Origin of the sequence: Agromyces neolithicus (genome assembly GCF_039529735.1) — a bacterium.
Lineage (GTDB): Bacteria > Actinomycetota > Actinomycetes > Actinomycetales > Microbacteriaceae > Agromyces > Agromyces neolithicus.
In genome coordinates this window covers 213,346-269,477 of sequence record NZ_BAAANJ010000007.1, presented here as the reverse complement: position 1 = coordinate 269,477, position 56,132 = coordinate 213,346, and the positions used below count along the sequence as shown (strand labels likewise).

Genomic DNA, 56,132 nt, shown 5'->3' with positions numbered 1-56,132 from the left:
ACAGCAGATCTCGCAAAGAAGCCGCGCAGCGGGCCGTACCGTAACGGGGCACGTCGCCGAACGCGGGGTGCCAGAGCACGTGGTCCCAATCGGGATGTGTCGAGAAGCCCGCCACGACGGGTGTACCCGACTCGCGAAGGTCGTCGGAGATCGTCGACATCTCGTCGCGCGTGATGCCCGGATCGATGAGCAACACGCCAGCGTTGCCCTCCACGACGATCGCGTTGCTCTGGATGCACTCGCTCTCGTGCACCAGCACACCCTCTGCAACCTGCTTCAGCATGGTCAGCCCTCTCTCGCATCGCGGATGGCGTAATGGTGCATCGTGACGCCCTGCTCGAATGATCGCTGCTCGAGAAGATCGAGTTCGATCGGCATCTCGTAGTCGTCGAAGAGCGGCCTTCCGAAGCCGAGGATCGCGGGATGAGTGGTGAGTAGCAGTTCGTCGAGCAGCCCCGCCCGGAGCAGCTGCGTCGCCAGCGCCGCGCCCCCTACCCCGATGATGCCGTCGGTCTCGGCTCGGAGCGCGGCGAGTTGCTCGATCGCGTCGTCTCCCCCGATGATCCGGGTGTTGTGGTCGGCGCTACGGCGGGTGCGTGAGACGAGCACTTTGGGCTTGGCCGTCCAGATCTCGCCGTACTCACGTATGAAGTCCGGTGCCGACGCGTCCTCATGCGCACGTGGCCAGTACTCCTCCATGATCTCGTAGAAGACCCGTCCGTGGACGATCAGCGCGAGCGCCTGAGTCCGGGCATTGAACTCGCGGTGGAGTTCCTCGCCGATGCGGATCCACTCGCCGGCGCCATCGTCGCCCGGAACTTGCTCGATCCGCAGATCGAGGGACACGTTCACCGCATATACGAAGCGCCCCATCGGCCCCACATCCCAATAGTGATTGCGTTTTGCAACTACTATAGTGAGCAGAAGATCGCTGTCAAGGAGGAATCGTGGAACCACGCTCCGGGTGTCCGATCAACGCCGCCATCGAGGTGCTCGGAGATCGTTGGTCATTGCTCGTGCTTCGCGACGTCATCTTCAGTGACCGCCGCTACTTCCGGGCGCTGCTCACCGGGTCGATCGAGGGCATCGCCTCGAACATTCTCGCCGACCGCCTCAAGCGGCTCATCGACGCAGGGGTGCTCAGCCGAGGCGGCACCGTGGTTCGCGGGCAGCGCGCTCGCTTCAGCCTGACCGAAGCCGGCATCCAGACTCTGCCGATCATCTACGCCCTGGGCAACTGGGGCCTCGACTGGCGTTCTGGCAGCGACGAACTCCGGGCCCGGCAGCAATTCATGCGCGATGAGGGTCCGACGTTCATCGAGGAACTCATGGACGAACTGCGCGTCCGCCACCTCGGCGCCCTGCCGAAGCCGCGCAGCGGACCAAGCCCGCTCGAGCGCCTCGATGCCGTCTACGCCGCGGCATCCGACCCGACATCGCCGTGACGCCGCGGCTGGCCGGCGCAATCGCGGTGGAGCGCGCGGCCGGCCCGGTGACGCCGCTACCGTCGTGTCATGGAACCCTTCAGGATCTCTGTCGCGCAGGACGTGCTCGATGATCTGCGGACTCGCCTCGTACGCACGCGATTCACTGCACCGAGTGCGCCCGGCTGGGACGCCGGCGCCGATCCCGACTACCTGCGATCACTCGTCGACTACTGGGCGAACGGTTTCGACTGGCGGGCTGCTGAGATGCGCCTCAACGCCTACCCGCAGTTCACCGATCGCGGGCAGCACTTCGTGCACGTGCGCCGCGATGCGAGCCGCCCGCCCGTGCTGCTGGCTCACGGGTGGCCGAGCAGCTTCATCGAGATGCTGCCGCTCACCGACCTGCTCGAGGTCGACGTCGTCGTGCCGTCGCTGCCGGGGTTCCTCTTCTCAGCCCTCCCCGACCGCCCGCTCACGCGCGCGGCCATCGCCGAGACCTTCCATACGCTCATGACCGAGACCCTCGGCTACGAACGCTACTTCGCGTTCGGCGGCGACATCGGGGGTGCGGCATCCGGTTGGCTCGCGACGATGTATCCGCATGAGGTCGCCGGCCTTCATGTCATCCACGGGCCGTTCCCCGCCGACTTCGACGCTGCTCCGATCACACCCGAGGAACAGGCCTTCCTCGACGCCGAAGAGCGATACGACGAGTGGGACTCGGGCTACAGCTGGATCATGAGCACGCGTCCCGATACGATCGCGGCTGCCCTGGCCGACTCCCCCGCCGGCCTCGCCGCCTGGATCATCGACAAGTACCGCGACTGGAGCGACTGCGGCGGCGACCTCGAATCCCGCTTCGACCGCGACACCCTGTGCACGATCCTCACCCTGTACTGGGCGACCGAGTCGATCGGCACATCCTTCCGCCAGTACCTCGACTACCCGCTCAACACGCCACGCCCGCAGATCACCGTGCCTGTCGCCGTCACGCAGAGTCACGAACCCGGCATCGAGAATTTCCCGCGCTCCATCGCGCATCGCGCAGCCAGCGACATCCGTCAGTATTCGGTACCGGGGCGCGGCGGTCACTTCCTCGCGTTCGAGGAGCCGCGACTCATCGCCGACGAACTCCGCGCGTTCATGCAGGCGGTCGACTGACGCGACCGACCGCCGGGCGCACCACTCCCCCGCCGACGCGCCTCGCGGTCGGCCCTGAGATCACCTGCTCAGCTCGCCCCGTGGCGTTCTTCGTACTTCTCGAGACGTCGGCCACTTGCCGGCATGCCGAGTTCTCCGTACGGACCGGCGACTTCATGTTCAGGCAGTCGCTCGTCGGTCGGACAGATCAGTACCGTGTTCGATGACGATCGGTCGAACGTATGTTCGAACATGGCGTGACCGCATACCGGGCACGCCTCCTCGCCGGTCGGACCACGCAACGGTTCATCATCGGCCGTGATCGGAGGGGCGCCGAAAATCGGCTCCAGCGCCTCGTCGACCTTCTCGAAGAAATGCGTGAACGCGTTACCTGTGGGGCGGCTCGCCGCGTCGCGTGCCATGGAGCCGATGGTACGCCCAAATCATCGGGCGAGGCCAGAGGGTGTTCCCGGAGATCGGCGTGGAGCAGGGTCGCGCCGATCACTCCTTCGGGTCACCCGTCGCGTCACCCTTCGGGTCGCTCTTCGGGTCGGCCACCCGCGGCGGGCCCTCGGGGTCGATGGCGCCGCCCTCGTTCACCCAGTCGGCGATCTCGGCGGCGTCTTCGGGCGTCATCGGGCGGCGCTTGCTGAAGATCGACTTCACCTTCTCCGTGAACTTCGACATGACCGCACCATACTTGCGATTCGAGCCGAACGCGACCTCTCGGCACCGCCTCGCGCACGCGCATATGGTGGAACCATGACGGATGTCCCAACACGGCCGGTCACCATCATCACCGGCGCCAGCCGCGGCATCGGCGCGGCGATCGCCGAGCGCCTCGCGGCCGACGGCCACGATCTCGTGCTCACCTACCGCGACCGCGCCGACGACGCGGACTCCGTCGCACGCAGGTGCGCGTCATCCGGCGCTCGCGTGCTCGTGCTGAAGGTCGACCTCGCCGACCTCGAGGCGACGGCGACGGTCGTGCCTGCGGCGATCGCGAAGTTCGGACGGGTCACCGGGCTCGTGAACAATGCCGGCATCACCGGCAAGATCGGGGGCTTCCTCGACGCGTCGCTCGACGAGTCCGAAGAGCTGTTCAGGGTCAACGTGCTCGCTCCGATCGTGCTCACTCGCGCGGCGATCGCACACATGGCGACCGACCGCGGTGGGGCCGGCGGCTCGATCGTGAACATCTCGTCGGGCGCCGCCCGCAGTGGAGCCCCGAACACCTATATCCCCTATGCCATGAGCAAGGCCGCCCTGAACGCACTCACGACGGGCGCCTCGAAGGAGTTCGGCCCGGTCGGCGTGCGGGTCAACACCGTCTCACCCGGCACCACTCGCACCGAGATCCATGCGGCCGCCGGCCGACCCGACGCCCCCGACGAGCGCGCTCCCGGAATCCCGATGCGCCGTCCTGGCGAGCCGCACGAGATCGCGGGCGCGGTGGCGTACCTCTTCTCTGCCGATGCGAGCTACACCTCGGGAGCCGACATCCGCGTCGCCGGCGGCAACTGAGCTCAGTTCTCGCCGAACCCCGAGGCGGCGAGTTCGGCGATCGCGTCGACGGCCGTCGCTCCCTCGGGATCGCTGGACGCGATCTCGACCTGTGCACCTTTCGTCAGTCCGAGCGACATGATGCCGAGCAGGCTCTTGGCGTCGGCGCCGTTCACCGTCACGCGTTGGGGGAAGGTCGCCGCGAGCTTCACGAGCTCCGCCGCGGGCCGGGCGTGCAGGCCGTCGTCGTTCACGAGGGTCACAGTGCGCGAATGACCGGATGACCCTGCCGCGTGTTCGCCGTCGGGGAGCGGCTGCGCTCCCCCGGCTTCGTCTGAAGCGGGTTCGACCGGGCGGGCGGAACCGCCCCGCGCCGATTCCGCGGCCGCGATGACCTCACTGAGGGGATCGCCGCTCTCTGCGGCGACCGCCGCGGCGACGCCGCCCTCGACGATCGGCGCGTCGACGATGTGAACACGCGCCCGTACATCGTCGTCGAGGAAGTCGAGGGCCGTCTCGGCGGTGAGGATCGCAGACCCGAGGTCGCAGAGCACGACGACGCCGTCGCCCGCGTCTGCCTCGGCGATGCCGGCACTCACGAGATCGAAGCTCGTGCCGATGCGCCCGTCGTCGGTGCCGCCCGCCGCAACGAGTGCCGCCGTCGGCGCCATCTGGCGCGCGAGCGCCACGAGCCCGCGAGCGATGTCGACGGAGTGCGAGACGAAGACCAGACCGACTTTGCCGGGGGTGCCCACCTCACACTCCCGCGGCCGCTTGGGCCACGTCGGCTGCGGCCCGAAGCAGCAGCGCACTCGATTGCGCACCCGGGTCGCGATGCCCGGCAGAGCGCTCGCCGAGGTAGCTGGCGCGACCCTTACGCGCAACGAGCGGCTCGGTCGCCACGGCGCCGGCCTCGGCCGCCGCAGCCGCGGCGTCGAGCACCGCGGCCGCGCCGGCCCCAGCGGCCGCCTGCTGCGCCGCAGCATCGACCGCGGGCGTCCAAGCATCGATCATCGTCTTGTCGCCCGGCTCGGCTTTGCCACGCGTGACGACGCCGTCGCGGGCGGCCTCGAGGATCGTCGCGATGGCCGGCCCATCGAGCGACACCGCTCCCCCGGCCGCAACGGCCCCCTTGAGGTATGCCGTGCCGTAGAGCGGGCCGGCGGCACCGCCGACCGTCGAGATGAGTGTCGTCGCCACGAGCTTCAGCACATCGCCGGGCGTGGAGCCTGCCGGCAGGTCGTCGAGCTTCGGCAGCACAGCCTGGAAGCCGCGGTCCATGTTCTCGCCGTGATCGCCGTCGCCGATCTCACGGTCGAGCGTGATGAGCTCGACCCGGTGCTCGGCGATGACGTCGGCGCTGCGTCTGACCCAGTCGACCGCCCAGGTGATGTCCAGTCCCACAGAGACTCCTCCCTCGTTCCAGGCCTATCGACCCCATCGCAGTGCAGCGGTCTGCACCGGGGCGTCCCAGAGTTCGATCATCTCGTCATCGATCTTCAGCAGGGTGATCGACATGCCCTGCATCTCGAGCGACGTGATGTAGTTGCCGACGAGCGACCGGGCGACCTCGATGCCGCGGTCGGCGAGCAACGATGCGGCGTGGCCGTAGGCGAGGTAGAGCTCGACGAGCGGCGTGCCGCCCATGCCGTTCACGAACAGCAGCGTGCGCTCGCCGGACGCGTACGGAAGGTCTTCGAGGATCGGGTCGAGCAGCCGTTCGACCAGGCGATCGGCCGGTTCGAGCTTGACACGCTCGCGACCCGGCTCCCCGTGGATGCCGATGCCGATCTCGATCTCGTCTTCGGCCAGCGTGAAGCTCGGCTCGCCGGCGTGCGGCACGATGCACGGGGTGAGCGCAAGCCCCATCGACCGCGCGTTGGCGTTCACCCGTTCGGCGATCGCGGCGACCTCGTCGAGCGAGTCGCCGCGCTCGGCTGCGGCACCGGCGATCTTCTCGACGAGCACCGTACCCGCGACACCACGTCGCCCTGCCGTGTAGAGGGAGTCCTTGACGGCGACATCGTCATTCGTCACGACCGCGCGCACCTCGATGCCGTCGGCCGCTGCCAGGTCGGCCGCGGTCTCGAAGTTGAGCACGTCCCCGGTGTAGTTCTTGACGATATGCAGCACCCCTGCCCCGCCATCGACGGCCTTCGTCGCCGCCAGGATGGGGTCGGGCGTCGGCGAGGTGAACACGGCACCGGGCACCGCTGCGTCGAGCATTCCGAATCCCACGAATCCCGCGTGCAGCGGCTCATGCCCGCTGCCACCGCCGCTGACCAGTCCGACCTTTCCGGCGATCGGCGCGTCGGCACGAACGACGTGGATGGGGTCGAACTCGACGCGCACGATGTCGGCATGCGCCCTGCCGAACCCGGCGACCGACTCGTCCACGACTCGCTTGGGATCGTTGATGATCTTCTTCACGGGCATCCCTTTCGCTTCGGCTGCCGGATGCCGTGCGTCCGTGCATCGACCCCCGACGCAGCACTCCCAGTCAACCTACGCCCGCGCGACAGGCGAGCGTAAGGGCAGAGCGGGAATTGCAGCGAGCCCTTTCGCCTGTAGGGCCGCTGTGAGTATCGTGATCAGTGTTCCGCCCCTGGGCGAGGCCCACCGGGCTCAGCGAAAAGGATGGAAGGTCAACGTGGACAATCTCGGAGTATTGTTCCTCAGCGAACTCGTCGGTACGGCGATGCTGGTGCTCCTCGGCTGCGGCGTGGTGGCGAACGTCGCGCTCGCCAAGACGAAGGGCTTCAACGGCGGGTTCCTCATGGTGACGTTCGGCTGGGGCTTCGCGGTCTTCGCCGGCGTCATCGTCGCGTACGCGTCGGGTGCCCACATCAACCCGGCGGTCACGCTCGGCCTGGTCGCGAACGGCGCCACCGAGTTCGGCAACGCGGGCCTCGGACTCACGGTGCCGGTCGACCCCCTGTCGGTCTCGGCCTACATCGGCGCCCAGCTCATCGGTGCCATCATCGGCGCGGTCATCGTGTGGCTCGCCTACAAGCAGCACTTCGACGCCGAGCCCGACCCGGCGCCCAAGCTGGGCACGTTCTCGACCGGCCCCGGCATCCGCAACTACGGCTGGAACCTCGTGACCGAGATCATCGGCACCTTCGTACTGGTCTTCGTCGTCATCGGCTTCGGCGGGGGGCGCCAGGGAGACGGCGGGCTCGCCGCGCTCGGTGCGTTGCCCGTGGCGCTGCTCGTCATCGGTATCGGCGTCTCGCTCGGTGGCCCGACCGGCTATGCGATCAACCCCGCGCGCGACCTCGGTCCTCGCATCGCGCACGCCTTCCTCCCGATCAAGGGCAAGGGCGCCAGCGACTGGTCGTATTCGTGGGTTCCTGTCGTCGGCCCGATCCTCGGCGGGCTGATCGCCGGATGGTCGGCCATCTGGCTGCTTCCGATCATCACCTGAGCTTCCGGCGGGCCGGTCCGGCTGGGCCGGCCCGATTCGTTTCCGCACGAGTTCGTGCGCTCGCCGGCAGGCACGCCGACGGGACATCCGCAAACATTGAGAGGAAGTCATGGCCGACTACGTACTCGCCATCGATCAAGGTACGACGAGTTCGCGCGCGATCATCTTCGACAAGGGCGGCTCGATCATCTCGACCGGCCAGCTCGAGCACGAACAGATCTTCCCGAAGCCCGGATGGGTCGAGCACGACCCGCTCGAGATCTGGCACAACGTGAGCGAGGTGATCGGCCAGGCACTCGGCAAGGCGCACCTGACCCGCCACGACATCGCGGCGATCGGCATCACCAACCAGCGTGAGACGGCCGTGGTCTGGGACAAGAACACCGGTCAGCCGATCTACAACGCGATCGTCTGGCAGGACACACGCACCCAGCCGATCGTCGACCGACTCGCCGCCGACGGCGGCGTCGAGCGCTTCAAGCAGCAGGTCGGCCTGCCGCTCGCAACCTATTTCTCGGGAACGAAGATCGTCTGGATCCTCGAGAACGTCGAGGGCGCACGCGAGAAGGCCGAGGCCGGCGACCTGATCTTCGGCAACACCGACACGTGGGTGCTCTGGAACCTCACGGGCGGCGTCGACGGCGGCGTGCACGCGACCGACGTCACGAACGCCAGCCGCACGATGTTCATGGACCTCGAGACGCTCTCGTGGGACGACGACATCCTCGCCGCGTTCGATGTGCCCAAGTCGATGCTGCCTGCGATCAAGCCCTCGTCGGGTGTGTTCGGCGTCGCCCATTCCTCGAGCCTCGTGCGAGAGGTGCCGATCGCCGGCGACCTCGGTGACCAGCAGGCCGCCACGTTCGGCCAGGCCGCATACGATCCGGGCGAGTCGAAGAACACCTACGGCACGGGCAACTTCCTCATCTTCAATACCGGTGAAGAGATCGTGCACTCCAAGAACGGGCTGCTGACGACGCTCGGCTACCAGATCGGCGACGAGAAGCCGCACTATGCGCTCGAGGGGTCGATCGCGGTCACGGGTTCGCTCGTGCAGTGGCTTCGCGACAACCTCGGCATCATCTCGAGCGCTCCCGAGATCGAGGAGCTCGCCAAGACGGTCGACGACAATGGCGGTGCATACTTCGTGCCGGCGTTCTCGGGTCTGTTCGCCCCGTACTGGCGGCCCGACGCACGCGGCGCGCTCGTGGGCCTCACGCGGTACGTCAACAAAGGACACATCGCCCGGGCGGCCCTCGAGGCGACCGCGTTCCAGACGCGCGAGGTGCTCGATGCGGTCAACGCCGACTCCGGTGTCGACCTCACCGAGCTGAAGGTCGACGGCGGCATGATCGCGAACAACACGCTCATGCAGTTCCAGGCCGACATCCTCGGGGTCCCGGTCGTGCGACCGGTCGTCGCCGAGACGACCGCGCTCGGCGCCGCGTACGCGGCCGGCCTCGCCGTCGGGTTCTGGAGCGACCTCGACGACCTGCGCAAGAACTGGCAGGAGGACTCCCGCTGGGAGCCGCAGATGGACGACGCGGAACGCGAGCGCCAGCTCCGCAACTGGAAGAAGGCCGTCACGAAGACCTTCGACTGGGTCGACGACGACGTGTCGCACGAATGACCTGAGTGACGCGAACGGCCCCGCGGCGATTTCGTCCGCGGGGCCGTTCGCGTTCCCGGACGGGCGCCGCCTTCGGGACTCGGAAGAGCTACGTCAGAGCCTGGTTGCCGCGATCCACTGCTCGAGCTTCTGCGCGGCGGCGCCGCTGTCGATCGTCGCCTCGGCGACCGCCATCTTCTCGCGGAATCGTTCGAGGATCGGTCGCTGGAACTGGCCGGGATCTTTCGCGAGCTCGAACGAGACGAGCCCAGCGGCGGCGTTGAGCACGACGATGTCCCGAACCGGTCCGCGGGTGCCCGCGAGCACCTCGTGCACGACCGCAGCGTTGTGGGCAGCGTCGCCGCCCTTCAACTGGTCGATCGTGGTGCGGGCGATGCCGAGTTCGCGCGGATCGAGGTCGTGTTCTTTCACCGTGCCGCCCGACACCTCCCAGACGTGGCTGTGCCCGGTGGTCGTGAGCTCGTCGAGTCCGTCGTCGCCGCGGAACACCAGCGCGGTCGCGCCGCGCGTCTGGAACACGCCGACGATCAAGGGCACCCGGTCGAGGTGCGCGACGCCGACGGCGGATGCCTCGGGCCGAGCCGGATTGCAGAGCGGGCCGAGGTAGTTGAACACAGTGGGCACGCCGAGTTGCGCGCGCACGGCACCTGCGTGCCGGAAGCCGGGATGGAAGGCGCCCGCGAATGCGAACGTGATGCCCGCTTCGTCGAGCACGGCGCCGACGCGCTCTGCGGGCAGCGCAAGGTCGAGTCCCAGCGCCGCGAGCACATCGGATGACCCCGACGCCGAGCTCGCGGCCTTGTTGCCGTGCTTGATGACAGGAACGCCCGAGGCCGCGGCCACGATCGAGGCCATCGTCGACACGTTCACCGTGCCGAACCGGTCGCCCCCGGTGCCGACGATGTCGAGCGCCATGGGATCGACGGGCAGTTCGACCGCGTGCTCGAGCACCGCGTCGCGGAAACCGACGATCTCGTCGACCGTCTCGCCCTTGACGCGCAGCATCACGAGGAATGCCGCGAGCTGGGCGTCGGTCACCGCACCGGTCATGACCTGTTCCATGCACCATGCCGCGTCGGACACGCTCAGGTCTTCACCCTCGAGCAGGGCGTTCAAGATCTCGGGCCAGTTCTGTCGCGGATGCATGATTCGATCCTAATGTTCGGAATTCACGGCGGATTCTCGGGCATCGCGCAGGCCGGCTTAGGGTTCCCTTACCTCTCGACGGCGACACGATCCCCTGTGTTGACGAAACCTCGCCCCTGTTTTCAGCCATAATGGGGAGCGTGACGAGCACCTCTATGACTTATCAGGCGAGCGCGCCGGTGATCAACCGCCCCAATACCGTTGCGGTGGGAACGATCGTCTGGCTCGGCAGCGAGGTCATGTTCTTCGCCGGCCTCTTCGCCATCTACTTCACGCTTCGGTCGACCTCCCCCGAACTTTGGACGTTCGAAGCCGGCCGGCTCAACGTGCCGTTCGCGCTGGTCAACACGATCATCCTCGTGCTCTCGTCGGTCACGTGTCAGTTCGGGGTGTTCGCCGCCGAGCGACTGCAGCCGTACGCCACCGGCTGGAAGCCGACGCAATGGGGCGTCACCGAGTGGTTCTTCCTCACCTACGGCATGGGCGCCGTCTTCGTCGCGGGTCAGGTCTGGGAGTACGCGACACTCGTCTCCGAGGGCATCGCGCTCGACTCGAACGCCTACGGGTCGGCGTTCTACCTCACCACGGGCTTCCACGCCCTGCACGTCACCGGCGGGCTCATCGCCTTCCTGTTCGTGATCGGCCGCGTGTTCGCGGTCAAGAACTTCGGCCACCGCGAAGCGACCAGCGCCATCGCCATCTCGTACTACTGGCACTTCGTCGACGTCGTGTGGATCGGCCTCTTCCTCGTCATCTACGTACTCAAGTAAGCAAGCCGGTCTCGAACGTCAACATCGCATGCCCGTGAATAGGAAGAACCATATGACCCGCACGAAGCGACGCGCCGGACGCCGGCATCCGCTCGCCACCGTCGCGCTGCTCGCGCTCGGCCTCGTCTTCACCGGGGGCGCATACGCGGCACTCAGCTCGGGAACCGTCGCGCAGGCCGAGGTCGACCCGAACTCGCAGCAGACCATCGAAGAGGGCAAGAAGCTCTTCCAGGCCAACTGCGCGACCTGCCACGGCCTCGAGGCCCAGGGCACGGCCAACGGGCCCAGTCTCATCGGTGTGGGTGCCGCCTCGGTCGACTTCCAGGTCGGAACAGGCCGCATGCCCATGCAGATGCAGGGCCCGCAGGCTCAAGAGAAGCCCGTGCAGTTCACCGACGACCAGGTCAAGCAGCTCGCCTACTTCGTCGCTTCGCTCGGCCCCGGCCCCGACATCCCCGCCGACCACCTCGTCAACGGCGGCGGCGACGCGGCGAACGGTGCCGAACTGTTCCGCATCAACTGCGCAATGTGCCACAACGTGGCGGGCGCCGGCGGCGCGCTCACCGAGGGCAAGTTCGCACCTGCGCTGACCGACGTCTCGGGCGTGCACATCTACGAGGCCATGGTCACCGGCCCGCAGAACATGCCCGTGTTCAACGACCTCAACATCTCGCCCGAAGACAAGCGCGATGTCATCACCTACCTCAAGTACCTGCAAGACAACCGCTCCCCCGGCGGTTTCGAACTCGGCTCGTTGGGGCCGGTAGCCGAGGGCTTGTTCATCTGGATCTTCGGTCTCGGCTCGATCGTCGCGATCACCGTGTGGATCACGGCGAAGTCCAACTAGCGCACGCCCGGCACCGAAGCACCTAAGAAGGAGAACCATGGCCCAGGACGACCACAGCGGCACTGAGCTCGCCGCTGCCGACTCGTCGCACGCCGAGCACGACTTCGCCGGCTCGACCGGCACGGCGGTCATTCCCCACGACGCGTTCGAGAACCCCGGTTTCGAGCCGCACCGCCCGCGGGTCACCGACGAGGACACCGGTCGCGAGAAGCGTGCGCAGCGCACCGTCTATACGCTCTTCTACCTGTCGATCCTCGGCAGCGTCTGGGCGATCGCGGCGTACATGCTCTTCCCGATCGAGTCGAACGACGTCGGCGCCGTACGGCTGAACAACATGTTCATCGGTCTCGGCGCGACCCTTGCCCTGCTCGGCATCGGCTTCGGTGCGGTGCACTGGGCCAAGTCCCTGATGACTTCCGACGAGGCCATCGACATCCGCCACCCGATCGGCGGCAGCGAGGCCACGCAGCAAGGCGCGGTCGAGGTGTTCCGGGTGGCCGACGAGGAGTCCGGTTTCTCCCGCCGCACGGTCATCCGCAACAGCCTCATCGGTGCGCTCCTCGTGTTTCCGCTGCCCGCCGTCGTGCTCTTCCGCGGTCTCGCGCCGCAAGACCAGATCCCGGTCGAACTGCTCAGCCACACGATGTGGGCCAAGGGAACGCGCCTCACGCTCGACCCGTCGGGTGCCCCCATCCGCGCCGCAGACGTCACCATCGGCAGCGCCTTCCATGTCATCCCCGAAGGCCTCGTCGACCTCGAGCACGGCAGGCTCGAAGAGAAGGCCAAGGCTGCGGTGCTGCTCATGCGCCTCGACCCGAGCGAGCTCAACCAGGCTCCCGACCGCGAATCGTGGTCGTACGACGGCATCGTCGCCTACTCGAAGATCTGCACGCACGTCGGTTGCCCCGTCGCGCTCTACGAGCAGCACACGCACCACCTGCTCTGCCCCTGTCACCAGTCGCAGTTCGATGTGGCCAACCACTGCGAGGTCATCTTCGGACCGGCCAAGCGCCCGCTGCCACAGCTGCCCATCGCCGTCGATGACGAGGGCTACCTCATCGCGCAGAGCGACTTCACCGAACCCGTCGGCCCGAGCTTCTGGGAGCGTCATTGAGCACCGCAACCACCCGATCGACAGCACCTGCCAAACGCTCCTTCACGGCCGGCGCGTCCGAGTACCTCAATGACCGCACCGGCATCGCGGTTGCGATCAAGGGCCTGGGCCGCAAGGCCTTCCCCGACCACTGGTCGTTCCTGCTCGGCGAGGTCGCCCTGTTCAGCTTCATCGTCGTACTCGTCTCAGGCACATTCCTGACGTTCTTCTTCCAGGCGTCGATGGCCGAGGTGCACTACGACGGCTCCTACGTGCCGCTCAAGGGTGTCGAGATGTCTGTCGCGATGGCGTCGACACTCGACATCTCGTTCGACATCCGTGGCGGGCTCTTCGTGCGGCAGATGCACCACTGGGCAGCGCTGCTGTTCGTCGCCGCCATCGGACTGCACATGCTGCGAGTGTTCTTCACGGGCGCGTTCCGCAAGCCTCGTGAGATCAACTGGGTGTTCGGCTTCACGCTCTTCATCCTCGCGATGGCCGAGGGCTTCACCGGCTACTCGCTTCCCGATGACCTGCTGTCGGGCAACGGCCTTCGCATCATCGACGGCATGGTCAAGGGCATTCCGCTCATCGGCACGTGGACTTCGTTCCTCATCTTCGGCGGTGAGTTCCCCGGAACAGAGATCGTCGGCCGTCTCTACACCCTGCACATCCTGCTGTTGCCGGCGCTCGTCGTTGCGCTGATCGCGGTCCACGTCGGCTACGTGTTCATCCACAAGCACACCCAGTTCGCCGGCCCCGGCCGTGAGCCGACGAACTCGGTCGGCCCGCCCATCCTGCCGATCTATGCGGCGAAGGCCGGCGGTTTCGTGTTCCTCATCTGGGGTGTGATCGCTCTGATCGCGGCACTCTTCACGATCAATCCGATCTGGAACTACGGCCCGTACGACCCGTCGCCCGTCTCGGCGGGCACGCAGCCCGACTGGTACATCGGTTTCGCCGACGGTGCCCTGCGTCTCATCCCGCCGGGTTGGGAATTCGTCTGGCTCGACCGCACCTGGTCGTTCAACATCCTCGTGCCACTCATCGGCATCGGCGTCTTCATCGTGCTCGTGCTGATCTACCCGTTCATCGAAGCGTGGATCAAGGGCGACAAGCGCGAGCACCACATCGCCGACCGTCCGCGCAACGCGCCGACCCGCACCGCGATCGGTGCCGCGGGTGTCACGTTCTACGCAGGCCTCTGGGCTGCGGCGAGTTCCGACATCTTGGCGACGCACTTCTCGCTCACGATGGAGGGCGTGATCCACGCACTCCAGGCGGTCGTCATCATCGGTCCGTTCATCGCCTACTTCGTCACGAAGCGCGTCTGCCTCGCACTGCAGAAGAAGGACCGCGAGATCGTGCTGCACGGCTACGAGTCGGGTCGCATCGTCAAGCTGCCCGGCGGCGAGTTCATCGAGGTGCATCAGCCCCTCGACGAGTACGAGCGCTGGCGTCTCGTGAGCTTCGAGAGCTACCAACCGCTCATGATCCGCCCGAACGCACGCGGCAAGATCACGACGGGCCAGCGCGTGCGAGCTTGGTTCTCGCGGTGGTTCTTCGAGGACCGCATCGCGCCGGTCACGAAGGGCGAACTCGAGTCCGGCCACGACGGCCACCACTGACGACAACCGCACGCAACGTCGGGCACCGAACCATGTCGATCGATTCGACCTGGCTTCGGTGCCCGAACTGCTTTCTCGACCTCGCCCCGGTCGACACGAACGTGTTCGGCTGCGCTGCAGGTCACCGATTCGACCGAGCGAAGCACGGATACCTGACCCTCCTTCCCCCGAAAGCTCCCCGCACCGTGGGCGACGATCGCGAGATGCTGCACGCGCGTGACGCATTGCTCGCGAGCGGCGCGTTTGCGCCGATCGCAGCGGCGGTCACTGACGCTGTCGTGACGCACCCAGCGATCGGCAGCGAGACTTCACTTCGCGTCGCCGACTTCGGATGCGGCACCGGCTACTACGCCGCTGCGCTCTCGCGAGCGACACCCGACTCTGCGTTCCTGCTCGCCGACCGCTCGCCTGACGCGGTCCGCATGAGCCTGCGTGCGCTCCCGCGAGCAACCGGCGTGGTAATCGACCTCTGGCGCCCACTCCCCCTGCGCGATGCCGTCGTCGACGTCGCACTCAACGTCTTCGCGCCTCGCAACGCGAGCGAATTCGCGCGAGTCCTCAGTCCGCACGGCCTGTTGCTCGTCGTAGTACCGACCGACGCACACCTGCAGGAACTTCGTCGCTCCGGCGCCCTCCTCGACGTTCCGACGGGCAAGTCCGATCGTGTGGCCGAGCAACTCCATGAGGCGGGGCTCGTATTGCAGACGAGCACCGCGGTCGAGTACAGGTTCCGGGCCGGATCTGCGATTCGCGCCCTCCTCGCGGGCATGGGTCCATCGGCACACCACGGCGACAGCCTCACACCGAGCGGTTCGGCTGCCAACGAGGCATCCGAGCTAACCGTCTCAGTCGACGTCTTGACGTTCGCGCTCGCATAGCCCCCCGCGCATCATCAGTCGCGTCGACCGGGGCCGCTGACGCCACGGTGCTCACGTCAGCGGCGGTCTAGGTTCACCGCACGCACGCACGTGAGCGAGCGGGTTCGCTCGCGTCGAGCCAACGAACGAGGGCCCAGCGCGATGCGCCGGACCCTCGTTCGTGAAGCATTGCTGCTACCGTGCGAAGTTGCCCCGGTAGTATTCGTAGACCCAGCCGGCGAGGAAGATCAGCGCGATCGGCGCGGCGAAGAATGCGAGCCAGAATCCGATCGCGATGCCGAGGAAGGTCAACGCGATCGCGGCCGCGAGCAGCACCGGCCACCAGCTCCAGGGGCTGAAGAACCCGAGCTCGGCGTCACCGTCGTCGATGTTCGCGTCGAGCCGGTCTTCGGGAAGCTCGGCGCCCTGGGCTTTGTGCACCCGGCCGAGGTAGAACGCGATGAACGCCGAGAGCACGGCTGCCAGCGAAACGGCGACGGTGCCCGCCCACTCGATGCCGGGGTCACCCTGATCGACCCACGTCCAGTAGGCGTAGATGACCGCGACGATCGCGAAGAAGCCCGTCAGGATCCAGAAGAGGTTGACGTTGGCGCGCATTACTTGATCTCCTCGCTGGCAGCGTCGTACGTCGGCGATTGCGGGGCATCTTTGGCCGGACCGATGCCGACGGGGATTCCCGCTTCAGGGTGGTTGAGGTCGAACGCCGGGCGCTCGGAGCGGATGCGCGGAATCGACGTGAAGTTGTGTCGCGGCGGGGGGCAGCTCGTAGCCCACTCGAGCGAACCTCCGTAGCCCCAGGGGTCGTTCACCGTGACCTTCGGTGAGCGACGAGCCGTGATATAGACGTTCAGGAAGAACGGGATCAACGAGACCGCGAGAATACCCGCGCCGAAGGTCGAAAGCTGATTCATCCACGTGATGTTGTCTTCTGGCAGGTACGAGTAGTACCGACGAGGCATGGCGACGACGCCCAGCCAGTGCTGCACGAGGAACGTGGTGTGGAAGCCGATGAAGAGCAGCCAGAAGTGCCACTTGCCGAGACGCTCGTTGAGGAGTTTGCCGGTCCACTTGGGCCACCAGAAGTAGAAGCCGGCGAACATCGCGAACACGACGGTTCCGAAGACGACGTAGTGGAAGTGTGCAACGACGAAGTACGTGTCGGAGACGTGGAAGTCGAGCGGCGGCGACGCGAGGATGACGCCCGTGAGGCCACCGAACACGAACGTGACGAGGAAGCCGAGCGACCAGAGGATCGGTGTCTCGAAGGTGATCGAGCCACGCCACATCGTGCCGATCCAGTTGAAGATCTTCACACCGGTCGGCACCGCGATGAGCATCGTCATGAGCGCGAAGAACGGCAGCAACACCGAGCCCGTCACGTACATGTGGTGCGCCCACACGGTGACCGAGAGCGCAGCGATCGCGATCGTCGCGTAGATCAGGGTCTTGTAGCCGAAGATCGGCTTGCGGCTGAAGACGGGGAAGATCTCGGACACGATGCCGAAGAACGGCAGGGCGATGATGTAGACCTCGGGATGGCCGAAGAACCAGAACAGGTGCTGCCAGAGGATGACACCACCGTTGGCCGGATCGTAGATGTGCGCGCCGAACACGCGGTCGGCGGCAGCGGCGAGCAGAGCAGCCGCGAGCACCGGGAAGGCCATCAGAACCAGGATCGACGTGACGAGCGTGTTCCAGGTGAAGATCGGCATGCGGAACATGGTCATGCCGGGCGCGCGCATCGTGATGATGGTCGTGATGAAGTTCACGCCACCGAGGATGGTTCCGAAACCCGAGAGTCCGAGCCCGAGCATCCAGAGGTTGCCGCCGACTCCGGGCGAGAACGTCGTCGATGCCAGTGGCTGGTAGGCGAACCAACCGAACGAGGCTGCCCCCTGCGGGGTGAAGAACCCGGCCACGGCGATGAGCGAGCCGAAGTTGAAGAACCAGTACGAGAGCGCATTGAGGCGCGGGAACGCCACGTCGGGTGCGCCGATCTGAATCGGCATCAGCGTGTTCGCGAACCCGAAGAACAGCGGCGTCGCGAACATCAGCAGCATGATCGTGCCGTGCATGGTGAACAGCTGGTTGTACTGCTCGCGTGTCTGCACGATCTCGAGGCCGGGCTCGAAGAGCTGGGCGCGGATGATCAGGGCCATCACGCCGCCGACACAGAAGTAGATGAAGGACGTGATCAGGTAGAGGTACCCGATGACCTTGTGGTCGGTGGAGGTGATCCACCGCACGAGGACGTTGCCCTTGCGCTCGACCTTGGGGGTGCCGAACGGAAGGCCGGTCGACTGCGGCCGAGCCGGTGCGGACGTGGTGCTCATTCAGCCTGCTCCTCTTGCAGTTCGGGCTCGCCCGTGCCGGGCAGGTTCTGGTTGCGGTCGTACTCCGCCGACAACTGGCCCTCTTGTCCGAGGTCGCGCAGCGAGTCGATGTACTGCTCGTACTCGGACTGAGAGACGACCTCGACGTTGAAGAGCATGAGCGAGTGGTACTCGCCGCACAGCTCGGCGCACTTGCCGGCATAGGTGCCCTCGCGCTCGGGCACGATGGACATGTAGTTCGTCTTGCCGGGGAACATGTCTTTCTTGTAGAGGAAGTCGACGACCCAGAACGAGTGGATCACGTCGCGGGACTGGAGTTCGATCTCGACGTTGGCGCCGACCGGGAGAACCAGGGTGGGCAGCTCGGACTCGACGATCGACCCTGCGGGACCCTCTTCGTCGAGCTGCGCCTGGATGCCCGGCGAGTAGACGTCTTCCTTGACGTAGTTGAAGTCCCATGCCCATTGCTTGGCGATGACCTCGACCTGCACGTCGACCTCGTCGGCGGCGAACCGCTCTTCGATGATGGCCTGGTCGCGAGCGGTGAAGGCGAAGAAGCCGAGCACGAGAATCAGCGGCACGACCGTGTAGAAGATCTCGATCGGCATGTTGTACCGCATCTGCACCGGCAGGCCCGTCTGGCCCTTGCGGCGGCGGTAGGCGATGACGGCCCAGATCGTGAGGCCCCAGGTGATGATGCCGACGATGAGCAGCACGATCCACGAGGTCACCCAGAGACCCGAGACGCGCTCGGTGTGATTCGTGACCGGCGCCTCGCCCTCGACGAAGCCGGGGAGGAATCCGTTCAGCTGTGCCTGCGTGCAACCAGCGAGCACGAGGCTGAGAACCGCTGCAATCGGAACAGCAGCCCATCGGAGACGGCGATTGTGGCGCACCAGTGACCTTTCGGGAGACTCGAAGGCGCTTCACAGTGAAGCGCGGCGATCGATCATCAGCCTACTCCGCCTTGGCGCGTGTGGTGTGCACCGAGCGCCGGTGTCGGGCGTGGCGGTCGACGGAACCGCAGTTCGACGGCGGAAACGCCGAAGGGAGGCCGCGACTCGCGGCCTCCCTTCGGGGAAATGGTGTATGGCTCAGTGGAACGAGTCACCGCACGCACAGCTGCCCTGCGCGTTGGGGTTGTCGATCGTGAAGCCCTGCTTCTGGATCGTGTCTTCGAAATCGATCGACGCTCCGTCGAGGTAGGGAACGCTCATCTTGTCGACGACGACCTCGACACCCGAGTAGTCGACGACGGCGTCGCCGTCGAGCAGACGCTCGTCGAAGTAGAGCTGGTAGATCAGCCCAGAGCACCCACCGGGCTGGACGGCGACACGCAGACGCAGGTCGTCGCGCCCCTCTTGCTCGAGGAGGTTGCGCACCTTGTCGGCGGCGGGGTCGCTCAGCTTCACGCCGTGCGCGGTCTCGGTGATCGTGTCGCTCATGTCTCTCCTCGGTGCGTCAGGAACGCGGGAATCGCTGGTTCCATGGTAACCGCCGTTTCTGCGTGTGGGCCCGGCTCCCGCTCAGGATTCCGAAACGCGTGCGTCGAGTCGCGCGAGAAACAGCGCTTCGGCGAGCACCGCGCGCTTGAACACCCCGAGGTGAAGCGACTCGTTGGGGCTGTGCGCGCGCGAGTCGGGATCCTCGACGCCGGTCACGAGGATCTGCGCGTCGGGGAACTCGTCGACCAGCTCGGCGATGAACGGGATCGATCCACCGATGCCGACCTCGAGGGGCGCCTTTCCCCAGGCGTCGGTCATCGCCGCCCGCGTCTCGGCGACGGCCCAGCCGCTCGTATCGACGAGGAACGGCTGCCCCGTGTCGACGTCGTCGAACGTCAGACGCGCCCCGAACGGCGCGTTCTCCTCGAGGTGCGCACGGATCGCGGCGAACGCCTCGTCGGCGTCCTGCCCGGGCGCGATGCGGGCACTGATCCGCACGCGCGTGCCCGGAATGAGCGTGTTCGATGCGTTCGCGATGTCGGGCGCGTCGATGCCGGTGACGGTGATGGCGGGCTGCGCCCAGATGCGCGAGAGGATCGTGCCGCGACCGATGGGCGTCACGCCGTCGAGCAATCCGGCCTCGGCGCGCAGCTGCTGCTCGTCGTAGTCGGGCGTCTCGAGGCTCGCACTCGTCAGGCCCTCGACCGCGACCGAGCCCTCGGCGTCCCAGAGTGTGTCGAGCAGCCGAACGGTCGCGAGCATCGCATCGGGCGCCGCTCCCCCGAACATGCCGGAGTGCGAGGCGTGCGCGAGTGTGTCGACCCGCATGTTGAAGGCCACTGCTCCGCGCAGCGCCACCGTGATCGCCGGTGTCTCGATGTCCCAGTTCGACGAGTCCGCGACGACGATCGCGTCGGCGGCCAACAGGTCGCGGTTCTCGTGCAGGAAGTTCGCGAACGACTGCGACAGGTACTCCTCTTCGCCCTCGATGAACAGCGAGATGCCGAGGTCGAAGTCGGCGCCGAGCACCTCGGTCAGCGCGCGGATCGCGCCGACGTGCGCCATGACGCCCGCCTTGTCGTCGGCGGCACCGCGACCGTAGAGGCGGTCGCCGCGCTGCGTCGGCTCGAACGGCGTGGAGTCCCAGTCCTCGTCGCGCCCGGGCGGCTGCACGTCGTGGTGGGCGTACAGCAGCACGGTGGGGCGCCCATTGCGCGCCGCGCGATGCGCGACGACCGCGGGAAGGCCCAGCTCCGGGTCATCCGTTCGCCCCTCGACGCCGCCGACGGGCGCCCGCCGCACGTCGACGAGATCGAAGACCCCCAGACCGCGCACCAGTTCGGCGACGGCGTCGGCCGAACGCGCCACGTTCGCCGGGTCGAACGCTGGCCACGAGACCGAGGGGATCTTCACGAGGTGTGCGAGGTCGGCGATGGTCAAGGGGAAACCGGACTCGACGGCGCTGCGGAACGCCTCGATACGAGGGTCGGCGTCGCCTGATGCGGATCGGGTGAGGAGGGGCTCGGTCATGCCGGTAATCTTAAGGGGAACCGATTCGAGGAATCCCCGTGGCCAAGCAACCCGACAGCACCGACCGCCCGAGCGCCGAGACGCTCGATGAGACCCAGGCTCGCCTGAAGAACGGCACGAAGGGTGCGCCCACCCCCAGCCGTGCAGCACAAGAGGCCGCCCGCAAGCGTCCGCTCGTGCCCGACGACCGCAAAGAGGCGGCGAAGCAGGCTCGTGCCAGGGCGGCCGAGTCGCGCGAGAAGGCCCGCGTCGGCATGGCCATGGGCGAAGAGAAGTACCTTCCGATGCGCGACCGCGGGCCGCAGAAGAAGTACGTGCGCGACTACATCGACGCCCGATTCAGCGTCGGCGAGGTGCTGATCCCCGTCATGTTCGCGGTCATCGTGCTCACGTTCATCCCGTCGCCCGAGGTGCAGTACGCCGGAATCCTCGCGCTCTGGGCGTTCTTCGCGATCGCCGTCATCGACGTCGTCGTGCTCGGCTTCATCCTCAACAAGAAGCTCGCGGCCAAGTTCGGCGCCGACAAGGTCGAGAAGGTGCGCTGGTACGCCGCGATGCGCGCGTTGCAGCTGCGTCCGCTGCGCCTGCCCAAGCCCCAGGTCAAGCGCGGCCAGTACCCCTCCTGACCCGCGGCTGCGCGCGTCGATCGGTCGCATCGCGTCGTCGATCGATGTTTCGGATGCCCCGTGGCAGGGGTGTCACCGTCGCGCGTAGACACCCGCGCGAATGAGCGGCACACGGGTCTCGTCGTCGCTCAGCGACCCGTGCTGGCCGATCATCGATTCGGCCTGGCGGTTCGGTTCGCGACGGTCGTAGTACGCGACGCCCGCTCGCGCTGCCACGATCAGGTCGCCGATGCGAGGACGCACCTCGGGGTCGACCGCACCATAGAGCCCCTGCGCGATCGCCTCGTCGCGGGTGAGCACCCACGCACGCTCGCCCTCGGCCTCCCGCCACTGCTCGACGAGCTCGGCCCGCCCCGCTTCGTCGAGACCAGGCTCGAAGTACAGCGAGAGGCACCGCGGCTCGCCGCCGACATGGCGTACCCCCTCGACGAGGGCGGGCTGCGAATCGATGAAGCGGTGGCGATGCGCCGGCACGTCGATGACGCCGTGGTCGGCGGTCACGAGCAGGCCCGAGCCACGGGGCATCCGCTCATCGAATGCCGCGATCTCGGCGTCGAGCTGTTCGAGGATGCCGAGCCATCGGTCGGACTGCCAACCGTGCGCGTGGGCCGCCTGGTCGAGCTCGGGGACGTAGAGGTAGACGAGGGCCGGATCTGCCTGCGCCAGCACGCGAAGCGTCTCGGTGAACCGGTCGGCGATGGTGGCGCCCGAGCGGAACTCGGCGCCGCGCAGCACCGCGTGCGTGAAGCCGGAGTCGGCGTAACGCGGGGCACCGACGGCGAAGGTCGCGGTGCCCCGCTCGCGCGCCTGCTCGAAGAGCGTCGGCGCTCGCTGCCACGATTCGGGTCGCATGCCGTCGTCCCACCCGTTGAGCTGGTTCACGAGGCGGTCGCCGGGCGCGTCGAGCACGCGATAGCCGACGAGTCCGTGCTCGCCCGGCATGCGACCGGTCGTGAGGGTCGCGAGGGCGGCCGCCGTCGTCGACGGGAACACCGTGCGAATGACGTCGCGCTTCGCGAGCCGAGAGGCGAGGTAGCGAGCATGGCCCGCACGCTGCTGGATGTTGGCCGCGCCGAGACCATCGGCGAGCACCACCACGGTGCTGCGCACCGGGGGCAGTTCGAGCGGGTTGGGCTCGCCCCACATGCTTGCCAACGAACTGTCGAGCACCGCGGCAAGCCGCCCGGCGCTGTCGGCGGGCACCGGTAGCATTGCAGGCATCGCGCCCAGTCTGGCACAGGCCGGGCGCGCCCCGGTTCCACCGCGTGCCCCGCACGCCCGCAGCAGAGAACACCGATGCCCCGAGCCAAGAACCCGCCCGCAGACGAACCGATCGTCGAACGCATCGAAGACGTCGACGTCGCCACCGAGATGCAGGGCTCGTTCCTCGAGTACGCCTACTCGGTCATCTACTCGCGGGCGCTGCCCGATGCTCGCGACGGCCTCAAGCCCGTGCAGCGGCGCATCCTCTACCAGATGACCGAGATGGGGCTGCGGCCCGACCGCGGCCACGTGAAGTCCGCGCGTGTCGTCGGCGAGGTCATGGGCAAGCTGCACCCCCACGGCGACACCGCGATCTACGACGCCCTCGTGCGCATGGCGCAGGCGTTCACGCTGCGCGTGCCGCTCATCGACGGGCATGGCAATTTCGGTTCGCTCGACGACGGCCCCGCGGCCGCGCGCTACACAGAGGCGCGCCTGGCCGCGCCCGCGCTGGCGATGAGCGAGGGGCTCGACGAAGATGTCGTCGACTTCGTGCCGAACTACGACAACCAGCTCACCCAGCCCGAGGTGCTGCCGGCCGCCTACCCGAACCTGCTCGTGAACGGCGCGAGCGGCATCGCCGTCGGCATGGCCACGAACATGGCGCCGCACAACCTCATCGAGGTGGTCGGCGCGGCCCGGCACCTCATCGCCCACCCGAACGCGACGCTCGACGAGCTCATGGAGTTCGTCCCCGGGCCCGACCTGCCCACCGGCGGCACCATCGTCGGGCTCGCGGGCATCAAAGACGCCTACGCAACCGGCCGGGGTGCCTTCAAGACCCGTGCCAAGGTGCGCGTCGAGAACATCACGGCCCGCAAGACCGGGCTCGTCGTCACCGAGCTGCCCTACCTCGTCGGCCCCGAGAAGGTCATCGAGAAGATCAAAGACGGCGTCAACGCCAAGAAGATCAGCGGCATCTCCGACGTCACCGACCTCACCGACCGCACCAACGGGCTGCGCCTGGTCATCGGCATCAAGACCGGGTTCAGCCCCGACGCCGTGCTCGAGCAGCTCTACCGACTGACCCCGCTCGAAGATTCCTTCAACATCAACAACGTCGCCCTCGTCGACGGCGGGCCGCAGACCCTGGGGCTGCGCGAGCTGTTGCAGGTCTACGTCGGGCATCGCATCTCGGTCGTCACCCGCCGCTCCGAATACCGGCTCGCACGCCGTCGTGAGCGGCTGCACCTCGTCGACGGCCTGCTCATCGCGATCCTCGACATCGATGAGGTCATTCAGCTCATCCGTGGCTCCGACGACACGGCCGCCGCCCGCCGCCGCCTGATCGAGGTGTTCGACCTCAGCCAGGTGCAGGCCGAGTACATCCTCGAGCTGCAGCTGCGCCGGCTCACGAAGTTCTCGCGCCTCGAACTCGAGGCCGAACGCGACAAGCTGCGCGCCGAGATCGACGAGCTCGAGGCGCTGCTCGCCAGCCGCCACCGCATCGAGACCCTCGTCTCCGACGAACTCGCCGAGGTCGCCGAGCGATTCGGCACGCCTCGTCGCACGCTGCTGACCGATGCCCGGCCGTCGATCACCGGCGCTGCGGCCAAGCGGGCGGCTGCCGCCGCCCTCGAGGTGGCGGATGTGCCGTGCCGCGTGTTCCTCTCGGTCACGGGCCGCATCGCCCGCGTCGATCTTCCTGAGGGCCCCGAGGGCGCCCCGAGCATCACGATGCCCGCCCGTCGCAGCAAGCACGACGCCGTCCTGTCGGTGCTCGACACGACGAGCCGGGCAGAGATCGGGGCGGTCACCAGCCTCGGCCGACTCATCAGGTTCACCCCGGTCGACCTGCCGATGCTGCCGCCCACGTCGGTGCAGCTCGGTGCCGGAGTGCGCGTGGGCGACTATCTCGCGCTGCCCAATCGCGACGAGAAGGTGCTCGCGCTCGTCTCGCTCACGAGCGACCGTTCGATCGCCATCGGAACCAAGCAGGGCGTCGTCAAGCGCGTGTCGACCGGCGGCTATCCGAACAAGCCCGAGTTCGAGGTCATCGGTCTGAAGGCCGGCGACGAGGTCGTCGGCGCCGTGCAGGGCGACGAGACCGACGAACTCGTGTTCGTCGCCTCCGATGCGCAGCTGCTGCGATTCCCGGCCGCAGCGGTGCGTCCGCAGGGGTGCCCGGCCGGTGGCATGGCCGGTGTCAATCTCGGCGGCGGCGCCCACGTGATCCACTTCACGAGCGTGCCACGCACCGACGCAGGCGATGCCGTCGTGGTCACGATCGCCGCGAGCAGCGACACCCTGCTGGGTACCGACCCCGGCAGTGCGAAGGTGAGCGAGTTCGCCGAGTTCCCGGCGAAGGGCCGGGCCACGGGTGGTGTGCGCGCACAGCGATTCCTGAAGGGCGAAGACGCACTGCACCTTGCCTGGGTCGGCCGCTCCCCCGCGCTCGCAGTCGGCACCGACGGCTCCGTGCGGCAGCTGCCCGATGTCGGGGCGAAGCGCGACGCGTCGGGTCAGGCGCTCGACGCGGTCGTCGCGGCGGTGGGCGCCCAGATCGGCTGATCGCCGGGCGCGTTGCACGCAAGGTGCGGCCTATCGATTCGGCCGGTGGCCAATGTCGCGGCCGGCCGGTGGTCGGCCGCGAATGACACCCCCTCTTGACGCCGATGCGATCGACCGGCATATTCGGCGGTGGCCGGGCCGCGGGTCGATGTGCAGCGCCCGATGGGCCGGCCCCGACCGAGGGAGTGACCGTGACGACAGCGCTGAACGCGATGATCCACGGAAGGGTGCTGCAACCCGGCAATGACGACTACGACTCGTCACGGTCGGTCTGGAATGCGATGGTCGACCGACGACCCCGATACATCGTGCAGTGCTCCGAGACCGCCGATGTCGTGGCCGCTGTGCGATTCGCGACCGATCACGGCCTCGACGTGGGCATCAGATGCGGCGGCCACGGCATCGTCGGCCATGCCGTGCCCGAAGACGGGCTCATGATCGACCTGCGCCCTATGGGCGAGGTGTCGATCGACGCGCGGGCGCGACGCGCCCGAGTTCAGGGTGGCGCGCTGCTCGGCGCCCTCGATGCCGCGGCGCAGGCCGTCGGTCTCGCAACGACCGCGGGCAACGTGTCGCACACCGGCGTCGGCGGCCTGACCCTCGGCGGCGGCATGGGCTGGCTCGCCCGGCAGCACGGCCTCTCGTGCGACAACGTCGTCTCGTTCGAGATCGTCACCGCGGCGGGTGAGACGCTGCGCGCGAGCGCCGATTCGCATCCCGACCTGTACTGGGCGCTACGCGGCGGCGGTGGCAACTTCGGCGTCGTCACCGAGTTCGAATTCGCGTTGCACCCCGAGCCCGGGCTCGCGCTCACGGCAGAGTTCCGCTACCCGGTCACCGGTGCTCGCGACGCGATGCGACGATGGCGCGACCTGAATGATGACGCACCACGGCAGGCGACATACTCCGCGACCATCGCCGACGCGACCGTCGCCCTCGGCCTCGTGTGGGTCGGCGATCCGGGCGACGGTGACGCGCAGGTATCAGCGCTCGCCGAGGGGCTCGCCGAGGCCGCGGGGCCCCAGTCGAGTGCAATCGAGCGGTGGTCATACGTGGATCTCCAGCGACGCGAGGACGACATCGAGGCGCACGCGTGGCGCAGGTACTGGAAGGGGCACTACTTCAGCGAACTCGGCGACGAGGTCATCGACGCCGTGCTCGAGCGCGACGGCGACGACCTACCGAACGTGAGCCTGCAGGCGTATGGCGGTGCGATCGCAGAGATCCCCGACGAGCAGACCGCATTCTCGGGCCGCGACACCGCATTCGAGTTCGTGGCCGCGTCGAAGTGGCACGACGCGGCTGAAGACGAGCGGCGCATGTCTGCCGCGCGGCGCTACGCCGCCACGATGGATCGGTTCGCGAACGGCGTCTATGTGAACGCTCTCGCCGACGAGGGCGTGGCAGGCGTTCGCCGCGCCTACTCCGACGCGAAGCTCGAGCGACTGTCGACGGTCAAGCGCCACTACGATCCCGGCAACGTGTTCCATCACAACCAGAACATCACGCCATCGGCAGGCTGACGACCGGCCGACGGTGTCAGGCGTCGATGCGGTCGCGCTCGAGGGTGTCGGAGCTCTCGATGATGAACTCCTTGCGCGGGGCGACCTCATTGCCCATCAGCAGCTCGAACACCCGGCCGGCGCCCTCGGCATCGCCGATGCCGACACGACGCAGTGTGCGGTGCCGGCGATCCATCGTCGTCGTCGCCAGTTGGTCGGCGTCCATCTCCCCGAGACCCTTGTAACGCTGGATGGGGTCCTGATAGCGCTTCTTCTGTCGATCGAGCCCAGCGAGCACCCCCTGCAGTTCGGCCTCTGAGTACGTGTAGATCGTCTCGTTCGGCTTCGAACCGGGGTTCATCACCACGACACGGTGCAGCGGGGGCACTGCAGCGAACACCCGCCCCTCTTCGATCATCGGCCGCATATACCGGAAGAACAGGGTGAGCAGCAGGGTGCGGATATGCGCGCCGTCGACATCGGCGTCGGCCATGAGGATGACCTTGCCGTAGCGAGCCTGCGTGATGTCGAAGCTTCGACCCGAGCCCGCGCCGATGACCTGGATGATCGAGGCGCACTCGGCGTTGCCGAGCATGTCGGCGACGCTCGCCTTCTGCACGTTGAGGATCTTGCCGCGGATGGGCAGCAACGCCTGGTGCTCACTGTCGCGCGCGAGCTTCGCGGTGCCGAGCGCGGAGTCGCCCTCGACGATGAACAACTCGCTGTGTGCGACGTCGTTCGACCGGCAGTCGACGAGCTTGGCCGGCAGCGAGGAGCTCTCGAGTGCGTTCTTGCGCCGTTGCGTCTCTTTGTGGGCTCGCGCCGAGATGCGCGACTTCATCTCGGCGACGACCTTGTCGAGCAGCAGCGCCGACTGCGCCTTGTCGTCGCGCTTAGTCGAGCTGAACCGTGCGCCGAGCTCTTTGGCGAGCACGTTCGACACGATGTTGCGCACCGCCGGGGTGCCGAGCACCTCTTTGGTCTGGCCCTCGAACTGCGGTTCGGGCAGTCGTACCGTGATCACCGCGGTGAGGCCTGCAAGCACGTCGTCTTTCTCGAGCTTGTCGTTTCCGGCCTTCAGCCGACGCGAGTTCTGCTCGACCTGCTGGCGCAGGAACTTCAGCAGGCCCTGGTCGAAACCGGCCTGGTGGGTGCCGCCCTTCGGGGTGGCGATGATGTTCACGAACGAGCGCACGATGGTGTCGTAGCCGGTGCCCCATCGCAACGCGATGTCGACATGGCACTCGCGCGACAGCTCGGTGGGAACCATGGCACCGCCCTCGTTGAGCACCGGCACCGTCTCGGTGAACGTGCCCGTGCCGGTGAGGCGCCAGATGTCGGTGATCGGAGCGTCGGTGGCGAGGTGCTCGGCGAACTCCGAGATACCGCCCTCGAACTGGAACGAGGTCGTGTGCGCGACAGGTCCGCGCTCATCGGTGACGTCGAGCGCGAGCCCGGGCACGAGGAACGCAGTCTGGCGGGCGCGACCGAGCAGTTCGTCGGTCTGGAACTCGGCGCCCTTGGTGAAGATCTGCCGATCGGCCCAGTATCTGATGCGGGTTCCGGTGACCCCCTTGGCGACCTTGCCGACGACGCGAAGCTCGCTGCGCTCTTCGAAGGGCGTGAACGGCGCGTCGGGTGAAGGTGTGCCGGCGTCGGCGAACACGCCCGGCTCGCCGCGGTGGAACGACATCGCCCACGTCTTGCCGTTGCGGTCGACCTCGACATCGAGACGCTCGGAGAGCGCGTTGACGACGGATGCCCCCACACCGTGCAGCCCGCCTGAGGCGGCGTATGAGCCCGAGCCGAACTTGCCACCGGCGTGGAGCTTGGTGAAGACGACCTCGACGCCCGAAAGCCCGGTCTTCGGCTCGATGTCGACGGGGATGCCGCGCGCGCGGTCGCGCACCTCGACGCTGCCGTCGGGGTGCAGGGTCACTCCGATCTCGCTGCCGTGCCCGGCGAGCGCCTCGTCGACCGAGTTGTCGATGATCTCCCAGAGGCAGTGCATGAGGCCGCGCGAGTCGGTCGAGCCGATGTACATGCCGGGTCGCTTGCGAACGGCCTCGAGGCCCTCGAGCACGGAGAGATGGCGGGCGGAATAGTCGGAGCTCACGTCGGCCAAGCCTAGTTCGCGGTGCCGACACCGCTGCGCAGGCGCTACGCGCTGAGCGAAATGCCCGGCCCGCAGGAAGGTCTCGGCTCGGGTCCGTGTTTACATTGATGAACGGAATGTCGAGCTGAGCACGAAGGAGGAGCCATGACCCAGTACACCGAAACCACCGGTGCTGTCGATGAACTCGAGACCCCTTACGAGCTCACTGCCCTCGACCGGTGCGATGCCTGCGGCGCGCAGGCCTACATCCGTGTGGTCGTCGCGAGCGGCGAACTGCTGTTCTGCGCTCACCACGGCCGCAAGCACCAAGAGAAGCTCTCGCAGATCGCGCACAGCTGGCACGACGAGTCGAGCCGTCTGCTGACCGACGACGGGCGCTGACCGACACCCATAACCTTCGTTGAAACGCCCCGGTCGCCCGGGGCGTTTCGACGTTTGCCGGCTGTCAGGGGCAGCAGTTGATTTGCCGTGTGCGACCGTTCGCCCATACGCTCCCGACGATGACACTCGCACATGAGATCGCCGGAGACGGTCCTGCCGTCGTACTGCTCCACTCGTCCGTCTGCGATCGCCGCATGTGGGACCCCCAATGGCGATTGCTCACCGACGCGGGATTCCGGGTCATGCGACCCGACTTCCGCGGGTACGGCGAGACACCGGCGCCCGCGTCGGCGTACGACGAGGCCCGCGACATCCTGCGCCTCCTCGACCACTACGGCATCGAACGAGCCGCCCTCATCGGATCCTCATTCGGCGGCCGCGTCGCACAGGAGTTCGCGGCTCGCTGGCCATCGCGAGTGACGCGGCTGTTGCTGGTGTGCCCCGCCAGTCGGCTCGTCGAGCCGACTGACGACCTGCGGGCGTTCGGCGCCGAAGAAGATGCCCTGCTCGAAGCCGGCGACATCGGCGGCGCAGTCGCCCTGAACGTGCGCACGTGGCTCGGCCCGGCGGCCGGTGAGTCCACGCGGGAGCTCGTCTCGCGCATGCAGCGGCACGCGTTCGAGGTGCAGCTCGCGGCACCCGATGTCGCCGCCGTCCGCGACGACTTCGATCTGCGCGAGATCAGTGCGCTGACCCTGGTGCTCTCAGGCGCCCACGACCTCGACGGCATGCAGGGGGTCGCCGTGTTCCTGGCCGAGCACATCGACGGTGCCGTGCATGAGCGACTCGACTGGGCCGGTCATCTGCCGAGCGTTGAAGACCCGGCACGTTTCAATCCGGTGCTGGTCGACTTCCTGGACGACCTGCGCGACCCCTGACGTCACTCGCGGCGCGCGTCACTGCAGCGCGCGTCATCCGGTCGGCTCATGCCGGTTCGGCGGCAGTCTTCGCAACCCCGGCCAACTGCGACTCCCGCGCCGCCGCGGCGTAGGCATCGACCACCGCGGCGTGCGAGCCGACGGCGTACTCGAGGCCGGCTCGTGACGTGATCTCGGCGAGCAGGGCATCGGCGAACGCGGGGTTCTTCGCGAGCACGGGTCCGTGCAGGTGGGTGCCGATGACGTTGCCCATGACGACGCCCTCCTGACCGGAATCGCGCCCGTTGCCAGTGCCCGCCCGCGTGCGCCCGAGCGGCGATCCCTCGGCGCCGACGTAGTCGCGAGCGTGGTTCTCGAACCCCACGAGCATGCCGAAGCGGGGCGACGAGAGCACGATGTCGCCGGTCACGCGCCCGTCGCGCGGCACCGCTCGCCCGGGCAGGATGCCGAGACCCTCGACGACGCCGACGTGAAGCTCGATGCCCCAGCTGAGCAGCTCCCAGCCGGTGCCGACCGCCAGGATCGGAACGCCCTCGGTGCCCCACGTGCGCAGGTCGTCGTGGAACTCGCCCAGCGCGTCACGCGCCGCCTCGAGCGACGAGTCGTCGCCGGAGCCGAGCACGATCGCATCGACCCGGGCGGGGAGGTCGGCGCGGCGATCCACCGGAACGACCACGGACTCGAGCCCCGCCCATCGGGCGCGGGCAGCGAGCACGGCGGCGTTCTCGGCGTCGCCGTTCGTGTTCTGCAGTCGCGGCAGCAGCGAGACGATGGTGAGAGTCATTCCGCTCCTGTGAGTCCGAGGTGGGCGCGGGTGCGTCGCATCGCGTCGGCCGAGAACACGATGGTCTTCACACTCGACGCGGGTGCAGGCGCCGCGAGGAAGTCGTCGAGCGCTCGGCCGAGGTCGGGTTCGACCCGGTCGATCTCGACGCCGTCGTAGGCGAGCATGAGCGCGGCCTCGGCCGCTTTCGAACCGCTCACGATCGAGACGCGACCGAGCGATGACGCGTCGGTCGGCCAGAAGTACGACGGGTCGCGCACGTCGGAACCGATCGCGAAGAGGATCTGCTCGGTGCCCGGCGCGATCGAGTCGACGTTGAGCTGGTAGCTGGCCGGGTTCTGCACGAGCACGAACTCGACATCGTGCCCCCTGACCCTCACCCGCTCACCGCGGCCGAAGACCGCCGGAATCTCGCTGAGCGCGCGCGATGCGGTCGCCGACGCGAAGCGATCGCCCAGCACCGCCCGCGCCGTCGAGTAGGCTGCGGCGGCATCGACGGCGTAGTGGGTACCGCGGGCCGGCAGGCCGATCGCGACGGATGTGCCGCCATCGTCGAGCACCGCCTCGGCGCCGTTCACCGCGATGACGCGAACGCCGGCGCCCGCGACGAGCCGTTCGGGCGACGTCTCGGTGTAGCCGAGACCCCGCGGCGAGGCGTCGAGCACCGCTGCCGAGACACCGAACCGGTGCACCGCGACATCGGTTCGCAACTGCCCGGCCAGCCGTTCGAGGTTGGCGTCGTCGGCGTTCACGACGACGGCCTCGTGAGCTTGCACCGCGATGCGCGCGAGCATGCCCGCGACCATGTCGGAGTCGTGGAACCGGTCGATCTGGTCGACCATCACGTTCGTGAGCGCGACGACACGGGCGTCGACTCCCTGCATCACGAGCGCGCCGTGTCCTTCGTCCATCTCGAGCACTGCGATGTCGCCGGGCACGCGGCCCTGCCAGTCGGCTCGTTCGAGCAGCGCCGAGGTGAGTCCCTGGCTGATGTTCGCCGTCGAGGGGTTGGTGAACACGTCGACGTGGTGGGCGCGCAGGATCGCGACGAGCATCTTCGTCGTCGTCGACTTGCCGCTCGAGCCCGACACCACCACGAGACCCTGCGGGAAGCCCGACAGGGTGCGCTTGAGATAGCCGGGCGCGATCGTATTGACGATGAGCCCCGGAATCGCGGATCCGCCGCCGGGCTTACGAAGCCTGGCGGCGAATCTCACGAATCTGCCGACGAGGATGGCCGGCCCATAGCGCAGAAAACCAGCGCGCACCGGCGGCCTACTCGAGGTAGTCGCGCAGCGACTGCGACCGCGACGGGTGGCGCAGCTTCGCCATCGTCTTCGACTCGATCTGGCGGATGCGCTCACGCGTGACGCCGAACGTGTCGCCGATCTGGTCGAGGGTCTTCGGCATTCCGTCGCCGAGGCCGAAGCGCATGCGGATGACGCCCGCCTCACGCTCGCTCAGCGAGTCGAGCAGGCTCTCGAGCTGCTTCTGCAGCATCGTGAAGCCCACGGCGTCGGCCGGCACGACCGCCTCGGTGTCTTCGATGAGGTCGCCGAACTCGCTGTCGCCGTCTTCGCCGAGCGGCGTGTGCAGCGAGATCGGCTCACGGCCGTACTTCTGCACCTCGATGACCTTCTCGGGGGTCATGTCGAGTTCGCGGCTGAGCTCTTCGGGCGTGGGCTCGCGACCGAGGTCTTGCAGCATCTGGCGCTGCACGCGGGCGAGCTTGTTGATGACCTCGACCATGTGCACCGGAATGCGGATCGTGCGCGCCTGGTCGGCCATGGCGCGGGTGATCGCCTGGCGGATCCACCAGGTGGCGTACGTCGAGAACTTGAAGCCCTTGGTGTAGTCGAACTTCTCGACCGCGCGGATGAGGCCCAGGTTGCCCTCTTGGATGAGGTCGAGGAACTGCATGCCGCGACCCGTGTAGCGCTTCGCGAGCGATACCACGAGACGCAGGTTGGCGCCGAGCAGGTGGCTCTTGGCGCGCTGCCCGTCTTTGGCGACCCACTGCAGTTCACGACCGAGCTGCGAGCGCTTCTCGGCGTCGGACAACGCCGACAGCTTCTCCTCGGCGAACAGGCCCGCCTCGATGCGCATGGCGAGCTCGACCTCTTCGGCCGCGTTCAGCAGCGCGACCTTTCCGATCTGCTTCAGGTAGTCCTTGACGGGGTCGGCGGTTGCGCCGGTGATGGCTGCCGAATAGACCGGAACCTCGTCTTCGTCGTCGACGGCGCGCAGCACCAGGGCACCGGTCGGGTGCGGCTCGACCGGGATCGGCTTGGTGTTGTCGTCGTCGGATGCCGCGTGGTCGGCCGTGTCGCCGTGGTCGACCGCGACCTCCTCGACCTCAGCAGGGTCGACCTCGTCGTCGGACCCGGACGCGCCGGCCGCCTTCGTGCGCGGCTTCGCCGCACTCTTGGCCGTGCTCGTGCGCGCGACCTTCGCCGCGGTGGTCGCCTTCGCCGGCGTGGTCTTCGCCGTCGACTTGGGAGCCTGCGCCTTCGCGGGGGCCTTCGCTGCCGTCGACTTCGGTGCGGCCGACTTGGTGGCGGTCGCACGCTTCGCGGCCGGCTTCTCAGCCTCGCTCGCCGCCTGCGCCTTCGCCTTGGTCGTTGCCATTCGTTGAACCTCTCCTGCCGTCGCGCGGCGCTCGCCCTGTCGGAGGCGGCGGCTCATGCTCGATCCGGTCGTTTTCGGACACTATGAGGACCCATGTCAAGTCCGCGAGAACGGTGCGATGAAATTCGCACCCGCGAACCAGAACGGGTCCTGATCACCATTATACAGGCCGTATCCCTTTCAGAGCGCACGTCGGACGCCGCGTCGTCTCGATGAGTGACAACGCTCAGGCGAGCACGGGCATTCCCCTCGCCGCGTCAGCCCTTGGGCCCCTCGTCGTCGCGCGTTCGCCGGAACGCGAGGAACTTCTCGAGCTCGGCGGCGATCTCATCGGCCGAGGGCAGTTCGCCGTCTTCGTCGGTGAGCGGCGACCGCAGCGTCGTGCCCTGCATGTACGCGTCATGTCGCTCCTCGAGCGTGTGCACGAGCTTCGCGAGTTCGCCGTTCTCGGCGACCTGCTCATCGATGCGCGCCACGAAGTCACGACCCTGTTCTCGCAGCATGTCCGTCGGGAAGATCCGCCCGGTCGATGCACTGATCGCCTCGAGTGCGGCCACCGCGGCCGATGGGAACTCGGCGTCGTTCAGGTAGTGCGGAATCAGCAGCACGAAGCCGGTGGTCGATCGTTCGAGCTCATGCAGGCGAAGCTCGAGCAGGTGCAGCACGTTCGAAGGCACCTGGGTCGTCGGCCGCCACACCGACATCTGCTCGATGAGTTCTTGGCGATTGCCGCTCACCGTGACGCTGATCGGCCGGGTGTGCGGCACCGGCATCGGAATGGCTTTGATCCACGTCGTCGACGAGACCTGCAACCCATCGATGAGGGCCAGCACGGCCGCCGTGAACTGCTCCCACCGGAAGTCGGGCTCGAACCCGGTGAGCAACAGGAACGGCTGGCCCAGTTCATCGCGCGCGAGGTCGAGCGCGAGCCGGGGCGGCGTGTACTCGGTGAGGTGGTCGCCCTCGAACAGGATGATGGGTCGACGTGCCCGATAATCGAGCAGTTCGTCGACGTCGAACGTGGCGACGACGGTCGTGTCGAGCGTCGATCGCAGGTACTCGGTCGTCTGGGCGACGGCGCCGCCGGCATCGGCGAATCCGGTGAGCCCGGCCACGAGCGGGAGTCCGGGTGGCACCGAGACATCCGGGTTCAGCTCGTAGAGGGAACGGGGATCGCGCATGTTTCCAGCCTAGTGACGCCGCATCCCCGCGACCGCCGGCACGGGGGCGGGGCCCGACATGCCGAGAGCGAACACGTACGATCGCTGTCATGAACGTTCCCTCACTCTCGGTCACCGACTCCCCCGCCGCCAGCGCCGACGCCGACGTCGTGCTGCTCGCCGCGCGCAAGGGCGCCGACGGACCCGAACTGCTCGCCGCCGACGGATTCGACTGGGTCGCACCGCTGCTCACCACCCTCGGCGCCAGCGGCGCCGCCGACGAACTCACCCGGCTCCCGGGCGCTGACGGCGGCCCGAGGGTCGTGGCCGTCGCCGGCATCGGCGAGCGTGCGGATGTCGCGAGCCTGCGTCTCGCCGCCGGAACCGCGGTTCGGAAGCTGACCGACACGGCGTCGGTCGCGATCGCCGTGCCCGCCGACGACACCGAGACCGCTGCCGCGCTGCTCGAGGGCGCCGCGCTCGGCGCATACGCCTACAACGAGTACCGCACCGACGCGAAGCCGTCGGTGACCCGCATCGACCTGCACACCGCGCTCACGGCCGACCGCGTCGGCCTCGAGCGTGTTCGCGCCGTCGTCGCCGCAGTCGCGCGCACCAAGGATCTCGTGAATGCCTCGCCGGCAGAGCTGTATCCCGAGAGCTTCGCCGACATCGCGGTGAAGGCTGCGACCGAGGCGGGGGTCTCCGCGAAGGTCTGGAACGAGGCCGAACTCGAGGCCGACGGCTTCGGCGGCATCCTCGGCGTGGGCAGGGGCTCGAGCCGCGGACCGCGGCTCGTGCGCCTCGAATGGGCGCCGGAAGGGGCATCCGTGCACCTCGCGCTCGTCGGCAAGGGCATCACGTTCGATTCCGGCGGACTCTCGCTCAAGCCGATGGCGTCGATGGTCGGCATGAAGACCGACATGGCCGGCGCCGCGGCCGTGCTCGCGACGATCGTCGCGCTCGCCGAGCTCGAGGTGCCGGTGCGCGTATCGGGATGGCTCTGCCTCGCAGAGAACATGCCCTCGGGCACGGCCACCCGGCCGAACGATGTGCTTCGCATCCGCGGCGGAAAGACGGTGGAGGTCGTGAACACCGACGCTGAGGGCCGTCTGGTGCTCGCCGACGCCCTCGTCGCCGCGAGCGACGAGCAGCCCGATGCGATCGTCGACGTCGCGACGCTCACCGGCGCTCAGGTCGTCGCACTCGGCCACCGTATCGCCGGACTCATGGGCGATGACGAACTGGTGGCCAAGGTTCGCGCCGCTGCCGACGCGGTCGACGAGGCGAGCTGGCCGATGCCGTTGCCCGGCAACCTGCTCCCGCTGCTGAAGTCCGACGTGGCCGACCTCGCGAACACGAAGCTCGGCATGACCGTGCCCGGCATGCTGCTCGCCGGCGTCTTCCTGCAGCAGTTCGTGGGCACGCGCGAGGGTGCCGACACGCGCATTCCGTGGGCGCATATCGACATCGCCGGGCCCGCGCACAACTCCGGCGCCGGCTGGGGTTTCACCGGCACGGGGGCGACCGGCGCCGCGGTCCGCACCCTCGTGCGGCTGGGCGAGCAGCTCTCCGCAGGGTAGTAAGGTCGTATGGGCGAGAACGTCGCCCATACGCCTGCCGCGGCGACGAGCCGCAGGCAGTCCGTGTCGCAGATCAGGTGCGCAAGGGAGATTGCGGTTGTCCGAGCAGAACTTTGACATTGTCGTCCTGGGCGGCGGAAGCGCGGGTTATGCCGCAGCCATCCGCGCCGTCGAACTCGGCCTGACGGCCGCGGTGATCGAGAAGGACAAGCTGGGCGGCACGTGTCTGCACCGAGGCTGCATCCCGACCAAGGCGTTGCTGCACGCCGCCGAGGTCGCCGAGGTCTCGAAAGACGCCGCGAAGTACGGCATCAAGGCCGCGTTCGACGGCATCGACATGAGCGGCGTCGCGGCCTACCGCGAGGGCATCGTCTCGAGCAAGTGGAAGGGCCTGCAGGGCCTGCTGAAGGCGCGCGGCATCCCGGTCATCGAAGGCGAGGGCCGCCTCGTCGCCGCGAACGCCGTGCAGGTGGGCGACGACCGCTACGTCGGTAAGAACATCGTGCTCGCGACCGGCTCATACTCCAAGTCGCTTCCCGGCCTCGACATCGGCGGGCGCGTCATCACGAGCGAGCACGCGCTCGAACTCGACTTCGTGCCCAAGAAGGTCGCCGTGCTCGGCGGCGGCGTCATCGGCGTCGAGTTCGCGAGTGTCTGGCGCTCCTTCGGCGCAGAGGTGACCATCATCGAGGCGCTCCCCCACCTCGTCCCCAACGAAGACGAATCCGTCTCGAAGCAGCTCGAGCGCGCGTTCCGCAAGCGCGGCATCGAGTACTCGCTCGGCGTGCGGTTCCAGAGTGTCACCCAGAACGACCAGGGCGTCGTCGTCACCCTCGAGAACGGCCAGACCTACGAGGCCGAGTTGCTGCTCGTCGCCGTCGGCCGTGGCCCGGTCACCGAGAACCTCGGCTATGAAGAGGTCGGTGTCACGCTCGATCGCGGTTTCGTGCCCACCAACGAGCGACTCGAGACGAATGTGCCGGGCATCTACGCCGTCGGCGACATCGTGCCCGGCCTCCAGCTCGCGCACCGCAGCTACCAGCAGGGCATCTTCGTCGCCGAAGAGATCGCCGGACTCAGCCCGATCATCGTCGAAGACGTCAACATCCCCAAGATCACCTACTGCGAGCCCGAGATCGCGTCAGTCGGCTACACCGAGGCGAAGGCGGCCGAGAAGTTCGGCGCCGACCAGGTCAGCGCGTTCGACTACAACCTCGCCGGCAACGGTAAGAGCAGCATCCTCGGCACGACCGGTTCAGTCAAGGTCGTGCGGGTCAACGACGGCCCGATCGTCGGCGTGCACATCATCGCCGGCCGCGCGGGCGAGCTCATCGCCGAGGCGCAGCTCGCGGTCAACTGGGAGGCGTACCCCGAAGACATCGCCCCGTTCATCCACGCGCACCCGACCCAGGGCGAGGCGTTCGGCGAAGCGGTGCTGAAGCTCGCCGGCAAGCCGCTGCACGCGATCTGATCCAACCGCCCCAAACCACGCTGCAATAAGCTAGAACGCGTTCCACGCTGTGAAGGAGACAAGCGCATGAGCGAATCCGTCAGCCTCCCGGCACTCGGTGAGAGTGTCACTGAAGGCACGGTCACCCGCTGGCTGAAGAATGTCGGCGACCGTGTCGAGGTCGACGAGCCGCTGCTCGAGGTCTCGACCGACAAGGTCGACACCGAGATCCCGTCGCCGGTTGCGGGGGTCATCGAGGCGATCCTCGTCCAAGAAGACGAGACCGTCGAGGTGGGCACCGCCCTCGTGACGATCGGCGACGGCTCTGGTGCCGCCGCAGCGCCCGAGGCTGCACCCGTTGCAGAGGCAGCGCCGGCGCCTGAAGCCGCACCCGCTGCAGAGGCAGCGCCGGCGCCTGAAGCCGCACCTGCTGCCGAGCCGGCACCCGCTCCTGAGCCGGCACCCATCCCCGAGCCCGCCGCAGCGCCCGCCGCACCCGAGCCCGCACCTGCCGCGCCTGCGGCACCGCCCGCTCCGGCGGCTGCACCCGCACCAGCGGCCGCACCCGCACCGGCCACTGCACCCGCACCGGCCACTGCACCCGCACCGGTCGCTGCACCCGCACCGGTCGCTGCACCCGCACCGGCCGCCTCCGGCTCGCACGCCGGGCCCTCGGGCTACGTCACCCCGATCGTTCGCAAGCTCGCGAACGAGCAGGGCGTCGACCTCGCGAGCGTCACCGGCACGGGTGTCGGCGGTCGAATCCGCAAGCAAGACGTCATCTCGGCTCAGGCCGCTCCCGCCGCCGCCCCTGCTGCGCGTCAGCCGCTCGAACCGTCGCCGTTGCGCGGCACGACGGTGCCCATGACGCGCCTTCGCAAGGTCGTCGCCGAGCGTGCCGTCGTCTCGATGACCTCGACCGCCCAGCTCACGACGGTCGTCGAGGTCGATGTCACCCGCGTCGCTCGTCTGCGCGACAAGGTGAAGGCCGACTTCCTCGCCAAGACCGGCAACAAGCTGTCGTTCCTGCCGTTCTTCGCGATGGCCGCCGCCGAAGCGCTCCAGGCGTATCCGATCGTCAACTCGACGGTCGACGGCGACAACATCGTCTACCCCGCCAGCGAGAACATGAGCATCGCGGTCGACACCGAACGCGGCTTGCTCACTCCGGTCATTCGCAACTCGGCCGAACTCGACCTCGCGGGCCTCGCCGCGCAGATCGCCGACCTGGCCGAGCGCACGCGCAACAATCAGCTGAAGCCCGACGAGCTCTCGGGTGGCACGTTCACCCTCACGAACACCGGCTCGCGCGGAGCGCTGTTCGACACGCCTGTCGTGTTCCTGCCGCAGTCGGCCATTCTCGGCACCGGTACCGTCGTCAAGCGCGCGGTCGTGGTCAGTCAAGACGGCGCCGACGCGATCGCCGTGCGATCGATGGTCTACCTCGCGCTGTCGTACGACCATCGCATCATCGACGGTGCCGACGCGGCCCGCTTCCTCACAGCGGTCAAGGAGCGCCTCGAAGAGGGTGCGTTCGAGGGCGACCTCGGCATCTAGTCGAAGAGCTCACGCAGTCGCCAGCCGGCCTCGCCCCTCATCACGAGGAGCGAGGCCGACTCTCGTTGCGCTTCGGTGTAGGGAACCGACAGCAGCACCGCCGACCCCATCTCGGCGGTGACCGTGATCGCGTCGAGCGCGAACCCGTCGACCGGTACCGCCCCGCCCGACCGCGCTTGCGCCAACAGATCGAGATCTGAGCGCTCGATCGCCGAGTCGGGTTGCACGACCTGGGCGAGACACGCCTGGTCGAGCGTCGCGAGACAACTCGCCCGCAACTCGAGGAGTTGCGCCGCAGCACCCACGGCGTCGAGATCGGGTTCAGCAGCTTCGCCGCCCACGGACGGCGGCACCGCACTGCCCGCCTCGGGCAGTGCGGTCGCTGCAGGGGCTGCGGTCGAGGCAACGGGTGCGCCGTTCGCACTCGTGGCGCCGGCGTGCGGGTTGGCCGCACCCGCTTCGGCGGCGGATCCGCGCCCTGTGGGCGATGGGGGCACGAGCGTCAGCATGAGCACGAGGGCCGCACCTCCGAGCAGGCCCCCGACCAGAACGACTCGACGACGGCCGGACAGTCGCATTCTGACCCTGGCGACGACCGTCGCCGCATGATCGCGGTCGGCGACGTCGGCGAGTTCTTGCGCAGATCGAGCCGGCAACGGTAGCTGCGCGATCTGGGCGAGCGCGGTGAGCGCCCCTTGCCGCCGCCGAGGTGGCGCCTCGTCGACCGCGGTCGCGTCGCGTTCGAGCACGGGCGCCGTCAAGCGGCTCGGCAAGGTCGCCGACCGTCGCCGCACGGCCACACCCGTGACCGGGGTCGGCGTCGCGGCGTCGAAGAGCGCCCGTTCGACGTCGCGCTCGCAGGGCACGAACGGCCGCGTCGCGAGCGCGGCGCGGATGACCTCGGTGGTCTTGTCGAAGACCCCCGGCGGGCGCGCCGCTCGCGTGACGTCGTCGATCAGGTCGGCGAGCACCTCGTGCCCCATGCGCAGAAGGTCGGTGCGTTCGCCGTACTGCGCGTGAACCGGCAGCCGGTGCAGCGCGCCGAGCCCGATGATGCGCGGACGCCCGGTTGCGTCGAGGATCACGTCGCCGGCCGACAGCCTCGTGTGCACGAATCCCGCCTCGGCCAATTCGGCGATCGCCGCGACAACCGGGGCGAGTATGGTCACCACCTCGCCGGGGTCGAGGGTCCTGCCGACGAGCAGGCCGGCGAGCGTGGGACCCGGGAGGCGCTCGACAGCAAGGCAGCAGCGCCCGTCGTCGAGTGTCGCGACATCGTAGAGCGCGGGCAACGCCCCCGAGGTGTCGGCGGTCATCGCCTCGATCTCGGTGGCGATCGACTCGCCCGGTACGCTCGCGGCGTAGACCCGTACGGCGACGAGGGGCGCGGCGTCGCCCTCTGCGGGCTCGGCACGATCGACGGTCGCGAGGTAGACGTCGGCGCGATCGCCGTTCGCGATGCGGCGCAGAAGCCGGTAGCCGGCAAGAGTGCGCTCCGCGGGGGCGGGGGTGGTGGCGGCGGCGGCCGCAATAGTGATCGGCGCGTCGGGCCCCAGCCGGTCGGGAGTCGTCGTTCGAGTCGCTCGTCGCATTCGCCCATCATGCCGCCGCGCGGTGCGGCGCCGGCCTGCGACGGCATCGGCATGAGCACTTCGTCGACGTGTGCGGGTGGGGAGGACGAGTCGCCTAGACTGGCCGAATGCTCGACATCGTCGTCACGGGGCTAAGCGCCAACTCCGTGCCGTACATCGAGGGTCTCGACCTTCAGCGCGCCGTCCATCGCGCGGTCGTCGCGGGCGAACGCCCCGACACCGTACTCCTCCTGGAGCACCTCTCCGTCTACACCGCCGGCAAGCGCACAGCGCCCGATGAGCGGCCGACAGACGGAACTCCCGTCATCGACGTCGACCGCGGCGGCAAGATCACCTGGCACGGTCCTGGCCAGTTGGTCGGGTATCCGATCCTCCGCCTTCCCGAACCCGTCGACGTGGTCGGCTACGTGCGGCGGCTCGAGGGCATCCTCATCGACGTGCTCGCTGAAGTCGGCGTCGACGGCCGCAGGGTCGACGGCAGATCGGGCGTCTGGGTCGGCAGCCCCGGGTTCGAGAACAAGATCGCCGCCATCGGCATCCGCGTCGCCGACGGCGTCACGATGCACGGTTTCGCGCTCAACTGCAGCAACTCGCTCGAACCCTACGACAAGATCGTCGCCTGCGGCATCCGTGATGCCGGCATCACGACGATCAGCCGCGAGGTCGGGCGTGAGGTCACCCCCGAAGACCTGGTCGACGCGATCACCCGGCGATTCCAGGCCGACGCCCAGGGCGCGGTCGCCGCATGAGCACCGCACCCGGGGGGCGCCGCATGTTGCGCCTCGAAGTCCGTAACGCCCAGACGCCCATCGAGCGCAAGCCCGAGTGGATCAAGACCAAAGCGAAGATGGGCCCCGAGTATCGTGCCCTGCAGTCGCTGGTCAAGAGCGAAGATCTGCACACGGTCTGCCAGGAGGCCGGATGTCCCAACATCTACGAGTGCTGGGAAGACCGTGAGGCGACATTCCTCATCGGGGGTTCGCAGTGCACGCGTCGCTGCGACTTCTGCCAGATCGACACCGGCAAGCCGGCCGACTTCGACGCCGACGAGCCGCGGCGCGTGGGCGAGTCGGTGGTGCGCATGCAGTTGCGCTACTCGACCGTGACGGGCGTGGCCCGCGACGACCTGTCCGACGGCGGCGCATGGCTCTACGCCGAGACGATCCGCGAGATCCACCGGCAATCCGCCGGTACCGGCGTCGAGATCCTCGTGCCCGACTTCAACGGGGTGCCCGAACTCCTGCAGCAGGTCTTCGACGCCCGGCCCGAGGTCTTCGCCCACAACGTCGAGACGGTGCCGCGCATCTTCAAGCGGATCCGCCCGGCGTTCCGCTACGAGCGCTCGCTCGACGTGCTCACCCAGGGCCGCGACGCCGGGCTGATCACGAAGTCGAACCTCATCCTCGGCATGGGCGAGGAGCGCGCCGAGATCTCGCAGGCCCTGCGCGACCTGCACGAAGCCGGCACCGACATCATCACGATCACCCAGTACCTTCGGCCGAGCCCGCGACACCTCCCCGTCGACCGCTGGGTGCGACCCGAGGAGTTCGTCGAGCTCAAGGCCGAGGCCGAAGAGATCGGTTTCCTGGGTGTGCTCGCCGGGCCCCTCGTGCGCTCGTCGTACCGTGCGGGGCGCCTCTGGGCGCAGTCGATGCAGGCCAAAGGACGCCCGCTTCCCGACGAGCTCTCGCACCTCGCCGACGCCTCGCTCGGATTCGCTCAAGCGGTCGGCTGAGTTCGGCGCCGGCCGGCTCGGATCGCGTGTCCCGGTGCGTTCCGAGCCGGCCTCGCGCGCCGGTATCCTAGACACCATGGCACGCACGAAGGACGCATCGAAGGCTCAGAAGGAGCCCGGCCGCTTCAAGCAGATGTGGCAGGTCTTCCAGATGACCCGCCGGTACGATCCGAAGGCGCAGTGGCTCATGCTCGGCGCTTTCCTCGCGCCGGTGCTCATCGGCGTGGGTCTCGCGCTCTGGTTCAGCGAGGGCAACGGCTTCACCATCGCGCTCTGGGTGATCGCCGGTGTACTCGCCGGCCTGCTGCTCGCCCTGGTGGTGCTCGGCCGTCGCGCCGAGCGCGCTGCCTACTCGCAGATCGAGGGTCAGCCCGGGGCCGTCGGTGCGGTGCTGCGCAGTGGCCTGCGGGGCGGCTGGGTCGGCAACGAGATGCCCGTCGCCGTCAACGGCAAGACCCAAGACGCCATCTACCGCGCAGTCGGTCGCGGCGGCGTCGCGCTCATCAGCGAAGGGCCGGTCTCACGCACCCAGCGCATGCTCGACGACGAGATGCGCAAGGTACAGCGCGTGCTGCCGAACGTGCCGATCTCGCTCATCTCGGTCGGCACCGACGAGGGCTCGATCGAACTGCACCGACTCCCCCGCGCGCTGCGCTCCACCAAGAAGACGCTCACGAAGCCCGAGGTGCTCGCGGTGTCGAACCGCCTCAACTCGCTGCAGACGCAGCTTCCCATTCCGAAGGGCATCGACCCGATGAAGGTCCGTCCCCAGCGCGGCAAGGCCCGCTGACGCGAAACACCCCGCACGCGGCATCCGTCGTTCAGATCTACGGATGTCGCGTCGCCGTCTATGCGCGCAACAGCACCGTGCCGGCGACCTTGTCGTGGAAACCCCGTTGGTCTGAATCCCAGATGAGCGCGGGCACGACGAGCACGAGCAGCACGGTGCGCACGATCGGTCGCCACGGCCCGACCCACCCGCCCGAGATCGGCGCCACGTGCATGCCCAGGATTCGGTGGCCGACGCTGCCGCCGATGGTCGGGATGAACACGACCTGCAGCACGGCGAAGACGAGGGGCGTCACCCACGTGTAGGCGGCAGACTCGTAGGGCGTGAAGAGCAGCGCGGTGAGCATCGCGCTGGCCCAGTCGATGAGCAGTGCGGCGATGCGTCGCCCGGCACGCGCGACCGAGCCGGTGCCGTGATCTGGCAGCCCGAGTCGCTCGCCCGGGAAGCGACTCGGCTCGAGACCGCCGAACGTCTGGGGCGTGGATTGCGGCATCCGATGAGTCTATCGACTCGGTCTGGGCGTAACATTGCCGAAACATTCCGGTCACTGTGGGGAAACGGCGTGCGGATAGCGTCGCTCGTGGCTGTGAACGTTCGTTCGGCCCACCCGCCCGCCCCGTTGGAGATTTCGTCACATGTTCAGTGATTCGTCCGAAGTGCTCAAGTTCATCAAGGAGACGGATGTCAAGTTCCTCGACATCCGCTTCACCGACCTCCCGGGCGTGCAGCAGCACTTCAACATCCCGGCGTCGACCGTAGACGAGGAGTTCTTCACGGTCGGCCAGCTCTTCGACGGCTCGTCGATCCGCGGTTTCGCGAACATCCACGAGTCCGACATGCAGCTCATCCCCGACGTGTCGACCGCCTACGTCGACCCGTTCCGGGCCGAGCGAACGCTCATCATGGTGTTCGACATCTACAACCCTCGCAACGGCGAGATCTATGCGAAGGACCCGCGCCAGGTCGCGAAGAAGGCCGAGAAGTACCTCGCGTCGACCGGCATCGCCGACACCGCGTTCTTCGCCCCCGAGGCCGAGTTCTACATCTTCGACGACGTGCGCTACGAGGTGAACCAGCACTCGAGCTTCTACACCGTCGACTCCGAAGAGGGCGCCTGGAACTCGGGCCGCGCCGAAGAGGGCGGCAACCTCGGCAACAAGACCCCGTACAAGGGCGGCTACTTCCCCGTCTCGCCCGTCGACAAGCAGGCCGACCTGCGCGACGACATCTCGCTGAAGCTCATCGACGCCGGCCTCATCCTCGAGCGGGCGCACCACGAGGTGGGCACGGGCGGCCAGGCCGAGATCAACTACCGCTTCGACACGATGGTGCACGCTGCCGACGACATCCTGAAGTTCAAGTACATCGTCAAGAACACCGCCGACCAGTGGGGCAAGACGGCGACGTTCATGCCGAAGCCGCTCTTCGGCGACAACGGTTCGGGCATGCACACCCACCAGTCGCTGTGGAACGAGGGCAAGCCCCTGTTCTACGACGAGGCCGGCTACGGCGGCCTCTCCGACCTCGCCCGCTGGTACATCGGCGGCCTGCTCAAGCACGCCCCCGCCGTGCTGGCCTTCACGAACCCGACGGTCAACTCGTACCACCGCCTCGTGCCCGGCTTCGAGGCCCCGGTGAACCTGGTCTATTCGGCGGGCAACCGTTCTGCGTCGATCCGCATCCCGATCACGGGAACGAACCCCAAGGCCAAGCGCATCGAGTTCCGGGCTCCCGACGCGTCGGGCAACCCGTACCTCGCGTTCGCGGCACAGCTCATGGCGGGAGTCGACGGCATCCGCAACCGCATCGAGCCGCACGAGCCGGTCGACAAGGACCTCTACGAGCTTCCGCCCGAAGAGGCCAAGTCGATCCCCCAGGTGCCCGGTTCGCTGGGCGAGGCCCTCGACGCGCTCGAGGCCGACCACGACTTCCTCCTCGAGGGCGGCGTGTTCACCAAGGAGCTCATCGAGACCTGGATCGACTACAAGCGCGAGAAGGAACTGAAGCCCCTCGCGCTGCGCCCGCACCCGTTCGAGTTCGAGCTGTATTACGGGGTCTGATCCACCCCACAGGTTACGAAACCGAGGGCCCGCGTCGCGTTCTGCGACGCGGGCCCTTGTGTCGTGTCGGCGACGGTCGGGGGTCTTGACGGGCCCGTAGGCCGGGCGGAGACTTGTGCCAGGCAGAGGGAGGCATCATGCGGACCTCAGGGTTCGCCCGCTGGGCTGCGCTGAGCGGTGCCCTGTTCGTCATTCTCTGGGTGACTGCATTCGTGATCCTGGGTGGCACGGTCGAGGGCAGCGACTCCGACGCGGAGATCTCGGCCTACTTCGGCGACGAAGGCCAGCGAGCCAGGGGGGTCATCACCCAGTTCCTCCTGCTTGCGGCATCCCTGCCCCTCATCGTCTTCATCGCCGTGCTCCGCAGCCGACTCGAATCGGGCGAAGGCGGTGCTGGGGTCTGGACGATGGCTGCCTTCGGGGCCGGGCTTGTGTCGACAGCACTCTGGATCGTGGCGGCCACGCTCTACGTTCTCCCGTTCCTGCCGAAAGCCGGCGACGGTGCGTACGAACTCGATCTCGATGGGTTTCGCCTACTGAACGGCGCCGGCTACATCGCCTTTTACAGCGGCGGCACGACGATGTCGCTTCTCGTACTGGCCACGTCAGTGCTCGGGATCCGAGCGGGAGTCATCCCCAAGTGGCTGTCGTGGCTGGGCTTCGCCGTGGCCCTGTTACTGCTCGCCGCCATCCTCCTGTTCCCCGTGATCGTGCTACTCGCCTGGCTGTTCGCGGTGAGCATCGCCCTCGTCTGGCGCAGAAACCAATCTGAAGTGCCCGACGCCACGGCATGACGCGCGAAGAGCGAGGGTGGTCGATCCCCGCCCTCGGCATGGCCACGAGGCCGAGCGCGAGGCGCCGATCGAGGCTCAGCCCGTTGTGGGTTCGCGACGCGGCTCGACGCCGTAGAACCCGCGTTCGAACACTGCTCGTGCCCGCCGAGTGACCTGCAGGTAGTCGTGCTCGAGTTGCGCCCCCGAGCCAGGCGGATAGCCCATGATGCGGGCGACGCCCTCGAGTTGTGAGCGCTCGACCGGCAGCACGTCGGTGGTGCGGTCGAGCCAGAGGGTGAGCGCCGAGCGTGAACGCGACGCGAACACCCACGCCGCACGCAGCACCTCGGCGTCGGATGCATCGATGTACCCGTGCTCGGCTGCGGCCTGCAGTGCGCCGAGCGTCGACGGGGTGCGCAGGTCGGCGACGGATGCCCCGTGCTTCAGTTGCTCGAGTTGCACGAACCACTCGACGTCGGAGAGGGAACCACGCCCGAGCTTGAGGTGGCGGGTCGGATCGGCGGCCTGCGGCAGCCGCTCGTTCTCGACCCTGGCCTTGATGCGCTTGACCTCGCGCACGTCTTGATCGGAGATGTGTGCGGGGTAGCGCACCGAATCGGCGAGCTCGGTGAAGTCGGCGATGAGCGCTGCATCACCCGCGACGCCGCGCGCACGCAGCAGTGCCTGCGCCTCCCAGGTGAGCGACCACCGGGCGTAATATGCGCGGTAGGCGTCGAGCGAGCGGGCGACGACGCCGTTGCGACCTTCGGGGCGCAGGTCGGCGTCGAGTTCGAACGGGAGCCGCGCGTCTTCGCTCAACCGCACGAGATCGGCAACGATCTTCAGTGCGCGTCGATGCGCCGAGTCGGCATCGGCATCGGCGCCGATCGCCCGGTAGACGTAGATGATGTCGGCGTCGGACCCGAGACCGAGCTCTCGACCGCCGAAACGACCCATGCCGATGACAGCGAACTCGATGCCGTCGGGATCGTCGCCGCGGATCGCCTCGACGAGCGACGCGATGTGGTTCGCGGTGACGTCGCTGAGACCGTGCCCGAGCTCTTCGACCGTGCACATGTCGAGGATCGCGGCCAATGCCAGCCGCAGTACCTCGCGTCGGCGCATGGCGCGGAAGATCTTCGCCGCGGCGTCGGGCTGCTCGTGTCGCCGAAGGACCGCGCGCGACTCCTCTTCGAGCGACGACAGCGATCGAGGCCGAAGCTCGCTGACGTCTTCGAGCCAGGCCACCGCCTCAGGCGAGCGCTCGAGCAACGCCGCGGCGAAGCGCGAACCCGACAGAACCCGCGTGAGCCGCAGTGCGGCGTCGGATGAATCGCGCAGGAGCCGCAGGTACCAGTGGGTCGTGCCGAGCGTGTCGCTCAGCCGGCGGAACGACAGCAGCCCGAAATCGGGATCGGTGCCGTCGGCGAACCACGAGATGAGCACCGGCATGAGGTGGCGCTGGATTGCGGCACGCCGACTCACTCCGGCGGTGAGTGCGGCGATGTGGGCGAGTGCGCCGCGTGGGTCGTGGAAGCCGATCGCCGCCAGCCGCGCCTCGGCCTGCTCGCTCGTGAGTTCGAGGCCCGATGCGGGAAGTGCGGCGACCGCCGACAACAGGGGCCGGTAGAACAGCCGTTCGTGCAATCCGCGCACGCGCTGCCGGGTGTTCTGCCACACGGTCTGGAGTTCGGCAGCGTTGCGGCCGAGCCCCGATGCCCGGGCGAGCACGCGCAGGCTGCGCTCGTCGCGCGGCATCAGGTGCGTGCGTCGCAGCCGATCGAGTTGCATGCGATGCTCGAGAACTCGCAGGATGCGGTAGTCGCGCGAGAACTCGGCGGCCTCTTCGCGACCGACGTAGCCGCGTTCGGCGAGTGCCGAGAGGGCGGCCAACGTACCGGGCTGTCGGATCGCGTCGTCGGTCGCACCGTGCACCAGCTGCAGCAGCTGGACGGTGAACTCGATGTCGCGCAGCCCTCCGGGTCCGAGCTTGATCTGCACGTCGATCTCGTCGGCGGGGATGTGCGCGGTGACCCGCTCGCGCATGCGCTGCACCGACTCGACGAAACCCTCGCGACTCGAACTCGACCAGACCTTGGGTGCCACACCGGCCGCGTATCGTGCGCCGAGGGCGGCATCTCCGGCGAGCGGCCGCGCCTTGAGCAGCGCCTGGAACTCCCAGCTCTTCGCCCACCGCTCGTAGTACTGCAGGTGCGATTCGAGCGTGCGTACGAGGGCACCGTCTTTGCCCTCGGGCCGCAGGTTCGGGTCGACCTCCCAGAGCGGAGGCTCGATGCCCGCTTCGGAGATGAGCCGCATGGCGGTCATCGCGAGCCGGGTGGCGATGTCGAGTGCCCGCGGGGTGCTGACGATCGCTTCGTCGCCGGACTCGGCCACGAAGATCACGTCGACGTCGCTCACGTAGTTGAGCTCGCGTGCGCCGGCCTTGCCCATGCCGATGACGGCGAGACGGGTCGCCGCGACCTCGGCGGCGGGGAAAGTGCCGTGGCTCGCCGAGTCACCGTCGGAACGGCTCACCAACCGCCTGGCGGCCTCGATCGCCGCGTCGAGGGTGGCACCCGCGAGGTCGGCGAGGCCCGTTCCGATCGCGTCGACGACGTCGACCGCGTCGGCACGCGTGAGGTCGTAGAGCGCGATGCCGGCGAGCAGCCGCCGGTACCGCACCCGAATGCGGGTCGCGGCCGCTTCGGCGTCGGCCGCGCGACCGGCGTCGCGCGGCTCGTCGAGCGACGCCAGGAGGGCGGATCGTGACTCGTCGACACCCGGCGGCGGCGCGGGGACCTCGTGGAACAACGCCATCTCCGACGGATGCCGCAGCAGAAAGTCACCCAGTCCGCGGGAGGCACCCAGCAGTCGGGCCATGCGCCCGGCCGACGCGTGGTGTAGGAGCACCGCGGCGACCTCGGCCGGAGCCCTGTCGTGCAGCCGCTGCACCGCGATGAGGGCTTCGTCGGGGTCGGCCGCGAGGCTGAATGCCTCGAGCAGGTGCTCGGCGGAGACCGAGGTCGCAGCGGTGAGCGCCTCGATGCCTGCTGCGGCCCGATCGAGTTCGTCGAAGCCCGCTCGTGCGAGACGAGCGAGAGTCGGGACCTGTCGGGTCATCGGGGCGAGGTCAGAGGATCTCGAGGTTGCGCGCCAGCTCGAACGGCGTCACCTGCGACCGGTACTCACGCCACTCGGCGCGCTTGTTCGCGAGCACGTAATTGAACACCTGCTCGCCGAGGGTCTCGGCGACCAGTTCGGAACTCTCCATGTACTCGATCGCATGGTCGAGGCTCGCCGGCAGCGGGCTGTAGCCCAGCGCTCGGCGCTCGCTGTCGGTGAGCGCCCACACGTCGTCTTCTGCCTCGGGCGGCAGCTCGTAGCCTTCTTCGATGCCCTTCATGCCCGCGGCGAGCAGCAGCGAGAACGCGAGATAGGGGTTCGCGGCCGAGTCGATCGCGCGATACTCGACGCGCGCGCTCTGGCCCTTGTTCGGCTTGTAGAGCGGCACGCGCACCAGTGCGGAACGGTTGTTGTGACCCCAGCAGATGAAGCTCGGCGCCTCGTCGCCGCCCCACAGCCGTTTGTAGGAGTTCACGAACTGGTTGGTCACCGCCGAGATCTCGTTCGCGTGCCGCAGCAGGCCGGCGATGAACTGCCGCCCGATCTTCGACAGCTGGTACTGGCCACCGGGCTCGTAGAAGGCGTTCGCGTCGCCCTCGAACAGCGAGAGGTGGGTGTGCATGCCGCTGCCCGGGTACTGCGAGAAGGGCTTGGGCATGAACGTGGCATAGACGCCCTGCTCGATCGCGACCTCTTTCACGACGGTGCGGAAGGTCATGATGTTGTCGGCGGTGGTGAGCGCGTCGGCGTACCGCAGGTCGATCTCATTCTGACCGGGACCCGCCTCGTGATGGCTGAACTCCACCGAGATGCCGAGGTCTTCGAGCATGCGCACCGAACGGCGTCGGAAGTCGTGCGCCGTGCCGCCGGGCACGTTGTCGAAGTAGCCGGCCGAGTCGACCGGTTGCGGGCCGTCTTCGCCGTACTTCGACGAGCGCAGCAGGTAGAACTCGATCTCGGGGTGCGTGTAGAACGTGAATCCGCGATCTGCCGCGCGCTCGAGCGTGCGCTTGAGCACGTTGCGGGGGTCGGCCACCGCCGGCAGGCCGTCGGGCGTCGTGATGTCGCAGAACATGCGCCCGGTGGGGTCGATGTCACCGCGCCACGGCAGCGTCTGGAACGTCGACGGGTCGGGATACGCGAGCAGGTCGGACTCGAACGTGCGGCTGAGGCCCTCGATCGCCGAGCCGTCGAAGCCGATGCCCTCGGTGAAGGCGCCCTCGACTTCGGCAGGCGCGATCGCCACCGATTTCAGGGTGCCGACGACGTCGGTGAACCAGAGCCTGACGAACTTGACGCTCCGCTCTTCGATCGTGCGAAGAACGAAGTCACGCTGCTTATCCATCCACACCCTCTCTCGCAGTTCTCAGCGTACTGGCTCGGGCAGGTCTGCAGTGCCGAGCGCGGATGCCCCGTATGCAAGGATTGCCCCATGTCAGGCGAGCCCCAGACCTCAGCATCAGACAGCTCTTCCGCAGTCGAGCAGAACCCCTACGGCGGTGCTTCCGTGCCGAGCGGCCCGAAGCGCGTGCGCACCCGGCACTTCCAGAACGCGAAGCGCGACGGCATCAAGATCACCGGACTCACGAGCTACGACCAGCTGACGGCGCGCATCTTCGACGACGCGGGCATCGACTTCCTGCTCGTCGGCGATTCGGCGGGCAACAACGTGCTCGGCTACGAGACGACGCTCGCCGTGACCGTCGACGAGCTCATCCCGCTCACCCGCGCCGTGGCAGGCGCGGTCACCCGGGCATTCGTCATCGCCGACATGCCGTTCGGTTCCTACGAGAACGGGCCCGAAGACGCGCTGCACACCGCCGTGCGGTTCATGAAAGAGACCGGTGCGCACGCCGTCAAGCTCGAGGGCGGCGAACGCTCGTTCAAGCAGATCCGCCGCATCGTGGGCGCCGGCATCCCGGTGATGGCGCACATCGGCTACACCCCGCAGAGCGAGCACGGGCTCGGTGGTCACGTGATCCAGGGCCGTGGTGAAGGCGTGCAGCAGTTGCTCGCCGATGCCAAGGCTGTGCAAGACGCCGGCGCGTTCGCCGTCGTGCTCGAGATGGTGCCCGCCGATGCGGCCCGACAGGTCACCGAGTTGCTCGACATCCCGACGATCAGCGTCGGCGCCGGCCCCCACACCGATGGGCAACTGCTCGTGTGGACCGACTGGGCAGGGCTCACGACCGGCCGCGTACCCAAGTTCGTCAAGCAGTACGCGAACCTGGCCGGAATCCTCAGCGACGCCGCCAAGGAATGGCGCGCCGACGTCGAGGCGGGCAGCTACCCGAACTCCGAGCACAGCTACGAGTAGAGCTCAGTTCTCGGCGGCGTCCTCTTCGGCCCACTTCGCGCTGTTCGCCCGGAGCTTCTCGAGGGCGTGCTCGGCCTCGACCCGGGTCTCGAATGGACCGACCCGGTCGACCGACGGCGAGGCGAAGCCCTGCTCGACCTCACCGGTCTTCATGTTGTACCAGTACATGTGCTCGATGTCCTCGGCCATAGGCTGATCCTATGCCCAAGGATTCCGCCGGCCACCTGGTCCCCGGACGACTCTCGCCGACCCGTTCGGTTCCCATCGCGATCGACCGACCCGAGTACGTCGGCAAGCTGGGGCCGTCGCCGCACACGGGCGGCGACTGGTACACGCCCGACGAGGTCGAGCGCATCCGCGCCGCCGGGCGCGTCGCCGCCGGCGCGATCGCGGCCGCCGCCGCCGCGATCCGCCCCGGCGTCACCACCGACGAGCTCGACCGCATCGCCCACGAGTACGTCGTGGCGCATGGCGCCTACCCGTCGACGCTCGGCTACCGCGGGTATCCGAAGTCGAGCTGCACCTCGGTCAACGAGGTCATCTGCCACGGCATCCCCGACGACACCGTGCTCACCGACGGCGACCTCGTGAACATCGACGTCACCGCGTTCCTCGACGGATTCCACGGCGACCTCAACCACACATTCCTCGTCGGCGAGGCGAGCGACGAGGCGACCCTGCTGGTCGAGCGCACACGCGAGGCGCTTGCGCGAGGCATCCGCGCCGTCGCACCCGGCCGACAGGTCAACGTCATCGGACGCGCCATCGAGGCCTACGCCAAGCGGTTCGGCTACGGCGTCGTGCGCGACTACACGGGGCACGGCGTCGGTCGCGCCTTCCATTCGGGGCTCATCATCCCCCACTACGACTCACCCGAGTTCGACACGGTCATGGAGCCCGGCATGGTGTTCACGATCGAGCCGATGCTGACCATCGGCTCGATCGAATGGGACGTCTGGACCGACGACTGGACGGTCGTCACTCGCGACCGGTCGCTCACGGCGCAGTTCGAGCACACGCTCGTCGTCACCGATAGGGGTGCCGAGATCCTGACGCTGCCCTGACCTGCGCCGCCCGCCGGGCCCACGAGCGACGGCCCGCGAGGGTCGCGCGATAGTCTGGCGCCATGGCGACTCAGCACGCGATCGGCATCGATATCGGCGGCACCGGAATCAAGGGGGCGATCGTCGATCTCGCGACCGGTGCACTCGCCTCCGACCGCATCAAGGTGCGCACGCCCAAGGGCGGCCGGCCCGCCGACATCCTCGACGCCACCCGCGACCTGCTCGACCAGCTCGACGAACGTGGCGGCACGAAGATTCCGCTCGGGCTCTGCTTCCCGGCCGTCGTCAAACACGGTCGCACGCTCTCGGCCGCGAACATCTCGGAGGAGTGGATCGGCCTGCCCGCCGAAGAGCTGTTCGAACAGGAGCTCGGCCGCGAGATCCACTTCATCAACGATGCCGATGCCGCGGGCTACGCCGAGTCACGCTACGGCGCCGCCGTCGATGCCCAGGGACTCGTGATCCTCACGACGCTCGGCACCGGCATCGGGTCGGCGTTCCTCTACGACGGGGTGCTGGTGCCGAACACCGAGCTCGGGCACCTGCAGGTCGACGGTCACGACGCCGAGAGTCGCGCGGCGTACTCGGCGATGGAACGCGACGACCTCGATTGGGGCGAGTGGGCGAAGCGGTTGCAGCGCTACTACGCGACGGTGGAGTTCCTCTTCTCGCCCGACCTCTTCGTGGTCGGGGGCGGCGTCTCGAAGCACCACGAGCACTTCTTGCCGCTGCTCGATCTGAAGACCCCGATCGTGCCGGCGGTGCATCGCAACAACGCCGGGATCCTGGGTGCGGCGTCGCTCGCCACCGGTTGAGCGGGCGCGTCCCTCTCTCGGGAGGTGATGCGAGCGGGCCGGCTGATACGCCGGGTTCTGTTCCCCGGGCGCTTGCGCGGCCCCGGTTCGACGGCCATCTCTCTCGGGGTCACGTTGCCGTGACCCTCCAGCGGCCTACCCGGGAACGGGACGGGCAGCCCCATCGTTCCCTGTCTGGCCTTGCTCCGGACGAGGTTTACCGAGCCGACCGCGTCACCGCGGCCGCTGGTGGGCTCTTACCCCACCGTTTCACCCTTACCGCCGGCTTGCGCCGGAGGCGGTCTGTTTTCTGTGGCACTGTCTCGCGGGTTGCCCCGGGTGGGTGTTACCCACCGCCCTGCCCTGCGGAGCCCGGACGTTCCTCGGCGCACGACCGAAACCGTGCGACGCGACCGTCTTGCCGACCCGCTCGCACCAACAGCCTAACCGGCCGCGGCGTCAGTCCGTCTCGCCCATCACGCGCAGGATCACACTGGTGATCGCGTCGATGAACGCCTCGCTCGCCTCCCGGCGCGACGGCTCGGTCTGCACTCGCTGCATCAACACCTCGGTGATGCCTCCCACGAGGATCAGGCTCGACAGGTCGTCGGGCGCCGCACGAATCAGCCCGGGACCGGCGAACGCGCCGAAGGCGGCATCGATGGCGGACGCGAACGTGCGGTAGGCGCCGCGGCGTCGCAGCTCGAACGACTCGGAGATCCCCACCGATTCGACCTCGAGAACGCGCGCCTTGCGCTCGTCGCGCAACATCGGCCCAAGGGATGCCGCGACGATGTGCCGCACGGAGTCGATCAGGCCGGTCGTCGGATCCACGCGGACGTCGGAGAAGCCCGCCAGCACCTCGGCGTTCAGCTCACCGTAGAGCTCGGCCAGGAGTTCCTCCTGCTCGGAGTACAGCTCGTAGAAGGATCGTGTCGAGACCGTGGCCCGCTTGCAGACCGCCTGCACCGTGGTCGATCGGTACCCGATCGTTCCGTACAGCTCGAGCGCGGCGTCGAGCAGTCTGCGACGACGAGCTTCGTCACGCGTGCTGAGCGCCGTGCCATGCCACAGCCCGCTCCCCGCATCGACATCCGTCATGATCTCCATGATGGCATTGAAAACGGCCGTTTTCACTGCGATAATCGCAGCATGCCCTACCTGGTGAAGGCGAAGCACCGCGCCGCGGCGGCGTCGGCTCCGATTCCCGTCGACCACTCGCATCCCCGTGCGTGCATCATCGGAGCGGGGTCGAGCGGCATCGCCGCGGCCAAGGCACTTCACATGGCCGGCGTGCCTTTCGACTGCTTCGAGCAGGGAAGCGCGATCGGCGGCAACTGGCTCCTCGACAATCCCAACGGCCAATCCGCATGCTACGAAACGCTCGAGATCAACACGTCGTGCCCCCGGATGGCCTTCTCGGACTTCCCGATGCCCGACGACTACCCTGCGTACGCCCGGCACGACCAGGTCCACGCGTACTTCGAGCGGTACGTCGACCATTTCGGTTTCCGCCCCAAGATCACCTTCGACACGAAAGTGACCGAGGTCACGCGCGAAGCCCGGGGCGGTTGGATCGTGCGCACCCAGGGGCCGGGCGGCGACCGCGTGCGCGAGTACGACGCCGTGCTCGTCGCCAACGGCCACCACTGGAACCCCCGCTGGCCCGAGCCGGCCTATCCCGGCCTCTTCGACGGCGAACAGATCCACGCACACGACTACCGCTCCGCAGAGCAACTCGAGGGACGCAACGTGGTGGTCGTCGGGGCCGGCAACTCCGCCATGGACATCGCCGTGGAAGCGTCGCGGTGCGCCGGCGACGTGAACCTCTCGATCCGCCGCGGACAATGGGTGATGCGCAAGTGGCTCCTCGGCCGGCCGGCAGACCAGATCGCGCTCCCGGGGTGGGTGCCGTGGTGGGCGACCGCGCTGCGGCTGCGCGTCGGCGCACTCACCTCCGGCGGGCTCGCCCGGTACGGGCTGCCGAAGCCACCGCACACGCCGGGCCAGTCGCACCCCGTGCAGTCCGATCGGATCCGTGAACGCATCGCCGCCGGGCGCGTGACCGTCCGACCCGGCATCGACCGTGTCGACGGCGACAACGTGGTGTTCACCGACGGCACGCGGGTCGCGGCAGACCTCATCGTGTGGGCGACGGGTTACCGCGTGACATTCCCGTTCCTCGACCCTGCACTCGTCGAGGCCTCCGGAAACGAGTTGCCGCTGTGGAAACGCACGATGCACCCCGATCTGCCCGGTCTGTACTTCATCGGCCTGCTGCAGCCGATCGGCGCTGTCATGCCGCTCGCCGAGGCCCAGAGCGCATGGGTCGCCGAACTGCTGACCGGAACGTACGCGGCTCCCTCTGACGCGGAGGTCCGTGCGATGATGACGCGCGAGCACGAACGCGCGAAGCGGAGGTTCTACTCATCGCCAAGGCATACGATGGAGGTCGACTTCGATCGCTTCCTGTGGGATCTCACGCGGGAACGCAAACGCGGTCGCGCACGCGCCGTGCGGCACGCGCCTCGCACCGACCAGGGCGCACCCCTGACCGCGTCGACGAACTCATGAACGGCATCACGACGCTGCGCGGCCGAATCGTCGCCGTCATCGGCGGTGCGAACGGCATCGGCAGAGAGACC

General features: G+C 68.1%; 53 protein-coding genes and 1 other RNA gene (2 of these 54 only partly in view). 28 read left to right on the top strand and 26 right to left on the bottom strand.

Features of this window, described 5'->3' with window-relative positions:
• Together ABD164_RS11585 and ABD164_RS11580 are read right to left on the bottom strand one after the other, a co-directional pair.
• Window positions 1-283, bottom strand: the start of a protein-coding gene (locus tag ABD164_RS11585; protein ID WP_344296284.1) for an MBL fold metallo-hydrolase. The gene continues 533 nt to the left of window position 1, outside the view; 283 of the gene's 816 nt are visible here — the first part of the coding sequence; it begins with the start codon at window positions 281-283; its stop codon lies beyond the left edge, outside the window.
• 2 nt (window positions 284-285) lie between these two features.
• A complete protein-coding gene (locus ABD164_RS11580) occupies window positions 286-957 on the bottom strand; it encodes a dihydrofolate reductase family protein (RefSeq protein ID WP_344296283.1) in 672 nt (223 codons plus the stop codon).
• Here ABD164_RS11580 and ABD164_RS11575 point away from each other — a divergent pair.
• Both ABD164_RS11575 and ABD164_RS11570 read left to right on the top strand, forming a co-directional pair.
• Window positions 948-1,445 carry a winged helix-turn-helix transcriptional regulator gene (locus tag ABD164_RS11575; protein WP_344296281.1) on the top strand — a complete coding sequence of 166 codons (498 nt, stop codon included), beginning with the start codon at window positions 948-950 and terminating at the stop codon, window positions 1,443-1,445. The two genes, ABD164_RS11580 and ABD164_RS11575, sit on opposite strands and share 10 nt — an antisense overlap.
• A 69-nt stretch (window positions 1,446-1,514) precedes the next feature.
• Window positions 1,515-2,588 carry an epoxide hydrolase family protein gene (locus ABD164_RS11570; RefSeq protein WP_344296280.1) on the top strand — a complete coding sequence of 358 codons (1,074 nt, stop codon included), beginning with the start codon at window positions 1,515-1,517 and terminating at the stop codon, window positions 2,586-2,588.
• A gap of 68 nt (window positions 2,589-2,656) precedes the next feature.
• Here the strand turns inward: ABD164_RS11570 and ABD164_RS11565 are convergent, their stop codons facing one another.
• The gene (locus tag ABD164_RS11565) at window positions 2,657-2,989 is read right to left on the bottom strand and encodes a hypothetical protein (RefSeq protein ID WP_344296278.1); all 333 of its coding nucleotides are present in this window, start codon (window positions 2,987-2,989) and stop codon (window positions 2,657-2,659) included.
• 79 nt (window positions 2,990-3,068) lie between these two features.
• Window positions 3,069-3,254, bottom strand: a complete 186-nt coding sequence (locus ABD164_RS11560; RefSeq protein WP_344296276.1) for a hypothetical protein — start codon at window positions 3,252-3,254, stop codon at window positions 3,069-3,071.
• 75 nt (window positions 3,255-3,329) lie between these two features.
• Between ABD164_RS11560 and ABD164_RS11555 the strand changes: the two genes are divergently transcribed.
• Window positions 3,330-4,091 carry an SDR family NAD(P)-dependent oxidoreductase gene (locus ABD164_RS11555; protein ID WP_344296274.1) on the top strand — a complete coding sequence of 254 codons (762 nt, stop codon included), beginning with the start codon at window positions 3,330-3,332 and terminating at the stop codon, window positions 4,089-4,091.
• Between the two features lie 2 nt (window positions 4,092-4,093).
• Here ABD164_RS11555 and dhaM read toward each other — a convergent pair whose 3' ends face one another.
• Genes dhaM through dhaK form a run of 3 tightly spaced genes read right to left on the bottom strand, consistent with a single transcriptional unit; the run spans window position 4,094 to window position 6,500 of the window.
• The gene (dhaM, locus tag ABD164_RS11550; RefSeq protein ID WP_344296272.1) at window positions 4,094-4,825 is read right to left on the bottom strand and encodes a dihydroxyacetone kinase phosphoryl donor subunit DhaM; all 732 of its coding nucleotides are present in this window, start codon (window positions 4,823-4,825) and stop codon (window positions 4,094-4,096) included.
• A 1-nt stretch (window position 4,826) separates the two neighbouring features.
• The gene (gene dhaL, locus ABD164_RS11545; RefSeq protein WP_344296270.1) at window positions 4,827-5,474 is read right to left on the bottom strand and encodes a dihydroxyacetone kinase subunit DhaL; all 648 of its coding nucleotides are present in this window, start codon (window positions 5,472-5,474) and stop codon (window positions 4,827-4,829) included.
• Window positions 5,475-5,498: 24 nt separating this feature from the next.
• Window positions 5,499-6,500 (bottom strand): dihydroxyacetone kinase subunit DhaK, encoded by a 1,002-nt coding sequence (dhaK, locus tag ABD164_RS11540; RefSeq protein WP_344296268.1) that lies wholly within the window; start codon window positions 6,498-6,500, stop codon window positions 5,499-5,501.
• 268 nt (window positions 6,501-6,768) lie between these two features.
• On the opposite strand from dhaK, the gene ABD164_RS11535 reads away from it, so the two are divergent.
• The gene (locus ABD164_RS11535) at window positions 6,769-7,497 is read left to right on the top strand and encodes an MIP/aquaporin family protein (protein ID WP_425545944.1); all 729 of its coding nucleotides are present in this window, start codon (window positions 6,769-6,771) and stop codon (window positions 7,495-7,497) included.
• A 109-nt stretch (window positions 7,498-7,606) separates the two neighbouring features.
• Window positions 7,607-9,127 (top strand): glycerol kinase GlpK, encoded by a 1,521-nt coding sequence (gene glpK / locus ABD164_RS11530; protein WP_344296265.1) that lies wholly within the window; start codon window positions 7,607-7,609, stop codon window positions 9,125-9,127.
• 93 nt (window positions 9,128-9,220) lie between these two features.
• On the opposite strand, the gene trpD is transcribed toward glpK, so the two are convergent.
• Window positions 9,221-10,273, bottom strand: coding sequence for an anthranilate phosphoribosyltransferase (gene trpD / locus ABD164_RS11525; protein ID WP_344296263.1), 1,053 nt, complete (start codon window positions 10,271-10,273; stop codon window positions 9,221-9,223).
• 131 nt (window positions 10,274-10,404) lie between these two features.
• On the opposite strand from trpD, the gene ctaE reads away from it, so the two are divergent.
• The 5 genes from ctaE to ABD164_RS11500 are packed head-to-tail and all read left to right on the top strand — an operon-like array spanning window position 10,405 to window position 15,489.
• Window positions 10,405-11,043 (top strand): aa3-type cytochrome oxidase subunit III, encoded by a 639-nt coding sequence (gene ctaE / locus ABD164_RS11520; protein ID WP_344296262.1) that lies wholly within the window; start codon window positions 10,405-10,407, stop codon window positions 11,041-11,043.
• A gap of 52 nt (window positions 11,044-11,095) precedes the next feature.
• Window positions 11,096-11,890 carry a cytochrome bc1 complex diheme cytochrome c subunit gene (gene qcrC / locus ABD164_RS11515; protein WP_344296260.1) on the top strand — a complete coding sequence of 265 codons (795 nt, stop codon included), beginning with the start codon at window positions 11,096-11,098 and terminating at the stop codon, window positions 11,888-11,890.
• Window positions 11,891-11,927: 37 nt separating this feature from the next.
• A complete protein-coding gene (gene qcrA, locus ABD164_RS11510; protein WP_344296258.1) occupies window positions 11,928-13,004 on the top strand; it encodes a cytochrome bc1 complex Rieske iron-sulfur subunit in 1,077 nt (358 codons plus the stop codon).
• Window positions 13,001-14,611 (top strand): cytochrome bc1 complex cytochrome b subunit, encoded by a 1,611-nt coding sequence (qcrB, locus tag ABD164_RS11505; protein WP_344296257.1) that lies wholly within the window; start codon window positions 13,001-13,003, stop codon window positions 14,609-14,611. The genes qcrA and qcrB overlap by 4 nt, the downstream gene beginning before the upstream one ends.
• 32 nt (window positions 14,612-14,643) lie before the next feature.
• Window positions 14,644-15,489, top strand: coding sequence for a putative RNA methyltransferase (locus tag ABD164_RS11500; RefSeq protein ID WP_344296254.1), 846 nt, complete (start codon window positions 14,644-14,646; stop codon window positions 15,487-15,489).
• A gap of 174 nt (window positions 15,490-15,663) precedes the next feature.
• On the opposite strand, the gene ABD164_RS11495 is transcribed toward ABD164_RS11500, so the two are convergent.
• From ABD164_RS11495 to ABD164_RS11475, 5 genes are all read right to left on the bottom strand, one after another.
• Entirely contained in the window at window positions 15,664-16,086 is a 423-nt protein-coding gene (locus tag ABD164_RS11495; protein ID WP_344296253.1) for a cytochrome c oxidase subunit 4, read from the bottom strand.
• Window positions 16,086-17,822 (bottom strand): aa3-type cytochrome oxidase subunit I, encoded by a 1,737-nt coding sequence (ctaD, locus tag ABD164_RS11490; protein WP_344296252.1) that lies wholly within the window; start codon window positions 17,820-17,822, stop codon window positions 16,086-16,088. Before ctaD ends, ABD164_RS11495 begins: the two co-directional genes overlap by 1 nt.
• Window positions 17,819-18,718, bottom strand: coding sequence for an aa3-type cytochrome oxidase subunit II (gene ctaC, locus ABD164_RS11485; protein ID WP_344296250.1), 900 nt, complete (start codon window positions 18,716-18,718; stop codon window positions 17,819-17,821). The genes ctaD and ctaC overlap by 4 nt, the downstream gene beginning before the upstream one ends.
• A 198-nt stretch (window positions 18,719-18,916) precedes the next feature.
• Window positions 18,917-19,267 carry an iron-sulfur cluster insertion protein ErpA gene (erpA, locus tag ABD164_RS11480; RefSeq protein ID WP_344296249.1) on the bottom strand — a complete coding sequence of 117 codons (351 nt, stop codon included), beginning with the start codon at window positions 19,265-19,267 and terminating at the stop codon, window positions 18,917-18,919.
• Window positions 19,268-19,348: 81 nt separating this feature from the next.
• Window positions 19,349-20,797, bottom strand: a complete 1,449-nt coding sequence (locus ABD164_RS11475; RefSeq protein WP_344296248.1) for a dipeptidase — start codon at window positions 20,795-20,797, stop codon at window positions 19,349-19,351.
• Window positions 20,798-20,835: 38 nt separating this feature from the next.
• Between ABD164_RS11475 and ABD164_RS11470 the strand changes: the two genes are divergently transcribed.
• Entirely contained in the window at window positions 20,836-21,423 is a 588-nt protein-coding gene (locus ABD164_RS11470; protein ID WP_344296246.1) for a DUF3043 domain-containing protein, read from the top strand.
• Between the two features lie 72 nt (window positions 21,424-21,495).
• On the opposite strand, the gene ABD164_RS11465 is transcribed toward ABD164_RS11470, so the two are convergent.
• A complete protein-coding gene (locus tag ABD164_RS11465; RefSeq protein WP_344296244.1) occupies window positions 21,496-22,644 on the bottom strand; it encodes an alkaline phosphatase family protein in 1,149 nt (382 codons plus the stop codon).
• 75 nt (window positions 22,645-22,719) lie between these two features.
• On the opposite strand from ABD164_RS11465, the gene ABD164_RS11460 reads away from it, so the two are divergent.
• Window positions 22,720-25,197: a DNA gyrase/topoisomerase IV subunit A gene (locus ABD164_RS11460; protein WP_344296242.1), complete on the top strand. Its 2,478-nt coding sequence runs from the start codon at window positions 22,720-22,722 to the stop codon at window positions 25,195-25,197.
• Window positions 25,198-25,388: 191 nt separating this feature from the next.
• Window positions 25,389-26,720 (top strand): FAD-binding oxidoreductase, encoded by a 1,332-nt coding sequence (locus ABD164_RS11455; RefSeq protein WP_344296240.1) that lies wholly within the window; start codon window positions 25,389-25,391, stop codon window positions 26,718-26,720.
• Window positions 26,721-26,736: 16 nt separating this feature from the next.
• Here the strand turns inward: ABD164_RS11455 and ABD164_RS11450 are convergent, their stop codons facing one another.
• A complete protein-coding gene (locus tag ABD164_RS11450) occupies window positions 26,737-28,815 on the bottom strand; it encodes a DNA gyrase/topoisomerase IV subunit B (RefSeq protein ID WP_344296239.1) in 2,079 nt (692 codons plus the stop codon).
• Window positions 28,816-28,959: 144 nt separating this feature from the next.
• Between ABD164_RS11450 and ABD164_RS11445 the strand changes: the two genes are divergently transcribed.
• Window positions 28,960-29,196 carry a DUF7455 domain-containing protein gene (locus ABD164_RS11445; protein ID WP_344296237.1) on the top strand — a complete coding sequence of 79 codons (237 nt, stop codon included), beginning with the start codon at window positions 28,960-28,962 and terminating at the stop codon, window positions 29,194-29,196.
• Window positions 29,197-29,315: 119 nt separating this feature from the next.
• Window positions 29,316-30,074 carry an alpha/beta fold hydrolase gene (locus ABD164_RS11440; protein ID WP_344296236.1) on the top strand — a complete coding sequence of 253 codons (759 nt, stop codon included), beginning with the start codon at window positions 29,316-29,318 and terminating at the stop codon, window positions 30,072-30,074.
• Window positions 30,075-30,120: 46 nt separating this feature from the next.
• Here the strand turns inward: ABD164_RS11440 and ABD164_RS11435 are convergent, their stop codons facing one another.
• The 4 genes from ABD164_RS11435 to ABD164_RS11420 form a co-directional block, all read right to left on the bottom strand.
• Window positions 30,121-30,858, bottom strand: a complete 738-nt coding sequence (locus ABD164_RS11435; protein WP_344296235.1) for a type 1 glutamine amidotransferase — start codon at window positions 30,856-30,858, stop codon at window positions 30,121-30,123.
• Window positions 30,855-32,075 (bottom strand): Mur ligase family protein, encoded by a 1,221-nt coding sequence (locus ABD164_RS11430; RefSeq protein ID WP_344296233.1) that lies wholly within the window; start codon window positions 32,073-32,075, stop codon window positions 30,855-30,857. Before ABD164_RS11430 ends, ABD164_RS11435 begins: the two co-directional genes overlap by 4 nt.
• 58 nt (window positions 32,076-32,133) lie before the next feature.
• Window positions 32,134-33,486, bottom strand: a complete 1,353-nt coding sequence (locus tag ABD164_RS11425) for an RNA polymerase sigma factor (RefSeq protein ID WP_344296231.1) — start codon at window positions 33,484-33,486, stop codon at window positions 32,134-32,136.
• Window positions 33,487-33,743: 257 nt separating this feature from the next.
• Entirely contained in the window at window positions 33,744-34,667 is a 924-nt protein-coding gene (locus tag ABD164_RS11420; RefSeq protein ID WP_344296229.1) for a proteasome assembly chaperone family protein, read from the bottom strand.
• Between the two features lie 89 nt (window positions 34,668-34,756).
• On the opposite strand from ABD164_RS11420, the gene ABD164_RS11415 reads away from it, so the two are divergent.
• From ABD164_RS11415 to sucB, 3 genes are all read left to right on the top strand, one after another.
• Window positions 34,757-36,229, top strand: a complete 1,473-nt coding sequence (locus ABD164_RS11415; protein ID WP_344296227.1) for a leucyl aminopeptidase — start codon at window positions 34,757-34,759, stop codon at window positions 36,227-36,229.
• 97 nt (window positions 36,230-36,326) lie between these two features.
• A complete protein-coding gene (gene lpdA / locus ABD164_RS11410; RefSeq protein ID WP_344296225.1) occupies window positions 36,327-37,700 on the top strand; it encodes a dihydrolipoyl dehydrogenase in 1,374 nt (457 codons plus the stop codon).
• A 66-nt stretch (window positions 37,701-37,766) separates the two neighbouring features.
• On the top strand, window positions 37,767-39,236 hold the full coding sequence (gene sucB / locus ABD164_RS11405) for a 2-oxoglutarate dehydrogenase, E2 component, dihydrolipoamide succinyltransferase (RefSeq protein ID WP_344296223.1): 1,470 nt from the start codon (window positions 37,767-37,769) through the stop codon (window positions 39,234-39,236).
• Here the strand turns inward: sucB and ABD164_RS11400 are convergent.
• Complete coding sequence (locus ABD164_RS11400) at window positions 39,233-40,828, bottom strand: serine/threonine-protein kinase (protein ID WP_344296221.1); 1,596 nt, start codon at window positions 40,826-40,828, stop codon at window positions 39,233-39,235. The two genes, sucB and ABD164_RS11400, sit on opposite strands and share 4 nt — an antisense overlap.
• Before the next feature lie 107 nt (window positions 40,829-40,935).
• Here ABD164_RS11400 and lipB point away from each other — a divergent pair, with 107 nt between their 5' ends.
• From lipB to ABD164_RS11385, 3 genes are all read left to right on the top strand, one after another.
• Window positions 40,936-41,577 (top strand): lipoyl(octanoyl) transferase LipB, encoded by a 642-nt coding sequence (lipB, locus tag ABD164_RS11395; RefSeq protein WP_344296219.1) that lies wholly within the window; start codon window positions 40,936-40,938, stop codon window positions 41,575-41,577.
• Window positions 41,574-42,563: a lipoyl synthase gene (gene lipA / locus ABD164_RS11390; protein ID WP_344296217.1), complete on the top strand. Its 990-nt coding sequence runs from the start codon at window positions 41,574-41,576 to the stop codon at window positions 42,561-42,563. Before lipB ends, lipA begins: the two co-directional genes overlap by 4 nt.
• Window positions 42,564-42,639: 76 nt before the next feature.
• On the top strand, window positions 42,640-43,353 hold the full coding sequence (locus ABD164_RS11385; RefSeq protein WP_344296215.1) for a DUF4191 domain-containing protein: 714 nt from the start codon (window positions 42,640-42,642) through the stop codon (window positions 43,351-43,353).
• Between the two features lie 58 nt (window positions 43,354-43,411).
• Here ABD164_RS11385 and ABD164_RS11380 read toward each other — a convergent pair whose 3' ends face one another.
• Window positions 43,412-43,846 carry an RDD family protein gene (locus tag ABD164_RS11380; RefSeq protein ID WP_344296213.1) on the bottom strand — a complete coding sequence of 145 codons (435 nt, stop codon included), beginning with the start codon at window positions 43,844-43,846 and terminating at the stop codon, window positions 43,412-43,414.
• A 142-nt stretch (window positions 43,847-43,988) separates the two neighbouring features.
• Between ABD164_RS11380 and glnA the strand changes: the two genes are divergently transcribed.
• Window positions 43,989-45,413, top strand: coding sequence for a type I glutamate--ammonia ligase (gene glnA, locus ABD164_RS11375; RefSeq protein ID WP_344296211.1), 1,425 nt, complete (start codon window positions 43,989-43,991; stop codon window positions 45,411-45,413).
• Between the two features lie 137 nt (window positions 45,414-45,550).
• Entirely contained in the window at window positions 45,551-46,207 is a 657-nt protein-coding gene (locus ABD164_RS11370) for a hypothetical protein (protein ID WP_344296210.1), read from the top strand.
• A gap of 75 nt (window positions 46,208-46,282) precedes the next feature.
• Here ABD164_RS11370 and ABD164_RS11365 read toward each other — a convergent pair whose 3' ends face one another.
• Together ABD164_RS11365 and ABD164_RS11360 are read right to left on the bottom strand one after the other, a co-directional pair.
• Entirely contained in the window at window positions 46,283-49,309 is a 3,027-nt protein-coding gene (locus tag ABD164_RS11365; RefSeq protein WP_344296208.1) for a bifunctional [glutamine synthetase] adenylyltransferase/[glutamine synthetase]-adenylyl-L-tyrosine phosphorylase, read from the bottom strand.
• A 10-nt stretch (window positions 49,310-49,319) separates the two neighbouring features.
• Window positions 49,320-50,657: a glutamine synthetase family protein gene (locus ABD164_RS11360; protein ID WP_344296206.1), complete on the bottom strand. Its 1,338-nt coding sequence runs from the start codon at window positions 50,655-50,657 to the stop codon at window positions 49,320-49,322.
• A gap of 87 nt (window positions 50,658-50,744) precedes the next feature.
• On the opposite strand from ABD164_RS11360, the gene panB reads away from it, so the two are divergent.
• The gene (gene panB / locus ABD164_RS11355) at window positions 50,745-51,629 is read left to right on the top strand and encodes a 3-methyl-2-oxobutanoate hydroxymethyltransferase (RefSeq protein WP_344296204.1); all 885 of its coding nucleotides are present in this window, start codon (window positions 50,745-50,747) and stop codon (window positions 51,627-51,629) included.
• Window positions 51,630-51,632: 3 nt separating this feature from the next.
• Here the strand turns inward: panB and ABD164_RS11350 are convergent, their stop codons facing one another.
• Window positions 51,633-51,818: an SPOR domain-containing protein gene (locus ABD164_RS11350; protein WP_344296202.1), complete on the bottom strand. Its 186-nt coding sequence runs from the start codon at window positions 51,816-51,818 to the stop codon at window positions 51,633-51,635.
• 11 nt (window positions 51,819-51,829) lie between these two features.
• Between ABD164_RS11350 and map the strand changes: the two genes are divergently transcribed.
• Both map and ppgK read left to right on the top strand, forming a co-directional pair.
• Complete coding sequence (map, locus tag ABD164_RS11345; RefSeq protein WP_344296200.1) at window positions 51,830-52,693, top strand: type I methionyl aminopeptidase; 864 nt, start codon at window positions 51,830-51,832, stop codon at window positions 52,691-52,693.
• A 62-nt stretch (window positions 52,694-52,755) separates the two neighbouring features.
• Window positions 52,756-53,508, top strand: a complete 753-nt coding sequence (gene ppgK / locus ABD164_RS11340) for a polyphosphate--glucose phosphotransferase (protein WP_344296199.1) — start codon at window positions 52,756-52,758, stop codon at window positions 53,506-53,508.
• A 30-nt stretch (window positions 53,509-53,538) separates the two neighbouring features.
• On the opposite strand, the gene rnpB is transcribed toward ppgK, so the two are convergent.
• Both rnpB and ABD164_RS11330 read right to left on the bottom strand, forming a co-directional pair.
• An RNA gene (gene rnpB / locus ABD164_RS11335) (RNase P RNA component class A) lies at window positions 53,539-53,916 on the bottom strand.
• 30 nt (window positions 53,917-53,946) lie between these two features.
• Window positions 53,947-54,597: a TetR/AcrR family transcriptional regulator gene (locus ABD164_RS11330; RefSeq protein WP_344296198.1), complete on the bottom strand. Its 651-nt coding sequence runs from the start codon at window positions 54,595-54,597 to the stop codon at window positions 53,947-53,949.
• 42 nt (window positions 54,598-54,639) lie between these two features.
• Between ABD164_RS11330 and ABD164_RS11325 the strand changes: the two genes are divergently transcribed.
• Together ABD164_RS11325 and ABD164_RS11320 are read left to right on the top strand one after the other, a co-directional pair.
• Entirely contained in the window at window positions 54,640-56,061 is a 1,422-nt protein-coding gene (locus tag ABD164_RS11325) for a flavin-containing monooxygenase (protein WP_344296196.1), read from the top strand.
• A protein-coding gene (locus ABD164_RS11320) for an SDR family oxidoreductase (RefSeq protein WP_344296194.1) crosses the window boundary here: on the top strand, window positions 56,058-56,132 show its start. It continues 756 nt past the right edge of the window; the window shows 75 of its 831 coding nt (coding positions 1-75); the start codon lies at window positions 56,058-56,060; the stop codon falls past the right edge of the window. The genes ABD164_RS11325 and ABD164_RS11320 overlap by 4 nt, the downstream gene beginning before the upstream one ends.

Bases quoted from the DNA above. Each gene is read 5' to 3' on its own strand.
- ABD164_RS11400 (WP_344296221.1), bottom strand. From the start codon at position 40,828: ATGCGACGAGCGACTCGAACGACGACTCCCGACCGGCTGGGGCCCGAC.
- ABD164_RS11440 (WP_344296236.1), top strand. From the start codon at position 29,316: ATGACACTCGCACATGAGATCGCCGGAGACGGTCCTGCCGTCGTACTG.
- ABD164_RS11330 (WP_344296198.1), bottom strand. From the start codon at position 54,597: ATGGAGATCATGACGGATGTCGATGCGGGGAGCGGGCTGTGGCATGGC.
- ABD164_RS11360 (WP_344296206.1), bottom strand. From the start codon at position 50,657: ATGGATAAGCAGCGTGACTTCGTTCTTCGCACGATCGAAGAGCGGAGC.
- map (WP_344296200.1), top strand. From the start codon at position 51,830: ATGCCCAAGGATTCCGCCGGCCACCTGGTCCCCGGACGACTCTCGCCG.
- ABD164_RS11385 (WP_344296215.1), top strand. From the start codon at position 42,640: ATGGCACGCACGAAGGACGCATCGAAGGCTCAGAAGGAGCCCGGCCGC.
- ABD164_RS11415 (WP_344296227.1), top strand. From the start codon at position 34,757: ATGAACGTTCCCTCACTCTCGGTCACCGACTCCCCCGCCGCCAGCGCC.
- qcrC (WP_344296260.1), top strand. From the start codon at position 11,096: ATGACCCGCACGAAGCGACGCGCCGGACGCCGGCATCCGCTCGCCACC.
- ctaE (WP_344296262.1), top strand. From the start codon at position 10,405: ATGGGGAGCGTGACGAGCACCTCTATGACTTATCAGGCGAGCGCGCCG.
- ABD164_RS11465 (WP_344296244.1), bottom strand. From the start codon at position 22,644: ATGCCTGCAATGCTACCGGTGCCCGCCGACAGCGCCGGGCGGCTTGCC.
- trpD (WP_344296263.1), bottom strand. From the start codon at position 10,273: ATGCATCCGCGACAGAACTGGCCCGAGATCTTGAACGCCCTGCTCGAG.
- ABD164_RS11425 (WP_344296231.1), bottom strand. From the start codon at position 33,486: ATGGCAACGACCAAGGCGAAGGCGCAGGCGGCGAGCGAGGCTGAGAAG.
- ABD164_RS11560 (WP_344296276.1), bottom strand. From the start codon at position 3,254: ATGTCGAAGTTCACGGAGAAGGTGAAGTCGATCTTCAGCAAGCGCCGC.
- ABD164_RS11445 (WP_344296237.1), top strand. From the start codon at position 28,960: ATGACCCAGTACACCGAAACCACCGGTGCTGTCGATGAACTCGAGACC.
- erpA (WP_344296249.1), bottom strand. From the start codon at position 19,267: ATGAGCGACACGATCACCGAGACCGCGCACGGCGTGAAGCTGAGCGAC.
- glnA (WP_344296211.1), top strand. From the start codon at position 43,989: ATGTTCAGTGATTCGTCCGAAGTGCTCAAGTTCATCAAGGAGACGGAT.
- ABD164_RS11460 (WP_344296242.1), top strand. From the start codon at position 22,720: ATGCCCCGAGCCAAGAACCCGCCCGCAGACGAACCGATCGTCGAACGC.
- ABD164_RS11435 (WP_344296235.1), bottom strand. From the start codon at position 30,858: ATGACTCTCACCATCGTCTCGCTGCTGCCGCGACTGCAGAACACGAAC.
- ABD164_RS11350 (WP_344296202.1), bottom strand. From the start codon at position 51,818: ATGGCCGAGGACATCGAGCACATGTACTGGTACAACATGAAGACCGGT.
- ABD164_RS11475 (WP_344296248.1), bottom strand. From the start codon at position 20,797: ATGACCGAGCCCCTCCTCACCCGATCCGCATCAGGCGACGCCGACCCT.
- lipB (WP_344296219.1), top strand. From the start codon at position 40,936: ATGCTCGACATCGTCGTCACGGGGCTAAGCGCCAACTCCGTGCCGTAC.
- sucB (WP_344296223.1), top strand. From the start codon at position 37,767: ATGAGCGAATCCGTCAGCCTCCCGGCACTCGGTGAGAGTGTCACTGAA.
- ctaD (WP_344296252.1), bottom strand. From the start codon at position 17,822: ATGAGCACCACGTCCGCACCGGCTCGGCCGCAGTCGACCGGCCTTCCG.
- ABD164_RS11570 (WP_344296280.1), top strand. From the start codon at position 1,515: ATGGAACCCTTCAGGATCTCTGTCGCGCAGGACGTGCTCGATGATCTG.
- glpK (WP_344296265.1), top strand. From the start codon at position 7,607: ATGGCCGACTACGTACTCGCCATCGATCAAGGTACGACGAGTTCGCGC.
- ABD164_RS11565 (WP_344296278.1), bottom strand. From the start codon at position 2,989: ATGGCACGCGACGCGGCGAGCCGCCCCACAGGTAACGCGTTCACGCAT.
- ABD164_RS11365 (WP_344296208.1), bottom strand. From the start codon at position 49,309: ATGACCCGACAGGTCCCGACTCTCGCTCGTCTCGCACGAGCGGGCTTC.
- ABD164_RS11380 (WP_344296213.1), bottom strand. From the start codon at position 43,846: ATGCCGCAATCCACGCCCCAGACGTTCGGCGGTCTCGAGCCGAGTCGC.
- ABD164_RS11555 (WP_344296274.1), top strand. From the start codon at position 3,330: ATGACGGATGTCCCAACACGGCCGGTCACCATCATCACCGGCGCCAGC.
- ABD164_RS11495 (WP_344296253.1), bottom strand. From the start codon at position 16,086: ATGCGCGCCAACGTCAACCTCTTCTGGATCCTGACGGGCTTCTTCGCG.
- lipA (WP_344296217.1), top strand. From the start codon at position 41,574: ATGAGCACCGCACCCGGGGGGCGCCGCATGTTGCGCCTCGAAGTCCGT.
- ABD164_RS11325 (WP_344296196.1), top strand. From the start codon at position 54,640: ATGCCCTACCTGGTGAAGGCGAAGCACCGCGCCGCGGCGGCGTCGGCT.
- ABD164_RS11370 (WP_344296210.1), top strand. From the start codon at position 45,551: ATGCGGACCTCAGGGTTCGCCCGCTGGGCTGCGCTGAGCGGTGCCCTG.
- ABD164_RS11535 (WP_425545944.1), top strand. From the start codon at position 6,769: ATGCTGGTGCTCCTCGGCTGCGGCGTGGTGGCGAACGTCGCGCTCGCC.
- qcrA (WP_344296258.1), top strand. From the start codon at position 11,928: ATGGCCCAGGACGACCACAGCGGCACTGAGCTCGCCGCTGCCGACTCG.
- ppgK (WP_344296199.1), top strand. From the start codon at position 52,756: ATGGCGACTCAGCACGCGATCGGCATCGATATCGGCGGCACCGGAATC.
- ABD164_RS11420 (WP_344296229.1), bottom strand. From the start codon at position 34,667: ATGCGCGATCCCCGTTCCCTCTACGAGCTGAACCCGGATGTCTCGGTG.
- panB (WP_344296204.1), top strand. From the start codon at position 50,745: ATGTCAGGCGAGCCCCAGACCTCAGCATCAGACAGCTCTTCCGCAGTC.
- ABD164_RS11500 (WP_344296254.1), top strand. From the start codon at position 14,644: ATGTCGATCGATTCGACCTGGCTTCGGTGCCCGAACTGCTTTCTCGAC.